At 49.0% G+C, this 54231-nt stretch carries 63 protein-coding genes; 8 read left to right on the forward strand and 55 right to left on the reverse strand.

Annotated elements, in window-relative coordinates; all coding sequences use genetic code 11:
• Positions 1-294: 294 nt before the first annotated feature.
• The 14 genes from ACO0LC_RS26950 to ACO0LC_RS27015 form a co-directional block, all read right to left on the reverse strand.
• Positions 295-1239, reverse strand: a complete 945-nt coding sequence (locus ACO0LC_RS26950) for an alpha/beta hydrolase family protein (protein ID WP_423009004.1) — start codon at positions 1237-1239, stop codon at positions 295-297.
• A gap of 156 nt (positions 1240-1395) precedes the next feature.
• Positions 1396-2124 (reverse strand): ABC transporter ATP-binding protein, encoded by a 729-nt coding sequence (locus tag ACO0LC_RS26955; RefSeq protein ID WP_423009006.1) that lies wholly within the window; start codon positions 2122-2124, stop codon positions 1396-1398.
• A 10-nt stretch (positions 2125-2134) separates the two neighbouring features.
• Positions 2135-4084 carry an ABC transporter permease subunit gene (locus tag ACO0LC_RS26960; RefSeq protein WP_423009008.1) on the reverse strand — a complete coding sequence of 650 codons (1950 nt, stop codon included), beginning with the start codon at positions 4082-4084 and terminating at the stop codon, positions 2135-2137.
• A gap of 9 nt (positions 4085-4093) precedes the next feature.
• Positions 4094-4984: a branched-chain amino acid ABC transporter permease gene (locus ACO0LC_RS26965; RefSeq protein ID WP_110256242.1), complete on the reverse strand. Its 891-nt coding sequence runs from the start codon at positions 4982-4984 to the stop codon at positions 4094-4096.
• A 141-nt stretch (positions 4985-5125) separates the two neighbouring features.
• A complete protein-coding gene (locus ACO0LC_RS26970) occupies positions 5126-6283 on the reverse strand; it encodes an ABC transporter substrate-binding protein (protein WP_423009010.1) in 1158 nt (385 codons plus the stop codon).
• A gap of 417 nt (positions 6284-6700) precedes the next feature.
• Positions 6701-7411 (reverse strand): DUF4197 domain-containing protein, encoded by a 711-nt coding sequence (locus tag ACO0LC_RS26975; protein WP_423009012.1) that lies wholly within the window; start codon positions 7409-7411, stop codon positions 6701-6703.
• Positions 7412-7557: 146 nt separating this feature from the next.
• On the reverse strand, positions 7558-8706 hold the full coding sequence (locus tag ACO0LC_RS26980; protein ID WP_423009014.1) for a deoxyguanosinetriphosphate triphosphohydrolase: 1149 nt from the start codon (positions 8704-8706) through the stop codon (positions 7558-7560).
• A 4-nt stretch (positions 8707-8710) separates the two neighbouring features.
• Complete coding sequence (gene aroKB / locus ACO0LC_RS26985) at positions 8711-10348, reverse strand: bifunctional shikimate kinase/3-dehydroquinate synthase AroKB (protein WP_423009078.1); 1638 nt, start codon at positions 10346-10348, stop codon at positions 8711-8713.
• 158 nt (positions 10349-10506) lie between these two features.
• Complete coding sequence (locus tag ACO0LC_RS26990) at positions 10507-12885, reverse strand: beta strand repeat-containing protein (protein WP_423009016.1); 2379 nt, start codon at positions 12883-12885, stop codon at positions 10507-10509.
• 70 nt (positions 12886-12955) lie between these two features.
• Positions 12956-15106 carry a type IV pilus secretin PilQ gene (gene pilQ, locus ACO0LC_RS26995; protein ID WP_423009018.1) on the reverse strand — a complete coding sequence of 717 codons (2151 nt, stop codon included), beginning with the start codon at positions 15104-15106 and terminating at the stop codon, positions 12956-12958.
• On the reverse strand, positions 15103-15645 hold the full coding sequence (locus tag ACO0LC_RS27000; RefSeq protein ID WP_423009020.1) for a pilus assembly protein PilP: 543 nt from the start codon (positions 15643-15645) through the stop codon (positions 15103-15105). Before ACO0LC_RS27000 ends, pilQ begins: the two co-directional genes overlap by 4 nt.
• The gene (locus ACO0LC_RS27005) at positions 15642-16295 is read right to left on the reverse strand and encodes a type 4a pilus biogenesis protein PilO (RefSeq protein ID WP_423009022.1); all 654 of its coding nucleotides are present in this window, start codon (positions 16293-16295) and stop codon (positions 15642-15644) included. The genes ACO0LC_RS27000 and ACO0LC_RS27005 overlap by 4 nt, the downstream gene beginning before the upstream one ends.
• Before the next feature lie 35 nt (positions 16296-16330).
• Positions 16331-16948 (reverse strand): PilN domain-containing protein, encoded by a 618-nt coding sequence (locus ACO0LC_RS27010; protein WP_423009024.1) that lies wholly within the window; start codon positions 16946-16948, stop codon positions 16331-16333.
• The gene (locus ACO0LC_RS27015) at positions 16948-18027 is read right to left on the reverse strand and encodes a pilus assembly protein PilM (RefSeq protein ID WP_423009026.1); all 1080 of its coding nucleotides are present in this window, start codon (positions 18025-18027) and stop codon (positions 16948-16950) included. The genes ACO0LC_RS27010 and ACO0LC_RS27015 overlap by 1 nt, the downstream gene beginning before the upstream one ends.
• Positions 18028-18431: 404 nt before the next feature.
• Between ACO0LC_RS27015 and ACO0LC_RS27020 the strand changes: the two genes are divergently transcribed.
• On the forward strand, positions 18432-20663 hold the full coding sequence (locus ACO0LC_RS27020; RefSeq protein WP_423009080.1) for a penicillin-binding protein 1A: 2232 nt from the start codon (positions 18432-18434) through the stop codon (positions 20661-20663).
• 8 nt (positions 20664-20671) lie between these two features.
• On the opposite strand, the gene cyaY is transcribed toward ACO0LC_RS27020, so the two are convergent.
• On the reverse strand, positions 20672-20983 hold the full coding sequence (gene cyaY / locus ACO0LC_RS27025) for an iron donor protein CyaY (protein WP_423009028.1): 312 nt from the start codon (positions 20981-20983) through the stop codon (positions 20672-20674).
• Positions 20984-21044: 61 nt separating this feature from the next.
• Here cyaY and lptM point away from each other — a divergent pair, with 61 nt between their 5' ends.
• Positions 21045-21170, forward strand: coding sequence for an LPS translocon maturation chaperone LptM (lptM, locus tag ACO0LC_RS27030; RefSeq protein ID WP_423009030.1), 126 nt, complete (start codon positions 21045-21047; stop codon positions 21168-21170).
• Between the two features lie 24 nt (positions 21171-21194).
• Here the strand turns inward: lptM and ACO0LC_RS27035 are convergent, their stop codons facing one another.
• The 6 genes from ACO0LC_RS27035 to ACO0LC_RS27060 all read right to left on the reverse strand — a co-directional run bounded on the left by ACO0LC_RS27035 (position 21195) and on the right by ACO0LC_RS27060 (position 28195).
• On the reverse strand, positions 21195-21836 hold the full coding sequence (locus ACO0LC_RS27035; protein ID WP_423009032.1) for a 1-acyl-sn-glycerol-3-phosphate acyltransferase: 642 nt from the start codon (positions 21834-21836) through the stop codon (positions 21195-21197).
• Between the two features lie 120 nt (positions 21837-21956).
• On the reverse strand, positions 21957-22580 hold the full coding sequence (locus tag ACO0LC_RS27040) for a sulfite oxidase heme-binding subunit YedZ (protein WP_423009034.1): 624 nt from the start codon (positions 22578-22580) through the stop codon (positions 21957-21959).
• A gap of 12 nt (positions 22581-22592) precedes the next feature.
• Positions 22593-23573: a protein-methionine-sulfoxide reductase catalytic subunit MsrP gene (gene msrP / locus ACO0LC_RS27045; protein WP_423009036.1), complete on the reverse strand. Its 981-nt coding sequence runs from the start codon at positions 23571-23573 to the stop codon at positions 22593-22595.
• A 290-nt stretch (positions 23574-23863) separates the two neighbouring features.
• Positions 23864-25012, reverse strand: coding sequence for a c-type cytochrome biogenesis protein CcsB (gene ccsB / locus ACO0LC_RS27050; RefSeq protein ID WP_423009038.1), 1149 nt, complete (start codon positions 25010-25012; stop codon positions 23864-23866).
• A gap of 87 nt (positions 25013-25099) precedes the next feature.
• On the reverse strand, positions 25100-27250 hold the full coding sequence (locus ACO0LC_RS27055; RefSeq protein WP_423009040.1) for a cytochrome c biogenesis protein ResB: 2151 nt from the start codon (positions 27248-27250) through the stop codon (positions 25100-25102).
• 246 nt (positions 27251-27496) lie between these two features.
• Positions 27497-28195, reverse strand: a complete 699-nt coding sequence (locus tag ACO0LC_RS27060) for a c-type cytochrome (protein WP_423009042.1) — start codon at positions 28193-28195, stop codon at positions 27497-27499.
• Between the two features lie 216 nt (positions 28196-28411).
• Here ACO0LC_RS27060 and yihA point away from each other — a divergent pair, with 216 nt between their 5' ends.
• The 6 genes from yihA (at position 28412) to sbcB (ending at position 34894) form a co-directional block, all read left to right on the forward strand.
• Positions 28412-29173 carry a ribosome biogenesis GTP-binding protein YihA/YsxC gene (gene yihA / locus ACO0LC_RS27065; protein ID WP_423009044.1) on the forward strand — a complete coding sequence of 254 codons (762 nt, stop codon included), beginning with the start codon at positions 28412-28414 and terminating at the stop codon, positions 29171-29173.
• 187 nt (positions 29174-29360) lie between these two features.
• Positions 29361-30386: a porphobilinogen synthase gene (gene hemB, locus ACO0LC_RS27070; protein WP_423009046.1), complete on the forward strand. Its 1026-nt coding sequence runs from the start codon at positions 29361-29363 to the stop codon at positions 30384-30386.
• Positions 30387-30391: 5 nt separating this feature from the next.
• Positions 30392-31072: a lysoplasmalogenase gene (locus ACO0LC_RS27075; RefSeq protein WP_423009048.1), complete on the forward strand. Its 681-nt coding sequence runs from the start codon at positions 30392-30394 to the stop codon at positions 31070-31072.
• 10 nt (positions 31073-31082) lie between these two features.
• Positions 31083-32333 (forward strand): sterol desaturase family protein, encoded by a 1251-nt coding sequence (locus ACO0LC_RS27080; protein ID WP_423009050.1) that lies wholly within the window; start codon positions 31083-31085, stop codon positions 32331-32333.
• On the forward strand, positions 32314-33408 hold the full coding sequence (locus ACO0LC_RS27085) for a magnesium transporter CorA family protein (protein ID WP_423009052.1): 1095 nt from the start codon (positions 32314-32316) through the stop codon (positions 33406-33408). The genes ACO0LC_RS27080 and ACO0LC_RS27085 overlap by 20 nt, the downstream gene beginning before the upstream one ends.
• A 49-nt stretch (positions 33409-33457) precedes the next feature.
• Entirely contained in the window at positions 33458-34894 is a 1437-nt protein-coding gene (gene sbcB, locus ACO0LC_RS27090; protein ID WP_423009054.1) for an exodeoxyribonuclease I, read from the forward strand.
• 61 nt (positions 34895-34955) lie between these two features.
• On the opposite strand, the gene ACO0LC_RS27095 is transcribed toward sbcB, so the two are convergent.
• The 34 genes from ACO0LC_RS27095 to ACO0LC_RS27260 all read right to left on the reverse strand — a co-directional run.
• Positions 34956-35327 (reverse strand): formylglycine-generating enzyme family protein, encoded by a 372-nt coding sequence (locus tag ACO0LC_RS27095; protein WP_423009056.1) that lies wholly within the window; start codon positions 35325-35327, stop codon positions 34956-34958.
• Between the two features lie 467 nt (positions 35328-35794).
• Positions 35795-36433: a peroxiredoxin gene (locus ACO0LC_RS27100; protein WP_423009058.1), complete on the reverse strand. Its 639-nt coding sequence runs from the start codon at positions 36431-36433 to the stop codon at positions 35795-35797.
• 111 nt (positions 36434-36544) lie between these two features.
• Entirely contained in the window at positions 36545-38398 is a 1854-nt protein-coding gene (dsbD, locus tag ACO0LC_RS27105) for a protein-disulfide reductase DsbD (protein WP_423009060.1), read from the reverse strand.
• On the reverse strand, positions 38395-38724 hold the full coding sequence (cutA, locus tag ACO0LC_RS27110; protein WP_423009062.1) for a divalent-cation tolerance protein CutA: 330 nt from the start codon (positions 38722-38724) through the stop codon (positions 38395-38397). The genes dsbD and cutA overlap by 4 nt, the downstream gene beginning before the upstream one ends.
• A gap of 188 nt (positions 38725-38912) precedes the next feature.
• Positions 38913-39308: a 50S ribosomal protein L17 gene (gene rplQ / locus ACO0LC_RS27115; RefSeq protein WP_423009064.1), complete on the reverse strand. Its 396-nt coding sequence runs from the start codon at positions 39306-39308 to the stop codon at positions 38913-38915.
• Between the two features lie 125 nt (positions 39309-39433).
• Positions 39434-40411, reverse strand: a complete 978-nt coding sequence (locus ACO0LC_RS27120) for a DNA-directed RNA polymerase subunit alpha (protein ID WP_110255934.1) — start codon at positions 40409-40411, stop codon at positions 39434-39436.
• 104 nt (positions 40412-40515) lie between these two features.
• On the reverse strand, positions 40516-41139 hold the full coding sequence (gene rpsD, locus ACO0LC_RS27125; protein ID WP_422989145.1) for a 30S ribosomal protein S4: 624 nt from the start codon (positions 41137-41139) through the stop codon (positions 40516-40518).
• Positions 41140-41375: 236 nt separating this feature from the next.
• Entirely contained in the window at positions 41376-41780 is a 405-nt protein-coding gene (rpsK, locus tag ACO0LC_RS27130; protein ID WP_110255932.1) for a 30S ribosomal protein S11, read from the reverse strand.
• Between the two features lie 31 nt (positions 41781-41811).
• A complete protein-coding gene (gene rpsM, locus ACO0LC_RS27135; protein WP_186950499.1) occupies positions 41812-42177 on the reverse strand; it encodes a 30S ribosomal protein S13 in 366 nt (121 codons plus the stop codon).
• A gap of 27 nt (positions 42178-42204) precedes the next feature.
• Positions 42205-42318 carry a 50S ribosomal protein L36 gene (gene rpmJ / locus ACO0LC_RS27140; protein ID WP_014004415.1) on the reverse strand — a complete coding sequence of 38 codons (114 nt, stop codon included), beginning with the start codon at positions 42316-42318 and terminating at the stop codon, positions 42205-42207.
• A 33-nt stretch (positions 42319-42351) separates the two neighbouring features.
• The gene (gene infA, locus ACO0LC_RS27145; protein WP_005663428.1) at positions 42352-42570 is read right to left on the reverse strand and encodes a translation initiation factor IF-1; all 219 of its coding nucleotides are present in this window, start codon (positions 42568-42570) and stop codon (positions 42352-42354) included.
• 23 nt (positions 42571-42593) lie between these two features.
• Complete coding sequence (gene secY / locus ACO0LC_RS27150) at positions 42594-43928, reverse strand: preprotein translocase subunit SecY (RefSeq protein ID WP_423009066.1); 1335 nt, start codon at positions 43926-43928, stop codon at positions 42594-42596.
• A gap of 25 nt (positions 43929-43953) precedes the next feature.
• Positions 43954-44385 carry a 50S ribosomal protein L15 gene (gene rplO / locus ACO0LC_RS27155; protein WP_110255929.1) on the reverse strand — a complete coding sequence of 144 codons (432 nt, stop codon included), beginning with the start codon at positions 44383-44385 and terminating at the stop codon, positions 43954-43956.
• A 28-nt stretch (positions 44386-44413) separates the two neighbouring features.
• Positions 44414-44593, reverse strand: coding sequence for a 50S ribosomal protein L30 (rpmD, locus tag ACO0LC_RS27160; RefSeq protein WP_110255928.1), 180 nt, complete (start codon positions 44591-44593; stop codon positions 44414-44416).
• A gap of 10 nt (positions 44594-44603) precedes the next feature.
• A complete protein-coding gene (rpsE, locus tag ACO0LC_RS27165; protein WP_423009068.1) occupies positions 44604-45122 on the reverse strand; it encodes a 30S ribosomal protein S5 in 519 nt (172 codons plus the stop codon).
• Between the two features lie 12 nt (positions 45123-45134).
• Positions 45135-45497, reverse strand: a complete 363-nt coding sequence (gene rplR / locus ACO0LC_RS27170; protein ID WP_110255926.1) for a 50S ribosomal protein L18 — start codon at positions 45495-45497, stop codon at positions 45135-45137.
• 12 nt (positions 45498-45509) lie between these two features.
• A complete protein-coding gene (gene rplF, locus ACO0LC_RS27175) occupies positions 45510-46043 on the reverse strand; it encodes a 50S ribosomal protein L6 (protein WP_110255925.1) in 534 nt (177 codons plus the stop codon).
• A gap of 10 nt (positions 46044-46053) precedes the next feature.
• Positions 46054-46449 carry a 30S ribosomal protein S8 gene (gene rpsH, locus ACO0LC_RS27180; RefSeq protein ID WP_162039557.1) on the reverse strand — a complete coding sequence of 132 codons (396 nt, stop codon included), beginning with the start codon at positions 46447-46449 and terminating at the stop codon, positions 46054-46056.
• A gap of 14 nt (positions 46450-46463) precedes the next feature.
• Positions 46464-46769 carry a 30S ribosomal protein S14 gene (gene rpsN / locus ACO0LC_RS27185; protein ID WP_423009071.1) on the reverse strand — a complete coding sequence of 102 codons (306 nt, stop codon included), beginning with the start codon at positions 46767-46769 and terminating at the stop codon, positions 46464-46466.
• 7 nt (positions 46770-46776) lie between these two features.
• Positions 46777-47316, reverse strand: a complete 540-nt coding sequence (gene rplE, locus ACO0LC_RS27190) for a 50S ribosomal protein L5 (RefSeq protein ID WP_423009073.1) — start codon at positions 47314-47316, stop codon at positions 46777-46779.
• 4 nt (positions 47317-47320) lie between these two features.
• On the reverse strand, positions 47321-47635 hold the full coding sequence (gene rplX, locus ACO0LC_RS27195) for a 50S ribosomal protein L24 (protein ID WP_110255921.1): 315 nt from the start codon (positions 47633-47635) through the stop codon (positions 47321-47323).
• A 9-nt stretch (positions 47636-47644) separates the two neighbouring features.
• A complete protein-coding gene (rplN, locus tag ACO0LC_RS27200; RefSeq protein WP_006464924.1) occupies positions 47645-48013 on the reverse strand; it encodes a 50S ribosomal protein L14 in 369 nt (122 codons plus the stop codon).
• A 239-nt stretch (positions 48014-48252) separates the two neighbouring features.
• A complete protein-coding gene (gene rpsQ / locus ACO0LC_RS27205) occupies positions 48253-48525 on the reverse strand; it encodes a 30S ribosomal protein S17 (RefSeq protein ID WP_110255920.1) in 273 nt (90 codons plus the stop codon).
• Positions 48525-48716: a 50S ribosomal protein L29 gene (gene rpmC / locus ACO0LC_RS27210; RefSeq protein ID WP_110255919.1), complete on the reverse strand. Its 192-nt coding sequence runs from the start codon at positions 48714-48716 to the stop codon at positions 48525-48527. The genes rpsQ and rpmC overlap by 1 nt, the downstream gene beginning before the upstream one ends.
• A 12-nt stretch (positions 48717-48728) precedes the next feature.
• Entirely contained in the window at positions 48729-49148 is a 420-nt protein-coding gene (gene rplP, locus ACO0LC_RS27215; RefSeq protein WP_110255918.1) for a 50S ribosomal protein L16, read from the reverse strand.
• A 2-nt stretch (positions 49149-49150) separates the two neighbouring features.
• Positions 49151-49984 carry a 30S ribosomal protein S3 gene (gene rpsC, locus ACO0LC_RS27220; RefSeq protein WP_110255917.1) on the reverse strand — a complete coding sequence of 278 codons (834 nt, stop codon included), beginning with the start codon at positions 49982-49984 and terminating at the stop codon, positions 49151-49153.
• Between the two features lie 9 nt (positions 49985-49993).
• Entirely contained in the window at positions 49994-50326 is a 333-nt protein-coding gene (gene rplV / locus ACO0LC_RS27225; protein WP_174244915.1) for a 50S ribosomal protein L22, read from the reverse strand.
• Positions 50327-50332: 6 nt separating this feature from the next.
• Positions 50333-50608, reverse strand: a complete 276-nt coding sequence (rpsS, locus tag ACO0LC_RS27230; protein WP_110255916.1) for a 30S ribosomal protein S19 — start codon at positions 50606-50608, stop codon at positions 50333-50335.
• A 10-nt stretch (positions 50609-50618) separates the two neighbouring features.
• The gene (gene rplB / locus ACO0LC_RS27235; protein ID WP_110255915.1) at positions 50619-51446 is read right to left on the reverse strand and encodes a 50S ribosomal protein L2; all 828 of its coding nucleotides are present in this window, start codon (positions 51444-51446) and stop codon (positions 50619-50621) included.
• Between the two features lie 2 nt (positions 51447-51448).
• On the reverse strand, positions 51449-51763 hold the full coding sequence (gene rplW / locus ACO0LC_RS27240) for a 50S ribosomal protein L23 (protein WP_110255914.1): 315 nt from the start codon (positions 51761-51763) through the stop codon (positions 51449-51451).
• A complete protein-coding gene (rplD, locus tag ACO0LC_RS27245; protein ID WP_186953126.1) occupies positions 51760-52383 on the reverse strand; it encodes a 50S ribosomal protein L4 in 624 nt (207 codons plus the stop codon). Before rplD ends, rplW begins: the two co-directional genes overlap by 4 nt.
• A 3-nt stretch (positions 52384-52386) precedes the next feature.
• Positions 52387-53043, reverse strand: a complete 657-nt coding sequence (gene rplC / locus ACO0LC_RS27250) for a 50S ribosomal protein L3 (RefSeq protein WP_110255912.1) — start codon at positions 53041-53043, stop codon at positions 52387-52389.
• Between the two features lie 223 nt (positions 53044-53266).
• Entirely contained in the window at positions 53267-53584 is a 318-nt protein-coding gene (gene rpsJ / locus ACO0LC_RS27255) for a 30S ribosomal protein S10 (RefSeq protein ID WP_110255911.1), read from the reverse strand.
• 132 nt (positions 53585-53716) lie between these two features.
• Positions 53717-54231, reverse strand: a 515-nt coding sequence (locus ACO0LC_RS27260) for an EF-Tu/IF-2/RF-3 family GTPase (RefSeq protein ID WP_423009076.1), incomplete at its 5' end; no start/stop codon positions are given.

The raw sequence follows: 54231 nt of genomic DNA on the forward strand, positions 1-54231 counted from the left end.
GTATCTTTATGATCACCTAAAGGTGTTACCTATGTCCTGATACAGGTGTTACCCATGTCTCTGTTCTATACAGCGACGCAAGAAAGGTATGTAGCTGTCGGGCTACCCCCGACCGGCAATCTTAAATGGCGTGTAAACGTATTTGAAAACAGATACGTAAAACACTACGAATTTGAAATTAATATACCTAACCGTAAACAACGAACGTCGCTAGATTCTTGCCAAAAGCACGCAGGAATGACGTCATTATGTGTGCCGTAAATTTAAAAGCTGGCGGCTTCTGTTAAGCGCGTATCACTTCAACTCAAACGCCTTCTTATCCCCCTTAAACCACCCCGCCAAGCCCGCAATAAACTCCTGCGCCCCATTTCTCTCTGCAGTCTTCAAACCATGACTGGCCCCCGAAAATTCCACGAACTGAAAATCCTTTTCAGGATGCTTCAAAAAATAGTCCCGCAAGGCATGCCCTGATTCTATAGGCACACTCTCATCTTTCTCCCCCATCGCCGCCACCATGGGTATATCCAGGCTTGCATATACGCTCAAAGGATCGGTAAACAAACGACCAGACCAGTAGGCATAGGGATGGCCAAAAAATTCTTTCCTGAGGCTCTTGCCATCTTTTTTGATGTCAGCATAGACATGCAAAAAATAGTCGTGTGAAAATGGCTTGGCATAAGGCTCAACACCACGGTCGGCAAAGATCAAAAATTCTTCACTTTGTTTCAAGCCGCCACTGCCTGCTGTTACCAGCCAGCCTATCTTCTTGCTATCTCTGGCAAGGTAAGGAGCGACGGCACCGCCTTCAGAAAAACCCAGCACAGCAATCGAACGCACTGGCATTTTTTTCAGTTCAGGCTCTTGTTCAATGAACTTCAAATGGTCAGACAAGCGCTGATCAAATTTGTCTTCTGCCTGAAATTCTTTGCTGCACTTGCTGCCATCGGCATTTTTTATGACACCAGGTTTTTCCAGATAATAGACATTGGCAGCGGCAGGATAGCGTTCAAAAAACAGGGGCAAGCGTGTAGCAAAATCATCGCAACCTGAGCCACTGACCAGCAATATGGTTTGACCAGGATTGGTCACAGCAACATCAGATAAATGATAGTAGCGTCTTTGCTTGCCATCGATTTTTATTATATGTTCTTGCAACACTGGCGCTGCCACGCAAGCAGCACTAAACAGTGTAGCCAACACCAGGACTGTATGGCGGATTTGTGAAGAAATGGTATTCATAGGATTGCTAAACAGTGGTAAATGTAAAACACGGACAAGCATAAATCAGCATGGAAAAATATCACGATTCAAGCAAGAATTGATGCGCGAAAACAAAAAATGGAGAGCAAGCCCCCCATTTTTTTACTGCGTTTGCCACCATGTTTCTGGCAATAATCAGTGCTGTGCTCCACCACCCAGATAAGCCGCCTTCACTGCTGGATCATTCTGCAAACTGGCTGCAGGACCATGCACAGATATCCTGCCGTTTTCCAGCACGTAGCCATAGTCAGCCACGGCTAAAGCAGCCGCGGCAAACTGCTCCACCAACAGCATGGTCGTGCCCTGCTCTTTGAGGCGCACGATGATGCGAAAGACTTCATCGACCAATATCGGTGCCAGGCCCATGGATGGTTCATCCAGCAAGACCACGTCAGGGTTGAGCATGACTGCCCTCGCCATGGCCAGCATTTGCTGCTCGCCACCAGACAGGGTGCCCGCCAACTGATTCTTGCGTTCTTTCAAGCGTGGGAACAATTCCATGGCTTTTTGCAGATCACTTTCTATGTCACCACGCGGGCGGCTGCGGGTGAAGCGCGGGAAGGCACCGAGCAAAAGATTATCGGTCACCGACATGGTGGCAAACACGCGCCGCCCTTCTGGCGAATGTGCCAGCCCTGCCCTGGCGATCTTGTGTGAATCGAGGCCGGTGACATCTTTACCGGCCAGTGTCACCGTACCTTCTTTGGGTTTCAACATGCCGGATATGGCGCGCATGGTGGTGGTTTTGCCAGCACCGTTGGAACCTATCAGTGTCACGACTTTACCCTTGGGCACTTCCATGGAAATACCATGCAAGACTTCGACCTTGCCATAGGCTGCATGCAGATTTGAAATGCTTAACATTACTCTCTCCTCAGGCTGCAGTAATTTCGACGGTTTCAGCGACACTGCCACCGAGATAGGCTTCGATCACTTTAGGGTCGGCCTGTACTGCTGCCGGTTTGCCTTCTGCAATTTTCTGGCCAAAATCCAGCACAGTCACGGTATCGCAAATCGACATGACTACATCCATATGATGTTCAATGAGGATGATGGTAATGCCGTGTTCACGTATCTTGCGGATGATGGCGATCAGGTCCTTGATGTCGGGCGCAGTCAGGCCAGCAGCAGGTTCATCGAGCAACAGTAGTTGCGGATTGAGGCCCAGTGCGCGACCAATTTCGAGCAGGCGTTGTTTGCCGTAGGGCAGATTGCGTGCCTCTTCATTCGCCAGGTCCGCCAGGCCGACGAATTGCAGGATGCTGGCAGCACGTGCTCTTGCCAGTCGCTCTTCGCGCAGATAGCGTGGCGTATGCAGCATGGCATCGCCCACGTTACTGCGGAAGGTATTGTGCAAGCCCACCAGGATGTTTTCTGTCGCCGTCATTTCGCCAAACAATTGCACGTTCTGAAAAGTACGCGCCACACCACCCAAGGCAATTGCAGATGGCGTGCTGCCTGAAATGACTTTGCCGCCAAACTCCACCACGCCATCGGTAGGCTGGTAGATGCCGGTCAGCACATTCATCATGGTGCTTTTGCCGGAACCGTTAGGGCCTATCAAGCCATGCACTGTGCCTTTGTTGATTTGCAAATCAACCTGGTTCAGGGCTTTCAGGCCACCGAATTGCATCAGCAATTTCCGGCCTGACAGCAAAACGCCAACCCGGGTATCGCTGGCGTTGACGATGGCATTACCTGCATTGCTCTCGGCACTTTCAGCTTTGACGATGAGATGCTGTTGTCCCTTGCCCAGCAAGCTATTGACGAAACCAACGATACCATCCTGCAGGTAATACACGACGAACAAGGTCATCAAACCAAAAATGGTCAGACGCCAGTCGGTAATGTTTTCCAGCTTGTAAGAGAACAAGGCCATGGCCACAGTCGCACCGACAGGGACAATGAGTTCCCTGACTGTTTTACGTTGTTTGGCGATGGCTGCTCCACCAGCGATCACGGCAATTACTGCAGCGACTGTAGCGATCTTGCGGAACAGTTCTATATCAGCCAGCAGCGATGGCAACATCACGACTATCAATGCCCCCAGCAGTGACCCGGTACGGGTTTTGCGCCCGCCCATGATGACGGCCAGCAGGAACATAATAGTCAGTTCAAAGTTGTAGGTATTCGGCGAAATATATTCTTCCGAATACGCATACAGGCTGCCAGCCAGACCAGCCAGTGCTGCACTGATGACGAAGGCAATGACTTTGTACTTGTAGACTGAAACACCCATGCAGTCAGACGCAATCGGGCTGTCACGCAAAGCCTGGAAGGCACGGCCATAGTGAGAGCGCAAGATGCGGTGAACCACAATCAATGACAGCACCAGCATGATGGCAACCAGATAAAAGAAACCAACCTCACCCAGCTTTTGTCCAAAGATCACAGGCTTGGTGAGTTTGATACCCATCGGCCCTTCAGTCAGGAAACTCATTTCATTGATGAGGATCTGGATGATGGTGCCAAAGGCCAGTGTCACCATGGCCAGGTAAGGCCCGGTCACGCGCAGTGCGGGCAAGGCCAGCAAGGCACCGAATACGGCAGTGACGGCGATACTGCAGGGGATGGCAACAAACACCGACATGCCCAGCTTGAACACCAGCACGCCCGTTGTGTACGAGCCTATGCCAAACAAACCGGCGTGACCAAGTGACACCTGGCCAGTGTAACCAACCACGATGTCCAGGCCAAACAGCAGGATGGCGTAGATCAGTATGGTCTCAGCCAGATGCAGGTAATAAGGGTTATGCATCACCACAGGTGTCAGCGCCAAAACGCCTAGGCCGAGGATGGAAAGAGCGAGAGTCTGCTTATTCATTATTTCGCCTCACACTTTCTTGATGGCAGCTTTGCCAAACAAACCAGCAGGTTTGACGGCCAGCACCAGCAACAACAGGACCAGGCCTGGTACTTCCTTGTAGCCGGTGGAGATGTAGAAGCCGGTCAGGGTTTCAGCAATGCCCAAAATCAGGCCGCCGACGATGGCGCCTACGCCAGAAGTCAGGCCACCGATAATCGCCACGGCAAAGGCTTTTAAACCCAGTGCCGAGCCCATCGTCGCCCCTGTCAACGTCAGTGGTGCCACCAGTACGCCTGCGAAGGCTGCAGTGGCCGAGGACAGCGCATACGAGAAGGTGATGACCATGCTGGTATTGATACCCATCAGGCCAGCTGCATCCCTGTCATTCGATGTTGCGACTACGGCTTTGCCATAGATAGATTTGCGGTTGAAAAATTCCACCGCCAGCATCATCGCCAATGCACCGATGACGACCACGACCTGCATGGCTTGCACGTTGGCACCAAACACCTGAAAAGGTGCGGCAGACAAGGGGGACGGGAAAGTCAGGTCATCCTTGCCCCAGATATTTTCTGCGACATTCTTGAAAATGATGGCGAGTGCAATGGTGGACATGATCCAGCCAAATTCTGATTTGATCTTAATGGCCGGGCGCACGCCTATCCATTCCACGACCATGCCTTGCAGGCCGCCAAAGATCAGGACTATCGGTATCATCAGCCAATAGTTCATATACGGGCCACCATGCACGTTGCCGACCACGCTGAGGCCAACCAATGCTCCCAGCATCAGGGCTTCACCCTGACCAAAGTTCAGGGTGCCTGAAGTCGCAAATGTCAGTTGATAGCCAAATGCGATGACAGCATAAATCATCCCCAGGGCGATGCCGCTGAAGACGAGCTGAAGTAAAATTTCCATGTTGTTCACCCAAGGAGTGCAGTCTGTCATGACTATCCACATACACTGGATAGCCTTGCAGCTGTCTATCTGAATAACAGCCCAGCCACGGCAAGCAGGTGCGAGTGGCTGGGCTAAGAGCGAATACTAAGTACCGAAGTCTTATTTGCCCTGAACGATATGGCCGCCTTTGGCTTCACCCATGACAGGCATGCCAGGCTTGATGGCTTCATGATCATCATGCGTGAAAGGCTTGTTGTAAGTGGTGATGACACCTTCCACTTTTTCATTCAGGTTTTCCAGCGCTTCACGTACTTTGACGCCATCTGTGCTTCCGGCCTGTTTGATGGCCGCGGCCAGCAAATAGATGGAATCATATCCCTGCGCTGCAGAAACAGCAGAAGGCATGCGTTCGAGCTTATAGGCTTTTTGATAGGCTTCGATGAAGGCTTTGCGTTTTGGGGTATTCGGATCTTGAATGAAAGTTTGCGGCATCATGGCACCATCACCATTTTTACCCGCATTGTCGAGGAAGTTGCCCATGGACAAAGTCCAGCTGCCTATCATGGGTACTTTCCAGCCCAGTTTTTCCATACCATTGGCGATCTGTGCCAGCTCAGGGCCTATGCCATAGGTCAGGATGGCTTGTGCACCACCCTGTTTGGCTTTCAGGAGCTGGGCTGTCATGTCGACATCCTTGATATTGAATTTCTCGACCGCGACAGGCTTGATGCCTTTTGCACCCAGGGCTTTTTCCAGGTCTTCACGACCGAGCTGGCCGTAGTTGGTGGAATCTGCCAGGATGGCGACTTTGGTAAACTTGTTCTTGACCACCGCTTCTTCGACGATCATGGCAGACTGTATGGTGTCGTTGGCTGCCGTACGGAAGATGTAATTATCCTTGTGTTCAGGCGCCACAAATTGTTTGGTCACCACACTGCCTGTCGCCACATTGTTCAGGACAGGGATCTTGGCTTCCTGGTAAAAACGTTGCGATGCCAGCGCCACACCAGTATTGATATAACCGACAGTGGCTGCGACTTTTTCCTTGTTGATGAGTTCTTGCGCTACCTGCACGCCGCGTTCATTCTTTGCTTCATCATCACGTTCGACCAATTGCAACTGCCTGCCCAGTACGCCACCTTTGGCATTGATTTCACTGACAGCGAGTTTAACGCCATCACGCATGGAAACGCCCATAGGGGCGGAACCGCCTGTGAAAGGACCTGCGACACCAATCTTGATAGGTTCTGCTGCATTGCTGGCCGCTGCCAGGCCCAGAACGATGGATGCAACTAGGGTTTTGACTTTGTATGACATCTTTGTCTCCTGTTTTTTTATAAGAGTACTTCAAAAAATTAAATTCATGAATTACCCCGCTAAATTAACAGGAAATGGAAAAAATCTCAGCCTCCGTTCTACTTAAGTAATACTACGCAAAAGTGAAGGGCAAGCAGCAATCTGGCAGGTATATGCGGGGAACGGGCCCTTGTCTGGCAAGGCATTTGATAGAGACCAGGGTTTTTTACAGACAAAACCACACGTAAAATTATGACAGAGAGAAACTCTTTCGACGATGCGATGAAAGAATTTCATCGATACTGGTTTGGATTTATGAATTTTTGACAGAACTGCTGCAAAAAAACAGCAGGTCCTTTATAAGCCCAGGACTCCCCGGTAAATTTCTATTCGGCCTGCTACCACAGACAAGGCAACGCCTTGCCTGCACCTGGCATTTTATTTTAGCAAACTAAAGACTTTGCTGATGGCCTTGCTACCAGCGCCCAAAGGGTCCTGGCGTATGGATTTTTCTTCTTCGGCTATCATCAAAAACAAGGCATCCATGGCTTTTTGGGTGACATAGCCTTCGACTGTGGCTTCTTGCTGGGACACTGCACCAAATTTTTGTGCCTGGCTCATGATGCCATTGTATTTGGCTGACAGACCAGCCTTGTCGGTCACGCCTTTGACCATGGGCAGAAATTTCGCACTGAGAGGAGCGGACGTTTTTTCCTTGAAGAAATCTGTAACTGAAGTCTCGCCACCCGTCAGAATATTCTTGGCATCGGTCAGGGTCATGGACTTGACAGCATTCACCAGCAGTGGCTTGGCCATGGGTACGGCAGCTTCTGCGGCGCGGTTCATGGAAACCACCAATTCATCAAGTTGCTGACCCTTGCCTGTCATTTGCAAAATTGGGCGAGCTTTTTCCAGTATCGATGGCAGCTGGATTTTGACCTTATCATTATTCAGGAAGCCGCCATCAACACCAAGCTTGCTGACTGCAGCGGCAGAACCTTTATCGAGAGCTGCTTTCAAACCTGTGCTGGCATCCTGATTGCTGAGATCAGAGAAAGAAACTGCATGGGCAGTGGTGGCTGCTGTGGCGACCACGAACAGGCTGCTGGCAAGCAACAGGCGGGCAAATGAAGTTGAAATGGATGACATGGCTTTCTCCTGATAAAGAGTTGATATTCTATACAAAGCCTGCTGTATTTCCCGCCTTTGAAAGTACAAATTATGTAAATCCGATAATGCCTGGCATCGTTTATCGGCACACAGGAGATGCTGGGAAACCAATTCAGTCGCCGCAACTAGACTTCATCCACCATGTACAGACGTCTGTGCTCGCGCATGGCAAAGCGGTCCGTCATGCCAGCGATATAGTCAGCAATTTTTCTGACTTGCACTTGCTGCTGCTCTGCGCTGTCCAGTTTCCGAACCTGATAATCCGTAGGAAGTAAATTTGGTTCAGTATGCAGGGCATCAAATAATTCAGTGATGGTGCGCCTGGCTTTGAAGGTCATGCGGTTGACTTGATAATGGCGATACAGGTTTTCAAACAAAAACTGCTTCAATTCCTGTGCTTCACGGTAGATGCCGTCCGAAAAAGCGATCATTCTTTCCATATTGCGCACCTCATCGACTGAAGCAGGCTGGCAATCTTTGATCTTCTGCGCTGAAGTCTCAATCAGATCGACGATGAGGGTATTGATCATGCGGCGTATGGTTTCGGCGATACCCCGGCGGCCACTAATGCCTGGGTAAGCAGCGTCAACAATGGCGCGATGACGTCCGTAAATATCCAGGTCCAGCAATTGGGATTCCAGCAGCAGGCCGGAACGCAGACCATCATCGATATCGTGATTATTGTAGGCAATGGAATCTGCCAGATTGGTGACTTGCGCTTCCAGCGTAGGGTGCTGTTTATCAATGAAGCGCTGTCCTACGTCGCCCAGTAGACGGGCATTCGTGATGGAGCAATGCTTGAGTATGCCTTCGCGTGTTTCGTAGGTCAGGTTAAGACCATCAAAAGCACCATAACGTTCTTCCAGCTCATCGACCACACGCAGGCTTTGCAGATTATGTTCAAAGCCGCCAAAGGGCTTCATACAGGCATTCAACGCATCCTGGCCAGCATGGCCAAAAGGAGTGTGGCCAAGATCATGTGCCAGGGATATCGCTTCCACCAGATCTTCATTGAGACGCAAATTACGCGCAATCGAGCGACCTATCTGGGCCACTTCCAGGCTATGCGTAAGACGGTTGCGAAACAGGTCACCTTCATGATTGACGAAGACCTGGGTCTTGTATTCGAGTCGGCGAAAAGCCGTGCTATGGATGATACGGTCACGGTCACGCTGATATTCGCTACGTGAGGATGACGGCTCTTCCGTGTGACGCCGCCCTCGCGAGCTGGCAGATTGTGCAGCATAGGGAGCGAGGTGGGCGTCAGTAAACATATTTTTAATTGCTGATACAGCTACGCAGGGTCTGTAACAAAATCTCTTTGGGTACTGTCATGATATGTGCCTGTCCCAGTGGTTTCAACAAGATGAATTTGATTTTACCACCTTCGTTTTTCTTGTCGACTTCCATGAGTTCCAGCCAGCGTTCTTCACCTAGATCAGGTGCTACACTGGGCAAGCCAGCTGCTTCTACGACTTGTTTGATGCGAGTCTTGGTGACATAGTCGATCATTCCAAGGCGACAAGACAAATCAGCCGCCATGACCATGCCACAGCCTACCGCCTCACCATGCAGCCATTTGCCATAGCCCAGACCGGATTCTATGGCGTGGCCAAAGGTATGCCCGAAATTCAGGATGGCGCGCAAACCACCTTCACGTTCATCCTGGCGCACGATGTCAGCCTTGATTTCACAAGAGCGCAAAATCGCATGCGTCAATGCCTTGGGATCTTTGGCGCGCAAAGCCGCCATATTGGCCTCTATCCAGTCAAAGAACACCGTATCAATGATGGCGCCATGCTTGATAACTTCTGCCAAGCCGGCTGAGAGTTCATTGTCGGGCAAGCTTTGCAGACTGCCTATATCGGCAATCACAGCCTCGGGCTGGTAAAACGCCCCTATCATGTTCTTGCCCAGAGGATGATTGATACCGGTCTTGCCCCCCACCGATGAATCAACTTGTGACAACAGGGTCGTCGGAATTTGTACAAAAGGAATGCCGCGCATATACGCAGAGGCGGCAAAGCCTGTCATATCACCGATGACGCCACCACCAAGAGCAAGCAAAGTCGTCTTTCTATCGCATTTATGTTCCAGCAGGGCGTCAAAGATCAGCATCAGGCTGGCCCAGTTTTTTTGTTCTTCGCCATCGGGCAAGACCACGGACAGTACTTCCTTGCCAGCAGTACGCAAGGCGGTTTCCAAGGTTGCCAGATACAAGGGAGCCACTACAGTGTTAGTGATGATGACAGTCTTCTTGCCTTTGATTTTGGACTGCAGAAACTGGCCATCGGATAACAGCGAAGTACCTATGGTGATGGGGTAGCTGCGCTCACCGAGGTCCACATTCAAGACCGTGTTTGTGCTGGCGGAACTTTGCTCTGACATATTTATTTTGCTATGACTAAGTAGGGCCTCAGGAATATCGAGTAATTTTTCCTGAGCTAATTTATCCAGTACGGATTGCACCAAAAATTGCACATTGGGCCTGCCAGTCTCTATGCTGACGTGGGCAACTTCCTGGTAGAGGGGGGCGCGCTGGGATTCCAGCTCTTCGAGTTTTTTGCGCGGATCTGTCGTGCGCAAAAGAGGGCGATTCTTGTCGTGGCGGGTACGCTGCAAAATGCTTTGTATACCTGCACGCAAATAAATGACAATGCCGCGTTCATGCAAATACTTCCTGCTCTCTGCATTCAACACGGCACCACCACCTGTGGCCAGGACTATATTTTCTTGCCCAGTCAGGTCACGGATCACATCCGCCTCCCGCTGGCGAAAACTAGCCTCGCCTTCAATCTCAAAAATCACGGGAATCGAAACCCCAGTACGGGCCTCAATTTCGTGATCAGAATCAATGAAACGCTTATTGAGTTTTTTTGCCAGGGCCCGGCCAACCGTGGTTTTGCCGGAGCCCATCAGGCCTACGAGAAAAATATTCTTCAAAACTGTTTACCTGGCTTATGACTTTTGCTGAACTCCCCAGAGTTTGAGGCTCTGGGGAATATAACTGGTTCGAAGCAAATAAACAGCTATTGTGTAGAAATTTTCCGCTTCAGGCAAACCTGTCCAAACTATTAACAGCCAGCAGCACCATTCGTGTCACGTACCGTCATCACACTGGTTGTGGATGTATTAACTACATCTTTGACTGTAATCGTTACCGGTGTATTAGCAGCGACACAGCGTGTACCTTGAGTACCCAGGCTGACAGTCACGGTACGTCCAGTGAAAGTCAAAGGATTAGCTGGGTCAATGTTAGCCCCCACTACCGACGATAACAAAGTGTTGTTCGTGAATACCTGGAACGGCGGGTTACCACCGGAGATGGACAAGGATATAGACGAATTATTTGTCTCATCAATAGTCCATGTTGTTGGTGTCAGGAACATGCCCGGTCCGCCAGCAGCGACAGCAATGGCAACCGTAATAACCTTACCTTTAGCATCTGTAACAACAATAGTTGCCGTACCTATAGTAGACATGAAAGCCGAAACTACACCAGGTGCATTCAGAACAGAACCACCTGTAATACTTGCAACACTATTGTTGCTGGACACCGCATTATAAGGCGCACTGCCACCGTCTATGCGAATGTAAATCGTGTCGCCAGGAACAGCTGAAACGGTCGTAGGAGCTACGGACAAATCTGAATTTGTTCCAGAAATCACATTGACAGTAATGCTGATTGGTGTACCAACGCTATCCACGAGTCGAATTGTTGCCGTACCTGGACCAACCGCAGTCACAGTCATTGCATTACCAACTACGACTACCGTCACTACTTTTACATCACTGCTGGTTGCCGCATAAGGAGCAGTACCACCACCGATGCTATAAACAGGAGCAGAGCCAGGAGCCAAATTAATGGTGGAAGGTGCAGTTGTATACAAACCAACGGCTGCGCCAGAACCTACGTTAACGGCAATAGTGACTGGTATACCAGCAGAATCTTTCACAACAACGCTGGCATTACCGGTAGCAACACCAGTGATCGTGAAAGTATTATCTGCATTCAGGTTGACTGATGCAATTGTCGTATTGCTGCTAGCAATAGAATAAGGTCCTGAACCACCACCGATTTGGTAGCTAGGGCTGGAACCTACGGCAATAGTAACTGCTGCTGGTGCTGTCGTGAAGACAGCATTCGCGGCACCCGATCCCAGAGTGACGGTAAGTGGAATAGTTGTACCTGCACTGTCGCGCAAAATGACATTTGCCTGACCAGAAATAATACCTTTCAAAGTCAAGGTATTGCCAGAGATGGACGCAGTCGCGACCGCAGTATTACTACTTGTCGCCGTGTATGGTGCAACACCACCACCAACCACATAGGTTCCTGTGCCACTGGCAGTCAAAGTAATCGCGGATGGTGCCGTAGTGTAGAACTTTACAGCAGAACCCACCGTTAAATTGATAGTGACTGTTTTACCCAGAGTATCTTTGACAGTGACTGTGGTAACACCAGCAGCGACACCATTAACTGTGAATTTATTATCATTAATACCTACGGTTGCAACCTGAGTGTTACCACTTGCCACGGTATAGATTTGACTACCGCCACCAATGGTGAAGGTTGGACTAGAGGAACCCACACCAACGGACAAATCCGCTGGCGCTGAAGTAAATAAATCTGCTCCTGACCCTACTGTAACGGTAATAGTCACCAAACCAGTAGATGCGTCGCGAATGATAACGGTTGATTTGCCTACACTTAAACCAGTAATAGTCAATTTTGAGCCTGAGATGGAGGCAGAAGCAACTGCAACGCTACTGCTACCAACGGTATATGGTCCTTTACCACCGCCTATATTATAGGTAGCAGCCGCGTTAACACCGACGTTGATATCTGAATTGGCGGTAGTAAACAACGCATCAACAGAACCTACTGTTACTGAAATTAGCACTACACCGCCTATCGTATCACGTACAGTGATTTGAGCAGTCCCCCCCAGCACACCGACGATCACAAAACGATTACCTGAATAGACTACATCTGCAATCGCAGAATTGCTGGTTGATACGTTATAAATCAAACTGCCACCACCTATTGTATATTCAGCTGATTGTCCACCAACTCCAACTACGACAGTTCCAGGCGCAGAAGTAAATAAGTCAATTCCAGAACCAACTGTAACAGCTATGCTAACGAGTCCACCAGATGCATCTCTCACCGTTACTGTTGCAGTACCGCCGCCGCCGCCCGTAATCGTCAAGGTTTTGTCGACTACGGTGACTATTGCGGCACCAGTGCTACTAGTTGCAGAATAATTGGGCACACCACCACCTATGCTGAAGGTCTGAGTTACACCAGGGGCAATCGTTATTTTTTCAGCGGCAGATGTGAATAACTTGGTGCCACCACTGGTATTGCCAGGAGAGCCACCGCCACCGCCACATGCCGTAAGGCCCATCAGTAAAATCAGTGCGAATAAACCGCGTATAAACTTCATCATGAAACACCTATATTTTTTAACAAATTCAGAAAATCGGCTTGCATAAGATGGCGCGCATAACAAGCACCTCTTATTGCTTTGAACTAAATTTCTCAGCGATAATTTTGGGAGTAATAAAAATCAATAATTCAGTCTTGTCATTGGTACGTCCTGTAGATTTAAACAAATTACCAAACAGTGGCAGGTCACCAAAGAACGGTACTTTTGTTACATTGTCACGTTCTGTTTGTTGGAAAATCCCGCCAAGAACAACTGTGCCGCCATTTTCAACCAAGACTATGGTTTTTACTTCTTTAGTATCAATTGCAAAACCAGCGCGCGTTTCCTGTCCCACGCTATCTTTATGCACATCCACATCCAGAATAACATTACCATCCGGCGTAATCTGAGGAGTTACTTCCAACCTTAAAGACGCTTTACGGAAAATAATAGATGTTGCACCACTGGATGTAGCTACTTGATATGGTAATTCTGTACCTTGCTCTATCGATGCCTTCAACTGATCTGCAGTCACGACCCTGGGGCTAGAAACGATTTTACCTTTGCCATCCGCTTCCAGAGCAGACAACTCCAGATTCAGGAATCGGTTCGCCGCAGAAGAAAACAAACTCACTGCCAGGCTACCTGCATTTAAACCATTAATACCTGCTGCTGGCAAATTCACAAATTGTGTATTTGGCACAAAACTGCCATCAGTAAGCTTTGCAACGCCAAGCTGTTCACCAACACCAAGATAATTACCTGTCAATGCTACGCGTTGATTACCGGCTACCTGATAACCAACATTTCCACCATTGAGACCACGAGTATCAATAAAACCAAGTTTGGCGCCAAGATTTTTACTGAATTTATCATCGGCTTCCACTATTCGCGCCTCTATCAAAACCTGTCTGGACGGGATATCAGTTTTAGCAATTAATTTGCGAACCTCTTCCAATTTGGAAGCAATATCAGTTATGAATAATTGATTGGTACGCGGCTCGATCACAGCACTACCACGCTTGGACAGAATGCGGTTAGTCGCACTACCTTCAATGCCAAAAACCAGTTTAAAGGACTCAGCCTTTTGATAATTGAGTTGAAATGATTCAGTTTTTAAAGATTCGAGTTCCGCAATCTGGGATTTTTGTTCAAGCTCCAGCTTTTCCTTCGTTAACAGCTCTTCTTTTGGAGCAACCCATATCACAGAACCATTTTTTCGCATATCAAGGCCCTTGGATTGCATGATAATATCCAAAGCCTGGTCCCAAGGCACATCTTTCAATCTGAGAGTGATCGTACCATTGACAGTATCACTCGCAATAATATTTAAACTGCTGACCTCCGCAATAATTTGTAAAATCGCGCGGACCTCAATATTCTGGAAATTAAAGGAAAGACGTTCACCACGATAACCCTGGGTGCCCTGGGTTAGTTTGTTTGGATCTTCCTTGATGGGCTTGACCTCAATAACAAATTGTGTGTCACTTTGATAGGCACTATGCTCCCACAAACCGGTGGGTTCAATCACCATGCGAACATTTTCACCGGAAGGTGAAGTGGTAATGAGTTGAACAGGTGAACCATAGTCAGCAACATCAAGCCGGCTACGTAATTTTTCTGGCAAGCCAACCTTGAGGAAATCAACAATGATCTTTTGCCCCTGCTGGCGAATATCAACCGCAACTTGCTCTAACGGCAGATCAATAACTACCCGCCCTTCACCAGCGCTGCCGCGACGGAAATCAATATCTCTCAAGAAACGCTTCCCGACTACAACTGGCTGTACATTAGTTGGCAAGCCTTGAGAATTGACGGCAGTTGCAACGCCACCCGAAGCATCAATAGTCACAATCAGTGAGTTACCATCAATGACCGTGGCGTAGTTGAGGGATTTACTCAAATTGAATATCAGACGTGAGCGACCTGTGGCCTCTATCAAATTGATAGCGCGCAAATCACCCATATTCATTTCAAAAGACGTTTTCCCAGTATTGTTGCTGACATCAGCAAAATCGATGGCGATCCTAGCAGGGTTTGCAATAGCAAATCCTACAGGCAGCTTCTGCAAAGGCTGCTTCATGGTGATTTTGACTATAATATTGGCACCTTGCTGATTTGCCGTCAAAGACTCAATGGAATTTGTTTGTGCAAATGCAGCACCACAAAAATTGAGTAAAGCAAATAAAATAAATTTAACCACTTTGGCGCCCCTTTTACTTGTATTTATCAACGCATTCATTTCTTTGCCTCCTGCAACTCTAACTTGGCTTCACGCTCAGTCCAATCACCAGCAGCATCTTGAACAGTTTCCTTGATGCCGATTTCATTCTCGGAAATTTTGATGATCATCCCCAGGTTTTGTCCTATGTAAGCGCCCAACTTGACCTGATAAACCGTTTTATCAACCTGAACCAGACCGTAAACCATTTTGTTTTTTTCTATCGTACCAACCATTTTCAGACTATCCATAGGATAGGATTCTAAGGCTTCCCTGGGCCGTTCCAGGTCAGGTGCCTTGATACCATTACCAGAAGCAGCTTTCAAGCGAGCCAGAACCACCAGCAACTTGGCTGGATCAAATGGTTCTATGTCCCCCTTACCCCCATAAGAAAATGGCGTGTACACTTTTGGCGGACTCAATTTTGGAATGACCGCCTTTGCCTGTTTTTGCTCTGCAGCCATCCAGGCCTTTAACTCGGTCTCTTCTGAATCTCCGCAGGCAGATAAAGATAGCACCAACATTACGTAAATGATTGGCCTAACGAGGACTTTCATCATTTCTTAGGCTCCTTTTTCTTTTTATCAGCCTGATCCTGAACTTCATCCCTGTTCAGGTAACGAAAAGTTTTCGCAGTCACATCTAATGACAGCCCCCCCTCTTTCAATGCAATGATGTTGAGATTATTTAAGGTAACAATCCTCGGCAATTTTGCTATATCAGCCACAAATTGCCCCAAATCATGATAACTACCCTGAATCTTGATGGCGATAGGCAACTCGGCATAATAATCTTTGACGGCAGGTGATCCTGGTTTAAAGGAGTCAAATTGCAATCCACGGCCAGTACCCGCCTGATTGATATCAGCCAGCAAAGCAGCCATTTCAGCCTGGCTTGGCAATTGCTTCTCCATAGTGGCAACATATTGCTGGACCAACTTACGCTGATCTTTAAGTCCATCGAGGTTAATAGCTTGTTGTAACTTAGCCTTGTATTCATCTCTAAGCTTGATTTCTTCTGCCTTACCCACGTCAATGGATTGCATCTGCCCATCCCATTGAAAAAACCACCCCAATCCCACAACAACCACAAAAATACCTATTGCAGACGCCATACGCGGTGCAATTGGCCAAAGACCAGGATGAAGCCCGTTCAGGTCCCGAAATTGGCCACTGATAGACTCACCAATTTCATTCAGATTAATCGCCATTTACAATCTTCCGTTGTATTGCATATTATTACGCGCTAAGGCGCACCAGATTTCTTAACTGCCTCACCAGCTTGTGAGGCTATATCTTCTTTTTCACGAGGGCGTCGAATACTCACATTCACCTGAAAATCAGAAACTTTTTTAGCATCCTTGTTAGCGCCCAGAACGGCAGAACTAATGCCATCGAGGTCAGGCTTGTACATCCAGTCGGATTTAGTGCCAAGATTTCTGATAAATTCGGCAACCCTATCCTGAGATTGTGCATAACCGGTCAAAACTATTTTCTGTCCTTCTTGCTTCAACGTACGCAAATACACACCTTCGGGTGTTAATTTAACCAGCTCACCAAGCAGGTATACGGGTTGATTTCTGTCTCCCTGCAAATCTTCTACCGCCTGTTGACGCGCTTTCAAGCCATCAATTTCCTGCCTAAGCGTGGCAATTTCCTTGATACGCTCATCGAGTTTGACTATTTCGTTTTTAATGAAAGTATTCTTATCAGTTTGCGTACTCAGCTCCCGCGAGAAATAGGCACTAACGACGACGACGATGAGCGCGCCAGCAATAGCAGACAAGAGCAAGAGCCCATAAAAGTCGCTTTTTAACTGCTTGCGCTTTTCTTCCCTGTGCGGCAGAAGATTAATCTTGATCATTAGCCAAATCTCCGTAACGCCAGACCACAGGCAACCATGAATGCCGGAGCATCATTGCGCAAAGCTTTTTCATTAACGCCCGAGCCTAATTCCATACCTTTGAAGGGACTGATTACCGCAGTGGAAATCTTGGTACGTTCAGCAATGATGTCAACCAGTCCGGGGATGACTGCACAACCGCCGGACAGATAAATCTGATCAACCCGTGTATACGGGGTGGACGTAAAAAAGAATTGTATTGCACGGGTCACTTCCAGGGCTGCACTTTCCAGGAAGGGTTCCAGCAATTCCATTTCATAGGTGTCAGGCAAGTCGCCGTTTTTCTTTTTCTGTTCAGCTTCTTCTGCTGACATACCATAATTCCTGACGATGTCCTGCGTCAGTTGAGCACCGCCAAATTGTTGTTCGCGCTCATAAATCACTTCACCATTCAATATGATAAAGATATAAGTACGCTTGGAACCTATCTGGAAAACTGCGTAGATCTGGTCCTTGCCGCCATTGGCTTGCTGATCAATCAGACGTGAAACGGCAGCACGCGCAGCATAGGATTCAATATCCATGACTTTGGCTTGCAAACCCGCTGCCTGTATGGTGGCTACGCGATCTTCAATTTTTTCTTTTCTAGACGCAGCAAGCATCACTTCTATATCTTCTTCCGCATTGGCCGCCGGCCCCAGCACACAGAAATCCAGGCTAACTTCATCCATGGAGAAAGGTATGTACTGGCTAGCCTCAGACTCGACTTGCACTTCCAGTGCCTGTTCGGTCAGAGTTCCGGCGAGTATGATTTTTTTAGTAATGACGGCAGATGCCGGCATTGCCATTGCCACGTTCTTTGCCGAGGTTCCGCTTTTCTTGACGAGTTTGCGGATTGCCTCGGTCACTTGTTCAATATTCTCGATATTGCCATCCAGTACCGCGCCTTTCGGCAGTGGTTCTGAGGCATAGCGCTCAAGTCGATATGACTTGTTGCTTCCTTCCGAAAGTTCAACAAGCTTGATATCGAGAGAACTGATATCCAGACCAAATAGTGGCGGATTTTTTCTGCCGAGCAACGAAGCCAGATCTAAAGCCAAGAATATCCCCTCACGATTACATCATCATTTCAATTTACACAAAATTACATGTGCGAATCATTCTGTTGCTAAAAATAAATTGTCTTTAAAAACCGCTATTTACGAGACAATTATCCAAGCTTACATGAAATCCTAGCAATAAGACTGGCATTGGTAAAGCAATTTCCACGCAGCACTACCCCTATGCGTTGCCAAATATCCACGTACATGAAGAATATTCTGAAAATTTGCTTACAAATCCGTCTATCTGCTGGCCGTCTCATGCCCACCGAAGGCGGCTATAATGTCCGCTGCCTTATTTACAATTAGCCGCTATGTCAGAACAAAATAAAGAGCCCGACAATCATCCAGAGCCACAAAAACGCTCCACAGGAAAGCTTTTGGCCCGCATTGTACTCGGAACTATGGGTGTTTTATTCGGATTAGTTGTAGCAGGAGTATTAATTGTGGGTTTTGCGCTCACCATGGCCTATCCCAACCTGCCAGAACTGGACTTGATTACGAGCTATCGGCCCAAGATGCCATTACGGGTTTTTTCAGCAGATAACATGCTGATCGGCGAATTCGGTGAAGAAAGACGGAATGTCGTGCGCTTCAAGGACATCCCCGAAATCATGAAAAAAGCCGTTCTGGCAATCGAAGATGACCGCTTCTATGAGCATGGTGGCGTAGATTACCTGGGCATCACCCGGGCCACTCTGCACAATCTGACAGGCGGCGCTAAACAGGGCGCATCGACCATTACCCAGCAAGTCGCCAGGAATTTTTTCCTGTCCAGTGAGCAAACTTTCAAACGCAAAATCTATGAAATCCTGCTGGCCTGGAAAATAGAACAGAATTTGAGCAAGGACCAGATCCTGGAAATCTATATGAACCAGATTTATCTGGGGCAGCGCGCTTACGGTTTCTCCTCGGCGGGACAGATTTATTTTGGCAAGGACTTGAAAGACCTGACCATTGCCGAGGCAGCCATGCTGGCTGGCTTGCCAAAAGCACCTTCTGCCTATAATCCGGTTGCCAATCCAAAACGTGCGACTGTCAGGCAGCAATATATTTTGCAAAGGATGCGCAATCTTGGTTACATCACTGAGGCGCAATATGAACAAGCAAAGAATGAAGAACTGGTCACCAAAACCGATAGCGGTCAATTTGGCATTCATGCCGAATATGTTGCAGAAATGGCGCGTCAACTGGTGTATGACCAGTTCAAGGAAGAAACCTATACCCGTGGCCTGAATGTGTATACCACCATCACCAAGGCTGACCAGGACACCGCCTACCTGGCCTTACGCCGCGGCGTCATGGATTATGAGAAGCGCCATGGTTATCGTGGACCAGAAGCCATCATCGCCATACCGGATGGCAAGGAAGCTGCTGAAGATGCCATAGAAAAAGAATTGGCCGAGCACTCGGATAGCGATGACTTACAGGTGGCCATGGTACTGGAAGCGACACCCAAGCTGGTGCGTGCAGTCTTGTCTTCTGGCGAAGAAATCCGTATTGAAGACACTGGCCTGACGTTTGCTGCCAGCGGCCTGTCTGCAAAAACACCTGCCAACAAGCGCATACAGCGCGGCGCAGTGATACGCGTGGTACTGGAAGGCAAGAGCTGGAGTATCACCCAGATGCCTGAGGTGCAATCAGCCTTTGTTGCAGCCAATACCACGGATGGTGCCATTCGTGCCCTGGTCGGTGGTTTTGATTACAACCTGAATAAATTCAATCACGTTACCCAGGCCTGGCGTCAACCCGGCTCCAGCTTCAAGCCCTTTATTTATTCTGCCTCGCTGGAAAAAGGCTTATCCCCTTCCACCATCATCAATGATGAACCAATCAGTTTTGATGCTGGCCAGACTGGCGGCCAGTCCTGGGAGCCAAAGAATTATGATGGCAAGTATGAAGGCCCGATGACCATGCGCCGCGGCCTGACCAAGTCCAAGAACATGATTTCCATACGCATCCTGCATAAGATAGGTGCCAAATATGGCCAGGAATATACCAATCGCTTTGGCTTCCTCCCTGAGAAAAATCCACCTTACCTGACCCTGGCCCTGGGTGCAGGTGCTGTCACGCCACTGCAAATGGCCGGTGCCTATGCAGTATTTGCAAATGGCGGCTACAAAGTGAACCCTTATCTGATATCCAAGATCACCGACAGCAATGGCCAGGTACTGGTGCAAACCAAACCCGACATGGCCGGTGATGAAGTCAACCGCGTCATCGATGAACGTAATGCCTTCATGATGGATAGCATGATGCGCGATGTCGTCAAAATGGGTACGGCGACCAAGGCCTTGATCCTGAAACGTCCGGATATCGCCGGCAAGACGGGCACCACCAATGATTCCTTTGATGCCTGGTTTGCCGGCTATCAATCCAAGGTCGTCGGCATTGCCTGGATAGGTTTTGATCAACCAAAAAACCTGGGTAACAAGGAAACCGGTGGCGGCCTGGCCCTGCCTATCTGGATCACTTACATGCAAAAGGTCCTCAAGGATTTCCCTATAGAAGAAAGGCCAGTGCCCAAAGGTATACTGGCGATAGATGGCGATTATTATTATGCAGAGAATCCACCGGGTATAGGTGTAGGTAGCCTGGCACCACCACCACCACCGGTGAATGTCATCGAGGAATAGCCTTGCTCTTAACGGCCTTGCTCTTGCGCCACGCGAGACAAGGTCGCAAATAATTCAGAACCATCGCGGGTATTGAGCCAATGCTGGCCATCATATTTATAGTGGAAGCCGCCACTGCGTGCGGCCACCCACATTTCCTGCATGGGTGCCTGGCTATTGACGATGATTTTTGTGTTGGTATCGACAAATTCCACCGTCAATACATTGCCACTGCGGCTGCACTCGACATCGTATTCGTCATTTTCAAAGGCTTGCTCAAATAATTCTTCTACTTGTCGCAAGCAAGTATCGGCCAGTATCAGGAATTCGGATTCAGTCATGCTACACTCCAGCGTCTTCATAAGTAAAACGCCATTCTATACGGTGTTCCAGGAATACAAGATGCGCAAACTGATTAGCCTATTTTTCATCATGTCTTTATTGACGGCTTGCGGCCAAAAAGGCCCGCTGGTCATGCCGCCCAAGCCTGCGCCGGTGACGACAGGCAGCGCACCAGCTCATCCCTGATTTTGCGTTGAATTTAACTTTGGATTATGAGTTATTTTTGCTCATATCCGCATCATCTTCAGGACGCAAGACGATAGGACTGGCCAACCCTGGACGACAACCTTGTACATCTTGAAACATGGCAGCAATATTTGCCATGTCCTGCTCGCGCTCACCGGTCAGTTCAACATGATCGACCAGCACCACTTCGCGTTTGACAAAATCAAAGGCTGCACAAGCCACAGGCACTTTTGCAGTGGTGGCAATATGATAAAAGCCGCTGCGCCAATAAGGCTTGCGACTGCGCGTGCCCTCCGGCGTGATCGCCAGCCAGTACCAGTCGGATTGATTGATTTTCTCTGCCAGGCGGGCGATCGCCCCGGTTGATACGCCGCGCTCTACCGGCTCACCACCCAGATAGCGCACCAGACGCCCCAGGGTCGCCCCGGTCAAACCTTCAAACAAGGAGGACTTGGCGATGAAGTGGAAAGGCATGCCTATGGCCAGCTTGGCCAGGATACCCACCACGAAATCCCAGTTGGAAGTGTGTGGATAGATGACGACGACACCACGCGGCCCAGGCAAAGGGCGGTAGCGCACACGCCAGCCAAACACTCCCAGGATACTGACCGCGACACGCTGGGTGCGTGTCGCGACGGTTTTCTTTTCCAGTAAATAGTCATTCATGTTTTATGCACGTGATCGGGTCTATGCCCGCAATTCTTCAAAAACGGGATTATGCCGTGAAGAAATGTGCGATGTAAAACAAGATCAATGTGCACCCGCAACATGGAATGCAGCCAATACTCAGGCTCTCGCAGCGACGGTATCATGCCCGGACCAGCGCCACCATATACGTATCATGAGCAAAGCAGCAACGATGATACCAAACAGCGCAGGCTGAGAAAAATCATGCTTGCCCGCCTTCATCCAGAAATAATGCAGTACACCCAAAGGCGCGATCAGGTAAATCAATTTATGCAACCACTGCCAGCGCTTGCCGCCCAGACGCTTGATCATGCCATTGGTGCTGGTCGCAGCCAGGGGAATCAATAAGACAAAAGCAATAAAACCAATAGTGATAAAGGGGCGCTTGATCACATCCTTCCACATTTCTGCCACATCAAAGAAATGATCAAACCAGAGAAAGGTCATGAAATGCAGGAAAGCATAAAAGAAGGTATACACGCCCAGCATGCGGCGGCAACGTATCAACCAGGGCATATGCAGGAGCTTGCGCAAAGGCGTCACGGCCAAAGTCATGCAGAGGAAATACAAGGTCCAGTCGCCGGTATTACGGGTGATGAATTCGACTGGATTTGCTCCCAGCTTATCAAGAAAAACAAAGCTGACCAGTCGTACAAAAGGCAAAAGAGCCAGGATGAACAAAGCTGTCTTGAACCAGGAAACCTGCTTATTGGTGAGCAACATGGGGCCTATATCCTAGAAAAACTTCTTCAAGTCCATGCCAGAATACAGCGACGCCACTTCGCTATAGCCATTGAACATCAGGGTCTTGCGCTTGCGGGCAAACAAACCGTCCTCCCCTATGCGGCGCTCAGTTGCCTGCGACCAGCGTGGGTGATCGACATCCGGGTTCACATTTGAATAAAAGCCATATTCGCTGGGTGCAGCAATATTCCATGCTGTGCGTGGCTGCTCTTTGACAAAGCGGATTTTAACGATGGACTTGGCAGACTTGAAACCATATTTCCAAGGCAAGACCATACGCACAGGTGCACCGTTCTGGTTGGGCAAGACTTCGCCATACATACCAAAAGTCAGCAAGGCCAGCGGATGATTAGCCTCATCCATGCGCAAGCCTTCTACATAAGGCCACTCCAGCACGGGGCTACGCAAGCCTGGCATTTGCTTTTTATCTTCAAGCGTGACAAATTCAATATACTTGGCATTGCCCGTAGGCTCGACTTTTTTGATGAGATTGGACAGTGAATAACCTGTCCAGGGTATGACCATGGACCAGCCTTCAACACAACGCAGGCGGTAGATACGTTCTTCCAGTGGAGCCAGTTTCATCAGACTATCGAGATCCAGGGTGATCGGCTTTTTGACTTCGCCCTCTATGCTGACTGTCCAGGGACGCGGCTTGAGTGTGTGAGCAGTCACTGCCGGGTCAGCCTTGTCAGTGCCAAACTCATAAAAATTATTATAGGTAGTGGCATCTTTGTAAGCCGTCTTCTTTTCCACCACGGCATAGGCAGAATTCAGCGTGGCAGCCAGTTTTTGTGCAGCAGGATTTTGGGCAAAAGCGGCGCGATTGGCCATTTCAAACAAGGCTGTGCCAGCTATGGAGCCTACTGCCATCTTGCGGATAAAGTCTCGACGCGCCTCAAACACGGCGCGCGGGGTGATTTCAGAAGAAAAAGGCAGGTCTATGCCATTTGGGCTAGGTTTGATCAGCATGGTGGACTCCGTGGTTGAGACTGGCGTAACAATCATTTGACACGATCATTACGCCCTAGTTTCTCATGAGTCGCTATTTCCTGCTAATCCTTACACATGTAAATAGGACTAACACAAAATTGTCCCAGCAAGGCTATCGCTTTTAGGAAACATCCCTTATAAGGGATGTTCGTTACGTCGACAGACAACATGTTGTCTGCAACCCCGACTACACCATAGCGACGAAGACAGTACTTCAGTACGACTAGGAGCTATAACGCAGCTGGGGCGGTTTTGTGTCAGTCCTAAATTTATAACTTGCCGTAAGAGTGAAGACCCGACAAAAACATATTCACGCCCAGGAAAGCAAAAGTGGTGACCAACAAACCTACTAAAGCCCACCAGGCAGCGACCTGACCGCGCAAGCCCTTCATGAGGCGCATGTGCAACCAGGCTGCATAGTTAAGCCAGACTATCAGTGCCCAGGTTTCTTTTGGATCCCAGGACCAATAACCACCCCAGGCATCTGCTGCCCACAAGGCACCAAGGATGGTAGCAATAGTGAAGAAGGCAAAGCCGACAGCAATGGCCTTGTACATGACATCATCCAGCACTTCCAGCGCAGGCAAGCGGTCAACCAGATATCCCTTGGACTTGAGCAAGTAGGCAACCGACACCATGGCGGCCAGTGCAAACGTGCCATAGCCTATGAAATTGGCTGGCACGTGTATCTTCATCCACCAGCTTTGCAAGGCTGGCAACAGCGGCTGGATTTCTGCGGCATCACGGCTGACGGTATACCACATCAGGAAGCCAACCGCCGCTGTAATGACCAGCATGACAAAAGGCCCCAATTGGCGGGTGCGGTATTGCTGTTCATAGTACAAATAGAACAAGGCCGTGATCATCGAGAACAGGATGAACACTTCATACAGATTCGATACCGGGATATGACCAACATCAGTGCCTATCAGATAAGACTCATACCAGCGCACCAGCATGCCAGTAAAGCCCATGACCACAGCTGCCCAGCACAATACCGAGCCAACAGAGGCGCCAAAATCGGAACGGGCGATCAAGCCTCCCCAATAAAACAGAGTAGACAGGATAAACAGGGTACTCATCCACAAAATCGCGGATTGGCTGGACAACAGGTATTTCAGGAAAAATTTCTTGTTCGCCATCTCCAGCGAGCCACCGTACATTTGTATGGCCAGCAGACTGAGCACGGCCAAAATCAGCATCAAGGTACGCACTGATTTCCAATGCCAGCCCAGCAAGGCAAAAGTGGGCGCAGCCAGCAAGACTATCCCTTTTTCATAGACATCCATATAGCCGCCAAAACGGCTCAGAGCGAACAAGGATGCCATGCACAGTGCTACGGCATACAGCCAGTCTGCGATCGATAGCCGTTTAAAGAAACCCTGATAGGGTGTGTAGTTCTGCGTGATTTCCATCATATCTCCCCAAAGCCAGACCATCGGCCATATGCTTCATAGTGTAGTCGATTAAGCTGCGCTTGCCTGCCTCTCAATCAGCTGCTCTGCTTATTTCTCCTGCCCTGCCTGACCAGTCAATTGGCGCAAATGCATCTTCAATTGTTCGAATTCTTTTTCAAAATCCAGTGTCTTTCTCTGCGAACTCAGAGCCATGAGTGCATGTGCTCCTGTGCCATCATCCCTGATCCATATCCACAGGCGGCGCTCACGTATATAGAACATGGAAAACACGCCCAATACCAGGAGCAGGCATCCCAGATACACCACATTCTTGCCCGGTGAACGGGTCACTTGCAAGACCGTGGCCTTGACCTCTTCAAAACCAGTGAGCTGCAAATACACAGGTGCACCATAGAAGGCAGAATCAGAAATCGCGCCTATCGCCAATTGCAAGAAGCGCGCATGCTTTTCATCAAGTTCATAGAGGGGCAAGCCCTCTTTTTCCCTGGCGATCATCCACAGTTCCCACATACTGCCATTCAATACCTTGATCAAACCTTCGGCGACCTTGGCTTGTTCTGCTGCAGGGACTTTTTCCAGCTTTTGGGAAATTGCCGGCAAACCAGATATTTTTTCATCTCCGGCAAAAGCATCCAGACTGATTCTGGCTGAGGTTTCCCACAGACCTTGTTTTTGCGTACTCCCCCCCTGGTTACGCTGGACAGCATGCTCGGCAAAGCGGCTTACTGCCATGGCACGTAATTCAGGATTTTGCACTGCGGCACGCAAACGCATCCAATCCTTGATGCTATCCTCATCATCTGCCGGTATGCGCAGATAACGGAAAGCATCGTTGGGCGAGTCGCGCGTGCCTGCCAGTATCATGTAGTCGCCGTCAATCAGAACGGGTTGCATGTAGTTATGGAATTCTCTGGCCTGACCGGTTTTATCACGCAACTTGTATTGCAGGCTGGGACCTACATTTTTAAAGTCTTTATTATTCGCATTTTTTGCCGCCGAACCCAGATGCTTGCCCAGGTCTTCCGTCAACTTTTCATTCAAGCTTTGATCGGGATTAACGGCCCTGACATCGCTGCCATTGCGGGCCATGTTTTCCACATTAAAAGGACGAAAACCCGACCACTCTATCGTGAAGTCATTGCCATTTCCTGGCTTTAAGGCGGTGCTGCCGCCCACTTCCCCATTCATGGCCAGGGTACTGATATCCGGCCCCTGCATGGGATAAGCCTTGACCTGCAAACGACTGCCACCATCCTCGAAACTTGACTGATAAATGGCAACACCCTTGTATATCAAAGGCTCATTGACCTTGATGACAGAAGAAAAGGCCTTGCCGGTTTCATGATCAGTCACTTCCACATCACTGGCAAACAGCTTGGGCATGCCGGTGGAGTAAAAATCGATGGTGAATTTTTTCAGCTTGATGGTGAAAGGCAGGTCTTGTATCAATACCCCATTTGCTTGAGGCAGGATGGCGGTACTGCTACTGGCCCCCTCAGGTATCATGGTATTGCCACGGAAAGTAGGGTTCGCCAGTGAAAGGCGATGTTGCGCAGGTATCCTGGAAATCAGGCCAGCCCCCTCATACGGCACTTTACCCATGAACCATTGCTGGAAGCGTATAGGCAATTCTGAATCCAGCAAGCCGCCTATGCAGATGATGACGATGGCACTATGGGCAAAAATATAACCCCATTTGTTGGCCGCACCTTGCTTGGCAGCAATCAGGGTCGCGCCTGGTTTTTCCACGAGCTTGAAACGATAACCTACGCGCACAAGGTGAGCCAGGATTTGCTCTGTGACCTTGGCCCTGGCATTTGCACTACGCCATTCTGAGCGATGATGAAAATTGCGCAAGGATTGCTCGCGCACATTATCACGCCAGCTGCGCATATCCTTGATCATCTTGGGCGCATTGCGTATCACGCATAGCGAGGTAGAGATCACCAGGAAAGTCATGATGAGCAAGAACCACCAGGCAGAATACACGGCATACAAGCCCAGCTTATTGAAAATCTCAAACCAGAAAGGGCCAAACTGATTGACATAACTGGGCATGGGCTCATTTTGCTTGAGCACCGTACCTATGACCGAGGCAATCGCTATCAGTGTCAATAAACTGATGGCAAAGCGCATGGAAGACAGCAACTCCACCCCGTCTGCCAACCAGGCGCGCCGGGTTTCTAGCTGTATGCCACCAGTATCTGCAGGCTGATCGCCTTCTATCTTGTTTTCCATACTCTCTGCTTATTGCTGATGATTACTTATGAGTCTTGCGCAAAATAAATGTGTCAGATGTTAGAGGAAACATCTCTGTCCAGAAGTGTTTTACATCAACATCCATGCGCAACGAATAGTACACGCTCTACCCAAAAATAGCTGAAACAGACCATGACGCTTAATCAAACTGCTTTGCAGCAGCATCCATCAAGAAAAAAGGGGATGGCTATTGCCACCCCCTCCTTCACTACTTATACTTTTTTATTATTTCAAGCCAGCGATATAGTCTGCAACGGCACGCATTTCATCTTCAGACATTTTCTTGGCGATGCTCATCATCTGTGCACTGTTTTGACGGGCGCCAGTGATTTTTGCCCCATCTTTACGAGAACCATTCTGGAAGCCAGTCAATTGAGCAATGGTGTAATCCTGATGCTGACCAGCAATACGCGGGAATTGTGCCGGCAAGCCAGCACCGTTAGGACTATGACAGCCTGCGCAGGCTGGAACATTTTTCTCAGCAATACCACCGCGATAGATTTGTTTGCCCAGCTCAACGATCTCTTTATTTTTCGCTGTGCCTGGTTTGGATTTTTGGGTAGAGAGGTATGCCGCAACATTTTTCATGTCATCCGCAGTCATGGCCTTGGCAAACGCTGTCATGATGGCATTTTTTCGTGTATCGCCAGTGAAATCCGTCAATTGCTTGACAAGGTAGGCATCATGCTGGGCAGACAATTTGGGGTTAGCGCTGATCGTGGAATTACCGGATGCGCCATGGCAGGATACACAGGCAGCAATGCCGCGTGCTGCATCACCATTGGTGTACAGTGCTTCACCTTTGACTGGGTCTGCTTTGGCTGGTTTGGCTTCTTCGTTAGCATAGGCCAGGGAGGCAAAAGAAGACACCGTCAGGATTGCGACGCTGATGGATTTGGACAACGATAAAAAAGCACTGTTCATTCAAACACCCTGAGACTAAATAATGGAAATCTGCCCTATTGGCGACGCATTGAAGCAATTTGATCTGTAAAAAGAGCTTTTCGGCATCAAGATACGGTCAAAACAGGTAAGCGAACATGGTTTTAATCGCTGCCCAATACCTAACCCCTTATTGTACAATAGCTTTCAGGCGTTTTTACTGCCTTATGTTGCATTTTTCCATTATTCCTTTCCTCTATGTCTATCCTCTGGCAAGCCCGCTTCTTCACTACGGTGAATCATCTGCGCGATCTCCCGCGCACCCACGTGCCGGAAATTGCTTTCGCTGGCCGCTCCAACGCTGGCAAATCGACCGCAATCAATACCCTGTGCAATCAGAAAAAACTCTGTTTTGCCTCTAAAACACCGGGGCGTACTCAACATATTAATTATTTTTCAATTGGTGGTGCCCATGTAGGGCAACACCGCAAGGATGAAACCAGGGTCGATGAAATCCGCGCCCTGTTAGTCGATTTGCCAGGCTATGGCTACGCTGAAGTACCAGGTGCAGCCAAACAACACTGGAACCAGTTACTCGGTGCCTATGTACAAAGACGCACGCAACTGGCGGCCCTGGTCCTGATCATGGACGCCCGCCGCCCGTTTACTGACCTGGATATACAAATGCTGGAATGGTTTGCACCAACTGGCCGCCCCATCCATTGCATATTAACCAAGGCTGACAAACTCAATCGCAGCGAATGTACTGATGCTTTGCGCAAGGCCAAGGCGGTGTTGGACAGTTACGTGGATGATGAGGGACCACTCTTCCCCTTCAGCCTGCAATTATTCTCTGCCCTGAAACGCATAGGCATAGAAGAAGCTGATGCTGCAGTGCAACGCCTGGTTGGTCTCGACCGCGATCCTGTCGTCGATACTGCCGTTGCAACCGATGCAGACGCCGACACAGTGGATGAAGCTGCAGAAAACCAGGCCAACAAGCCTGCTGACGCAGAATAAAAAAACCCCGGCAAAATGTGTTTTTTGCCGGGGTAATAACACCGTTACGAATAGGGACGAACGGTGCCCGCTCAGGGAGGAGAAGCGGTAGGCGTGGAGTTGATCCAACCTGTGCATTAAGATGTTGCAACTTAAAAAAAGTTTCATTAACCTGCATAAAATTCTTTTCATTGATTTTCATCTGACTATGTCAACCATAAAACCATCTCATCCCTCTGCCCATTTCCCTGCCATACGTATGCGTCGCATGCGTAAAGATGCATTTTCCCGTGCACTGATGCGTGAAAACATGGTCACTGCTGCTGACCTGATCTACCCCGTGTTTGTCATCGACGGTGTCAATCAAAGTGAAAAAGTTTCATCCATGCCTGGCGTGGAAAGAGTAACGATAGATTTACTCATGGGCGTGGCAGAAGATTGCGTCGCTCTGGGCATACCGGTACTCGCTTTATTCCCTGCCATCAACCCGCATTTAAAAACGCCAGATGGCATAGAAGCCACCAACCCCAAAGGCCTGATACCGCGCGCCGTGCGTGAGCTGAAAAGCCGCTTTCCTGAACTGGGCATACTGACTGATGTTGCGCTAGACCCTTATACCAGTCACGGCCAGGATGGCGTAATCAATGCTGACGGTTATGTGCTCAATGACGAAACCACGGCCATACTGGTGCGGCAGGCTCTGGTGCAGGCGGAAGCCGGTGTCGATATCGTCGCCCCCAGCGATATGATGGATGGCCGCATAGGCGCGATCCGCCATGCACTGGAAGCGAACAATTTCATCCACACCCGCATCATGGCTTACTCAGCCAAATATGCTTCTGCCTTTTATGGTCCTTTCCGCGAAGCCGTGGGTTCTGCCACCAACCTGGGTAAGAGTGATAAAGCCAGTTATCAAATGGACCCGGCGAACAGCGATGAAGCCTTGCGTGAAGTGGCGCTGGACCTGGCAGAAGGTGCTGACATGGTCATGGTCAAACCCGGCATGCCTTATCTGGATATTGTGCGCAGGGTCAAAGATGAATTCAAGGTGCCAACCTTTGCCTATCAGGTCAGTGGCGAATATGCAATGATCAAGGCGGCAGCACAAAACGGCTGGCTCGATTATAACAAGGCCATGATGGAATCCATGCTGGCATTCAAGCGTGCCGGTGCTGATGGCGTTCTGACTTATTTCGCCCGTGATGTGGCGCGCCTGCTGAAACATACCGGCTGATTGCCATGCCTGACATGTTGCGCGCTGTCTTCATCTTCATTTTTGCTGCGCTGGCAATTGCTGGTGCAGAATGGGGGAAAGAGATAGGCAGTGCGCAATATCTGCACTATATTTTCAAACCGCTGACGACGCTCGCCATCTTCTTTTTTGCCTGGCGCAGCAAACCTGCCATTAGCAGTAAGTACCAAAAAGCTATACTGGCAGGCATAGTCTGCTCGTTGATTGGTGACATCTTTCTGATGTTACCGGGCACAGTATTTCGCCATGGATTTTTATGCGGCCTGCTGAGCTTTTTGCTGGCTCACATCTGCTTCTTGCGCGCCCTGCTCACAGATAGCCACTTCGCCGGAAAACCGCTGGCTTTTGCTGGCATTGCTGCGCTTGGCATCATCAACCTGGCAATACTGTGGCCAGGTTTGCCAACAGCTATGCAAATCCCTGTTGTTGCCTACGTCTGCCTGCTGCTGTGTGTGACAGCACAAGCCATCAGCCGCGGCCTGCAATTACACAGCATGTCTGGCCGCCTGGCATTGATTGGTGGCATGTGCTTCATGCTGTCAGATACCCTGCTGGCCTATAACCGTTTTTACACGCCTATTGCACATTCACCTTTACTCATCCTCAGCAGCTATTATCTGGCGCTGTGGCTGATTGCAGCTTCGGTCACGTCATCCCCTACTGAATAAGGCCAAGATCATGCATGAAAAAATCATTACCTTTGCCAGCCCGGTATTTTTCATCCTGATCGCTCTTGAGTTTATCGTGGCGCGCAAACGCCAGCGTCATTTGTACCGCATGAATGATTCGCTCAACAGTCTTTCCTTGGGTGTCATGAGCCAGATCATAGGAGCATTCTCCAAGCTGTTTTCGATAGGCATGTATGCCCTGGTTCTCAGTCATTTTTCGCTGTTCAGCCTGCCATCAAATAGCATATGGGTATGGGTAGCGGCCCTGTTGCTATATGATTTTTTATATTACTGGCTGCACAGGATGGGGCATCAAACCAATCTGCTATGGGCGGCTCATGTAGTACATCATCAAAGCGAGCAATACAACCTGAGCACAGCTTTGCGGCAAACCAGTACCGGGCCTTTGTTTGGCTGGATATTTTATTTGCCCATGGCGCTGATAGGCTTTCCGCTCGATGTATTTATTGCAGTGGCACTCATCGATTTGCTTTATCAATTCTGGGTGCATACTGAGCAGATAGGCAAGCTGGGCTGGTTTGACCGCGTGTTTGTTTCCCCGTCCAATCACCGCGTCCATCATGCTGTCAACGATATGTATCTGGACAAGAATTTTGGCGGCATCCTCATCATCTGGGACAGGTTGTTTGGCACTTTTATCGAAGAACTGGATCATGTGGATATCGTCTACGGCACGCGCAAGCCCTTGCGTAGCTGGAACCCCTTATGGGCCAATCTGGAAGTGTATGAACAAGTCTGGCGTGATGCATGGAACACGAAAAACTGGCTGGATAAATTACAGATATGGTTGCGCCCGCCAGGCTGGCGACCAACCGATGTAGTGGCACTATCTGCAGTAACAGCATTTGATTTGCACAGGCCCATTTATGACCCGGTCATGAGCAAGGCTACGACCTGGTATTGCATCGTGCAGTTCATCTTGTTGTTGCAAGCGGCAACGCACTTCCTGATCGTGTATAAATCCATCACTGCATTGAATGCCACCGTTTATGTCAGCTGGCTGGTGATGGGTTTGTGGTGCATAGGCGGCCTGATGGAAAGAGGCCGTATTTATCTGTTGCCTGAGACTGTGCGTATACTGTGTATCTTAATGATGAACCTCTTCACTGCCAGCTGGTTCTATTCCTTTACCCCGTCCACACCGGCACAGGCATTGCTGACTGCCACATGCCTGATTTCACTGGGTGGACTCTGGCTTATTTTCACTCGACAAAAGACGCATGGACATCTTCCACATTAACGATACGCAGGCACTGCAAAATCCTGACCAGGCTGTAGCCCTGCTCAATACCGGCGGTTTTTTATGGCTGGATGCCAGCCATGATGAAGTTGCAGCAGACCCGGAAGCCTGGCGCAACCGTGTCGAAGCCATCACAGGTACGCAAATTTACGAATTGCATCTCAAGGATGTGACTAATCTCACTCACCCATCCTACTTCGATTCCACTGAAGAATATGAATTGGTGGTATTTCGCAAACTGACACTGACAGAAGCGAATGCGGACAACAAGAACGGTGTGAAACGCAAGATACCAGCAGCACTGAATAAACTGGCGACCACACCAGTCTCTTTTTTGCTCATGCAAAATGTGCTGATCACCGTGCGCCCAACACAGAGCCGCACTGTGGAACTGGCACGCCAGCGCCTGCTGGATTATAAATCAAGGGCAGAAAATAACACCCACGGCAGCCGCCTGCCAGCATCGCCAGAAGAACTGATGTTGCGACTATTGAATGCCATGGTGGATCAATATCTGGAATTGCGCCAGCCCCTGACCCAGCAACTGGACCGCTGGCAACACGCCTTGCTCGACCCACGCCGTCCTTTCAATAACTGGCTGGCCTTGCTCGATTCTCGCGTGGAATTGCGCAAGCTTGACAACCTGTGTGAAGAACAGCGCGATGCCATGCAGGAGTTGCGCGACCACATCGTCGATACCCATGATGGTAATAGCCGTGCCAAGGATTTATTACTGGTGCGTACCAATGATGTGATGGAACATATCAGCCGCGTATTGAATCACGCGCGCAGGCTTGAGGCATCGCTGGAATCAGCAGTGCAAATCCACTTTGCAGCAATGGCGCACAGGACCAGTGAAATCATGCGCACCCTGACTGTCATCACCGCCCTGTTCATGCCACTGACATTAATCACAGGCATCTTTGGCATGAACTTTGAAGTGATGCCCCTGCTCAAGCATGCATCCGGCTTTTGGTACACCATGGGTGCGATGGGTGTCATCGTCGTGCTCTTGCTGATTTATTTCCGCAGCCAGCGTTATTTGCAAGACCAGGCCAGCCGCAGGATAGAGTAAGCTACAAAGTTTTTAAACGTTCAGAACATACAATTACATTTAAATACCGATGCAAGAACATACCTTTCTCTGGCATGACTACGAAACCTTTGGCGCTGTTGCCCGCCGCGACCGGCCTGCACAATTTGCTGCCATCCGCACGGATGCCGAGCTCAATGAAATCGGCAAACCGGTCATGCTGTACTGCCAGCCCGCCAATGATTTCTTGCCTGATCCGCAGTCTTGCCTGATTACCCATATCACGCCACAAACCTGTCTGGAACGCGGCATACCTGAGCATGAATTTGCAGCAAAGATAGAACAGGAACTGGGCAAAACCGGCACCATAGGTGTGGGCTATAACACCATACGTTTCGATGATGAAATTACCCGCTTCATGTTCTGGCGCAACCTCATTGACCCGTATGCGCGCGAATGGCAAAACAATTGTGGGCGCTGGGACATCATGGACATGGTGCGTACCTGTTATGCGCTGCGCCCTGAGGGGATCAACTGGCCTGTCAATGATGAAGGCAAGCCCAGCTTTCGCCTTGAACATCTGACCAAGGCCAATGGCATAGCCCATGAAGCTGCACATGATGCCTTGTCCGACGTGCGTGCCACGATAGCCCTGGCCCGTCTGATACGCGAACGCCAGCCCAAGCTGTTTGACTTTTGCTTTGCCCTGCACAAGAAAGACAAGGTTGCAGCGGAAATAGGCATGCCTGTGCTGGATAAACCCTTCCTGCATGTATCCGGCATGTTCCCGGTAGAGCGTGGTTGCCTGGCCGTCATGTGGCCACTCGCCATGCATCCCAAGAACAAGAATGAAGTCATCGCCTGGGACCTGTCCCATGACCCGTCGGAGCTTGCCGGACTGGATGCAGAGGCCATACAGCTGCGCATGTTCAGCAAGAGCGATGCACTGCCAGAAGGTGTACAGCGCTTGCCGGTAAAAAGCATACACATCAACAAATCGCCCATCGTCATCGGCAATCTGAAAACACTGTCAGCGCCCATGGCTGGGCGCTGGAAGATAGATATGACCCTGGTACAGCAACACGTCGAAAAAGCTGCTGCCCTGCCTGATTCAGCCAAGGCGATATGGGAAGAAGTGTATGCACGTCCAGAGACAGCAGCCAGCGATGTCGACGAAGACTTATACGGCGGCTTTGTCGGCGCCGGTGACCGCCGCCTGCTGAATGATTTGCGCCGTATGAATGGCACGCAACTTGCCAAGGCCAGTACCAGCTTCCAGGACCCGCGCCTGGCTGAATTATTGTTCCGCTACCGCGCCCGCAATTTCCATCACAGCCTGAGCATGGAAGAACAAGAAAATTGGGAAGAACACAGGGCCGCACGCCTACATGACGGCAAAGGTAATGCACTTACTGTCACCCAGTTTTTTGAACGCATAGATGAATTATCAGAAAATGCCAATGAAAACGAAGAAGAAGTCCTCGGTGCTTTATATGATTATGCCGAGCACATCATTCCCATACGTTGAGGTCGGGAAGCCATAAACAATAGCCCGCTTAGCCGGGCTATTGTTTTTTTGAAAAAATAGTTCAGCAATCTTCAGCAATGCGAAATCCTACCGTAGGATTTTTTCCTGCTGAAGCACTACGATTGGACACTGGGGTAGGTCCGTTATGGAAAGAATTACCCAGCTGCACATGCATCGTACAGTCACCTGTCATCCAGGCAGAGCCATCGGCAGGTGCATCTACATAGGTATCGTGGTAACAGTCCATTATCCATTCCCAAACATTGCCATGCATGTCATGCAAGCCCCAGAGATTAGGAGGAAATTGCCCCACTGGTGCATAACTGAGCCATTTGTCATCACCACTAATGCTGGGCTTGCCCCAAGTCAGGCCCGCATTAGTATGCCTGGTAGCCAGGTCATTGCCCCAGTAATCGTCGGTCAGGCTGCGCACGTAGCAGTAATATGCCGCTCCCAAACCCGCCACTGCCCAATGGAAAACAGCAATCCCGCCTGGATATCTGATGGCGTAAGGACTAAGCAGGTAGGCATCGCCCAAGGCCAACCAAGCAAACTAAAAGACAAAACAAGTCAGCCAAAAATTGGCTGACCGTTTGCGCGCCAAGGTAAACAGGGGGAAGGACAAAAACAGACCTAGGATAGCCGTGTAAAAACTCAGGGGGGCGAACATACCGTAATCAGGGAAGATAAGTGTCCACAGCCACTGGGGCCGGGACTTGTTTAGCAGGATAGCATTGCCATCGACGATATGGGTAAATGCAATGCATAGACCTGGCAGATGGCACTTAGTTCGCTATGCAAATGTTAGCCTGCGGTGAAGGAGTCAGCATACATGCACACAAACAAAAAGGCTGGTAGCTTGCGCTACCAGCCTTGCTGGAAACCGAAGTGCAGAGTTACTTACTTATTTGGCTGCGGTGTGACACGCAGATAAGGGCGAGCTGCAGTATACCCTTTAGGGTATTTTTGCTTGATCACATCTTCATCCTTGATAGACAAAGGAATGATGACGTCATCACCATCACGCCAGTTACCTGGTGTCGCGACAGTATAACCATCAGTCAATTGAAGGGCATCAATGACACGCAAGACTTCATCAAAATTGCGGCCTGTGGTCAGCGGATAAGTGATGATGAGGCGGACTTTTTTATTTGGGTCAATGACGAACAAGGAACGCACCGTGACAGTCTCGGACTGGTTAGGGTGGATCATGTCGTACAGTGCAGCAACTTTCTTGTCAGCATCAGCGACGATAGGGAAACCGACGACAGTTTTTTGTGTGTCTTCAATATCCTTGATCCATTGCAAATGGGATTCTGCACCATCTACTGACAGAGCGATTGCTTTTACATTGCGCTTGTCAAATTCTGGCTTGAGCTTTGCAGTCAGGCCCAGTTCTGTCGTGCAGACAGGCGTGAAGTCAGCTGGATGGGAGAACAAGACTACCCAGGAATTGCCTGCCCACTCATGAAATTTCAAAGGCCCAATAGAAGAATCCTGCTCAAAATCAGGGGCGATGTCACCTAAACGTAAAGTCATATTTTTTCTCCAAAAAGACACAAGGCTTCGAATATAGCCTCTCTATCATGCTTACTCAAGGATAGTTTTAATGCAAGCTTATACTTTCTTTACATATACAATAAACAAGCTTCACTTAGTCTCGGCACGTGTCAGTGACAGCAGGAATTTATCTGCATTCTGATAACCGATGACACGCTGACCTGGGATTTCCTTACCCTGGGCATCAAAGAAAATAATGCCTGGAGGGCCAAACAGGCCAAAGCGTTTCAGCAAGGCTTTGTCGTCGGCGTTGTTGGCGGTGACATCCACTTGCAGCAAGAGCATATTGTCCAGCCTGGCTTTGACCTTGGCTTCAGGGAAGGTCAGTTTTTCCATTTCCTTGCAAGAGACACACCAGTCGGCATAAAAATCCAGCATGGCGGTCTTGCCCTTGGATTGTGCCAGTGCCGCATCAAGTTCGGCGATGCTGCGTACGCGGGTAAAACTTACCGCATGGGTCTGGCCGCCATACAGGTGAGCGATGGGAGAAAATACGTCACGGCCACCAGTGGCGACACCGACCAGTTGTACCGCACCAAGCAGGAAAAATATGACCGATGCTGCTTTGGCAACCATGCCTATGCGTTGAAAAAATAATTGATAGCTGGCATAGACAATCAGCAAGATAGCCCAACCCAGCATTTGTGACCAGACCGGGATCACGGGACTGATCATCCACAAGGCCATGGCCAACATCAAGACGCCAAAAAAGCGTTTGATACTTTCCATCCACATGCCAGCACGTGGCAACAGGCTGCCAGCCGAAATACCCACCAGTAGCAAGGGCACACTCATGCCCATCGCCATGGCAAACAAGGCTGAGCCACCGACAACGACGTCGCGGGTCTGGCTGATATAGACCAATGCACCAGCCAACGGTGCGGCAACGCAAGGACCAACAATCAGAGCAGAAATAGCACCCATAGCAAACACGCCAATAAGTTTACCGTTACGCTGCCCCTCTGATGCCACAGTCAACTTCGTTTGCAAGGCAGCAGGTACCTGCAATTGATAAACATTAAACATGGATAACGAAAGTATCACCATCAGCAAGGCAAATGCGCCAAGTACCCAAGGGTTCTGCAAGGTAGCAGACAAACCTTCCCCCACCAGGCCGGCAGCGATACCAAGCGCGGTGTACACCAGCGCCATACCCAATGCATAGCACAGTGAGAGTAAGAAGCCGCGGCTGCGCTTAATGCCCGCACCCTCGCCAACGATAATAAAGGACAGGATAGGGACCATGGGTAGTACGCATGGAGTAAACGACAAGCCCAGACCAAGCAGCAGAAACAATGGCAGGATCAGGACTAATCTGCCACTCTTCAAAGCAGCACTGATGCTGCTGGTTTCTTCATCGCGGCCAGTTTCCGTTACTTTACTGCTGGCTTCAGTGCCAGTACCGCTCACTGAGTTGCCGCTAACATTTGTTAGCGCTGGTGTGCCTGTTCCGCTCGCACCAGCTATCTGTAATTTAACCGGCGTCTCAAGCGGTGGGTAACACAGGCCACCGTCGGCACATCCCTGACGCCCTATCTTCAGCGTAAAGTCTGCGGCAGCCTGTACAGGTATGCGCACGACCAGTGAATGGCGATAAGTCTCGACCTCTTTCTGGAAGGTTTCATCAAACTTGACCTTACCCTTGGGCATATCGATTTCACCCAGTTTGGCATCGTCGGAGCTGAATTTGAAACGTTCGCGATACAGGTAGTAACCATCTGCTATCGTAAAAGTCACTTCTGCCATGCCTGGCTCTACCATTTTGGCAGATACCTTGAATGCCTCTTCAGGGTCGAGGAAGTCTTCTGCGCTAGCAAAAGGGGTCAATAAAGTCCCGAAGAATAGGGCAAACAGCACGGCACACAAGCGCCATAGCTGCGACATCCGGAAGTTCTGTGGCTTGGCTGGCATGGGTGCAAAAAACAGCGGCGTTGAGGTATTCATGGCGTTTCGGTTTCTTTTCTTACCCAGTCCTGATAAGCCGGTAATCCGGCCACCAGGGGGATGGCTATTATTTCGGGTAAATCATAGGAATGCTGGCTTAGTATCAGTGATTCCAGTCCGGTATAGCATGCTTGTCGGGTCTTGATCATTAATTGCACTTCAGTATCTACCTGTTGCTCACCATCCCAGTTGTAGATGGACAATATATCAGCAGAAATGTTCACGCAGGCAGCTAATTTTTCGGCAATGATCTGGCAGGCCAATTTTTTGGCGGCCTCGTGGTTTGGCAAATTAGTCAATACCAGGATCAGGTTGTCATTATCCATTGTTCTTCCATATTAGCTGGCTGCGCCGAGTGACAAGGGAATACTTGCATGATATTTGGTCGGATGTAAGACAAGAGTATTACAACATATAGAAGAATAAATTCCCATAAGCAAAAAGCCGCTCAGCTTACACTGAACGGCTTTTTTTAGTCTTAAGCAGTATTGAGCATGAAGCTCAAATTTGCTAATTACTCAGCAACTGGAGCATCAGCTACATCTACGCCTTCTGGGCGGTCCAGCAGTTCAACATATGCCATAGGAGCATTGTCGCCAACGCGGAAACCCATTTTCAGGATACGCAGGTAGCCGCCGTTACGATTTGCGTAACGTGGGCCCAGTTCAGCAAACAGCTTGACTACCATTTCGCGATCGCGCAAACGGGAGAAAGCCAGACGCTTGTTAGCCAGTGTGTCTGTTTTACCCAAAGTCAGAATCGGCTCGATAACGCGGCGCAGTTCTTTGGCTTTTGGCAAAGTTGTTTTGATGGCTTCGTGACGCAACAGGGATACTGTCATGTTGCGCAGCATTGCCAGACGGTGGGAAGAAGTACGATTCAGCTTACGTAAGCCGTGACGATGACGCATGGTATTTCCTTTCAGATTTAAATGCCAGCTCTTCTATCGATAAGCAAGCTTATCGCGGGCCGGTAATTATTTTTACTACAGTTAAAAAACGAGCAGGCTGTCTCAGCCCACTCGTTGGGACAAAATTATTTTTCCAAGCCAGCTGGTGGCCAGTTTTCCAGTTTCATGCCCAAAGACAAACCACGGGAAGCCAAAACTTCCTTGATTTCGTTCAAGGACTTACGACCCAGATTTGGTGTCTTCAACAGTTCATTTTCGCTACGCTGGATCAGATCACCAATGTAGTAAATGTTTTCTGCTTTCAGGCAGTTGGCTGAACGTACTGTCAGTTCCAGATCATCGACTGGACGCAACAGAACAGGATCAACTGCAGGTGCGCGGGATGGAGCTTCAGCAGCGGCTTCAGTACCTTCCAGGGCAGCGAAGACATTCAATTGATCAACCAGCACGCGGGCGGATTGACGGATTGCTTCCTCAGGGGAGATAACGCCATTGGTCTCAATATTGATGACCAGTTTATCCAAGTCAGTACGTTGTTCAACGCGAGCAGATTCCACAGCATAGGAAACACGGCGTACTGGAGAGAAAGACGCATCCAAAATCATACGACCGATGGTTTTGTTCGCATCTTCAGACAGACGACGAACGTTACCTGGCACATAGCCACGGCCTTTTTCTACCTTGATCTGCATGTCCAGCTTACCGCCGGCTGTCAGATTGGCGATAACGTGATCTGGGTTGATCAGTTCTACGTCATGCGGCAGATCGATGTCGGAAGCCAATACAGCGCCTTCGCCATCTTTTTTCAATGTCAGCGTGACTTCATCACGGTTATGCAACTTGAAGACTACGCCTTTCAAGTTCAACAGGATGTCAACGACGTCTTCTTGCACGCCATCGAGGGAAGAGTATTCATGAACTACACCAGCGATCACAACTTCAGTCGGTGCATAACCAACCATAGTGGACAACAATACGCGACGCAAAGCGTTGCCCAGTGTGTGGCCATAGCCACGTTCAAACGGTTCCATCACGACTTTAGCGTGACCGGCACCCAACATTTCCACATCGATAATACGTGGTTTTAACAGATTGTTTTGCATGAATGTCCTTTTCAATACCCTCGGCTCGTTACACCGATAAGGCTGACGGCATTAAAGAAAAAAGCCTGCCTGTAGTAAAACAGGCAGGCGGTGAAACTTGAATATTAACGAGAATACAATTCAACGATCAGGGATTCGTTGACATCGTGAGCGATATCGCTACGATCTGGCATGGACTTGAAAGTACCTTCCAGTTTTTTCGCATCAACAGCTACCCATGAAGGCATGCCGGATTGTTCTGCCAGGGACAGAGCTTCAGCGATACGAACTTGTTTTTTCGCTTTTTCACGAACAGCGATCACGTCACCAGATTTAACTTGGTAAGAAGCGATGTTGACAACGATACCGTTGACTGTGAATGCTTTGTGGCTCACCAGCTGACGTGCTTCAGCGCGTGTGGAGCCGAAGCCCATACGGTAAGCGACGTTGTCCAGACGGGATTCCAGCAATTTCAACAGTGTTTCGCCTGTGTTGCCTTTTTGACGGTCAGCTTCAGCGAAGTAGCGGCGGAACTGACGTTCCAAAACGCCGTACATACGTTTAACTTTTTGCTTTTCGCGCAATTGGTTACCGTAGTCAGAGGTACGAGCACCAGAAGTGCGACCATGCTGACCTGGTTTTGCGTCCAGTTTGCATTTAGAGTCCAGGGAGCGACGTGCGCTCTTCAAGAACAGGTCCGTGCCTTCGCGACGGGAAAGTTTTGCTTTTGGTCCGATATAACGTGCCACGATGTTTTCCTTGTAAATGACGCAGTGTTTCTTCACTACGCTAGTCTGATCTGCCTGCAATCAGACGGTGGTCTTAACAACAAAGGTCATGCCTTTGATTATTTTTTTACTACCCTAAAATTTCCACAACACAAAACCCGCCAACGAAATGGCGGGTCTGCATTCTAACGGAGATTCCGCAAGAATGCCAGCAGAGAATAATTCTGCTTGCCTAAGGCGCTTAAATAATAAGCAACTTAGATACGACGACGCTTTGGAGGGCGGCAGCCGTTATGTGGAACTGGAGTAACGTCTTGAATCAGGGAGATCTTGATACCCAGATTGTTCAAAGCGCGTACTGAAGATTCGCGACCTGGGCCTGGGCCTTTGATACGAACTTCCAGATTTTTGATACCACATTCAACCGCAACTTTACCAGCTGCCTCTGCTGCAACCTGCGCTGCAAACGGAGTAGACTTACGTGAGCCTTTGAAGCCAGCACCACCGGCAGTTGCCCAAGACAACGCATTGCCTTGACGATCAGTGATCGTGATGATGGTGTTGTTGAAAGAAGCGTGAACGTGAGCGATACCTTCCGCAACGTTCTTTTTAACTTTCTTACGCGCACGTGCTGCTGCAGCGTTATTTTGAGCTTTTGCCATAATGTTTTCCTTGGATCCGGGCTAGCCTGGATTATTTCTTCAAAGATTGCGCTGCTTTACGTGGACCCTTACGAGTACGCGCATTTGTGCGTGTACGTTGGCCACGGCAAGGCAAGCCTTTACGATGACGGAGACCACGGTAGCAACCCAAGTCCATCAAACGTTTGATGTTCATGGAGAGTTCACGACGCAAGTCGCCTTCGACGATAAATTTACCGATTTCGTCGCGAAGCTTCTCGAGTTCGTTGTCATCCAGATCTTTAACCTTTTTATTGGTCAAAACACCTGTTGCGTCACAGATTTTCTGTGCGCGTGGACGGCCAATACCATAGATAGCTGTTAAGCCGATTACGGTATGCTGATGATTTGGGATATTAACCCCTGCGATACGTGCCATTCGTTATTCCTCGTTCAATAACGTTAATTAACCTTGGCGCTGCTTATGGCGTGGTTCTGTGCATATAACACGAACAACACCCTTGCGCTTGATGATTTTGCAGTTGCGGCAGATCCGCTTAACTGATGCGAGAACTTTCATTTTTGCCCTCTTTCCTTCTAGTTCATTTTAAATTTACTTGGTACGGAACACTATTCGCGCCCGGCTCAAATCATAAGGCGTCAATTCCACTGTCACCTTATCACCTGGAAGAATACGAATATAGTTCATTCGCATCTTCCCGGAAATATGGCCAAGTACAACATGCCCGTTTTCCAACTTAACTCGAAATGTTGCATTCGGAAGATTCTCAAGAATCTCGCCCTGCATCTGTATAACGTCGTCTTTTGCCATTCGATCTGCTGTCCCCTGGGCGATTACCGAGTAGGAATCCCGCCCTTGAAATTTGCTTTACGAAGAAGCGATTCATATTGCTGGGACATAACATAGTTCTGTACCTGCGCCATAAAGTCCATGGTCACCACCACGATAATCAGCAGAGACGTTCCGCCGAAATAAAATGGTACTTTCCACTTCGCAATCAAAAATTCTGGCAACAGACAAACCAGCGTAATGTAAATCGCACCTGCCAGCGTCAAACGCATCAAGATCTTGTCGATATAGCGTGCGGTCTGGTCGCCAGGACGTATCCCAGGAACAAAAGCACCGCTCTTCTTCAAGTTATCAGCGGTTTCTTTGCTATTGAATACCAAAGCGGTATAGAAGAAGCAGAAGAAAATGATCGCTATTGCATACAACAAAGCGTGTATAGGTTCACCAGGCGCCATCGACGCTGCCAGGTCCTTCAGGAAAGTGATAAACCCACTTGTTGAAGACTCTGCACCCTTGGTAAACCAGCTAGTAATCGTCGCTGGAAACAAGATGATGGAAGAAGCAAAAATAGGAGGAATTACACCAGCCATATTCAACTTCAGCGGCAAATGACTGCTTTGACCGCCCATAATTTTGTTACCAACCTGACGCTTCGCATAGTTCACCAGGATCTTGCGTTGACCACGCTCGACAAACACCACCGCAAACGTTACCGCAGGAACTACAACACAAATAACCAGTGCGGCAAAGTTACCCATTTGACCAGTACGGACCAGTTCAAACAAATTACTCAAACCACCAGGCAAGCCTGCTGCAATACCGGCAAAAATGATGATCGAAATACCATTTCCCAGACCGCGCTCAGTGATTTGCTCACCTAACCACATCAGGAACATGGTGCCGGTCACCAGCGACAGCACTGTCGTCAAACGGAATGCCATGCCAGGATCAAGTACCAGATTAGCCTGTCCCTCAAGACCAAATGCAATAAAATAGCTTTCGATCAAGGCAAGAACCACAGTGCCATAACGTGTAAATTGCGTAATCTTTCTACGACCGGATTCGCCCTCTTTTTTGAGTGCTTCCAATTGCGGAGAGACAATCGACATCAATTGCATGATGATCGACGCAGAAATATACGGCATGATACCGAGCGCGAATACAGTAAATCTTTGCATCGCACCACCGGAAAACATATTAAACATACCCAGTAAACCACCCTGGTTTTGTTTAAACATTTCTTCCAGTACTTTGGCGTCTATACCTGGTACAGGAACATGTGCACCAATCCTGTAGACAACCAGTGCCGCCAGCAAGAACCAGAGTCGACCCCATGGGAACCCGCTTGCCGCACTTTTTTGTTGTGGAGATGTTGCCAATTAATGCTCCGGTTGTCTGCTTAAATTAAGCGATAGTGCCGCCAGCAGCTTCGATTGCAGCTTTAGCGCCTTTAGTGACGATCAAGCCGTTCAAAGAAACTTTCTTGGTGATGGCACCAGACAAGATCACACGGACTACACGTGCGAGCTCAGAAACTACGCCGGCTTGTTTCAAAGCCAAAACGTCGATCTCTGTCACTGGCAGGTTTTCCAGATCTGTCAGGCGAACTTCTGCTTTGTACGGAGTTGCCAGTGATTTGAAACCACGTTTTGGCAAACGACGTTGCAAAGGCATCTGACCGCCCTCAAAACCGACTTTATGAAAGCCGCCTGAACGGGATTTTTGACCTTTATGGCCGCGACCCGCTGTCTTACCTAAGCCTGAACCGATACCGCGACCAACACGACGTTTGTAGTGTTTTGCGCCATCAGCTGGCTGGATTGTATTCAATTCCATAATTTGCTCCGATCGCAAACCTGACGGCTTACGATACAACCTTCACAAGATACGAGACTTTATTGATCATGCCACGTACGGATGGTGTGTCTTCCAGTTCGGAAACTGAATTAACACGACGCAGACCCAGGCCACGTACAGTTGCACGGTGATCCTGGCGTGTGCCGATCAAACCTTTAACCAATTGCACTTTTACTGTCTTAGACATGAGGTGCTCCTTAACTGAGAATTTCTTCAACAGTTTTGCCACGCTTTGCAGCGATTTCAGATGGAGTACTCATCTTGGCCAAACCGTTCAAAGTTGCACGAACCATGTTGTATGGATTTGTGGAGCCGTTGGATTTCGCCACGACGTTTACAATACCCATTACTTCAAAAATTGCGCGCATTGGACCACCAGCGATAACGCCAGTACCTTCTTTTGCTGGAGAAATCATGACGGAAGACGCGCCGTGCTTGCCAGTAACGGTGTGTTGCAGAGTACCGTTCTTCAAAGTCACTTTGATCATCTTACGACGTGCTTCTTCCATCGCTTTTTGTACAGCAACTGGAACTTCTTTCGATTTCCCTTTGCCCATACCGATACGGCCATCGCCGTCACCAACGACTGTCAGCGCCGCGAAACCCATGATACGACCACCCTTGACCACTTTGGTCACGCGGTTGATCGCGATCATTTTTTCGCGCATGCCATCATCCGGCTTGTCGGCTGCTGTTTTTGCTTGCATTTTTGCCATGACAAATTTTCCTTAGAACTTCAAGCCAGCTTCACGGGCTGCTTCTGCAAGCGCCTTGACGCGACCGTGGTAACGGAAACCGGAGCGGTCAAACGCAACTTCGGTAACCCCTGCTTTGATTGCCTTCTCTGCAACACGTTTGCCGATCAAGCTCGCTGCAGCAGCGTTGCCGCCTGCACCAGACTTGCCAGCCAACTCTGCACGTACTTCTGCTTCTACTGTAGAAGCAGATGCCAACACTTTGGCGTCTGGGCCAATGATGTTTGCATAGATGTGCAGGTTTGTGCGATGCACGGCCAGGCGGTTCACTTTGAGTTCTGCGATCTTGGCACGGGTTTGACGTGCGCGGCGCAGACGTGATTGTTTCTTGTCCATCGTCAACCCCTATTACTTCTTCTTGGTTTCTTTAATCACAACCACTTCGTCCGCATAGCGAACGCCTTTGCCTTTATAAGGCTCTGGACTGCGGTATGCACGAACTTCAGCAGCAACCTGACCAACTTTTTGCTTATCAATCCCTTTGATCAGGATTTCAGTTGGAGTTGGTGTTGCGCATGTAACGCCTGCTGGCATTGCGTGAACAACTGGGTGCGAGAAACCAAGAGACAAATTCAATTTGTCGCCTTGAGCTTGCGCTTTGTAACCAACACCGACCAGATTCAGTTTCTTTTCGAAACCTTTAGTGACGCCGTTAACCATGTTGTTGACCAGGGCACGCAGGGTACCGCTCATCGCATTGGCTTCACGACCATCATTAGCTGGGGAAAAACTCAAAGTGCCATTGTCGTTCGCAACTGTCACCAAGCCATTCAAGGCTTGAGACAACACGCCCTGTGGGCCTTTAATTGTAATCTGCTCTGTCGAAATGGTGACTTCAGCACCTGCCGGCAAAGCGATTGGCATCTTACCTACTCGAGACATCTTTCACTCCTTAGGCGACGTAGCAAATCACTTCGCCACCGACACCGGTTGCGCGCGCTTTGCGGTCAGTCATAACGCCTTTTGGTGTGGAAACGATCGCCACTCCCAAACCGTTCATGACACTTGGGATCTCGTCTTTACCTTTGTAAATACGGAGACCTGGACGTGATACACGTTCCAAGCGTTCAATCACAGGACGTCCTGCGTAATATTTCAAGCCGATTTTCAATTCGGACTTACCTGCAGTTTCAGAAACTGCGAAATCTTCAATGTAACCTTCGTCTTTAAGTACGTTCGCAATTGCGATCTTTACTTTGGAAGACGGCATCGCGACGACAGTTTTTTGAACAACTTGTGCGTTACGAATGCGGGTCAGCATATCGGCGATAGGATCGCTCATACTCATTGCTTATTCTCCTATTACCAGCTGGCTTTAGTCATACCCGGGATTTCACCACGCATGGCGACTTCACGGAGTTTAATACGGCCCAAACCGAATTTACGGAATGTGCCACGTGGGCGACCTGTCAAAGCGCAACGGTTACGCTGACGAGTCGGATTGGAGTTACGTGGCAAGGCCTGCAACTTCAGACGAGCAAGATAATGCTCTTCTTCAGTCTTTGATTGGTCATCAATGATGGCCTTCAATTCGGCGCGTTTGCCAGCGAATTTCTTCACCAGGTCTGCACGCTTTTGCTCACGATTAATCAGTGCCAGTTTTGCCATGGCGACCTCAGTTTCTGAACGGAAATTTAAATGCGGCGAGGAGCGATTTCGCTTCGTCGTCGGTCTTTGCTGTTGTCGTGATACTGATATTCATACCACGCAACGCGTCGATCTTGTCGTATTCGATTTCAGGGAAAATGATCTGTTCCTTGACACCGATATTGTAGTTACCACGACCATCAAACGCACGACCAGAAACGCCACGGAAGTCACGTACACGCGGCAAAGCCACGGTAATGAAACGGTCCAGGAATTCATACATCTGAGCGCCACGCAAAGTTACCATACAACCAATTGGGTAGCCTTCACGGATTTTAAAACCAGCGATCGCTTTGCGAGCTTTGGTAACTACTGGTTTTTGACCAGCAATCTTGGTGAGGTCACCAACTGCATGCTCGATAATCTTTTTGTCCGCAATTGCTTCAGACAAACCCATGTTCAGGGTGATTTTCAAGATACGTGGAACTTCCATAACTGATTTGTACGCGTACTTTTCAGTCAGTTCACCAACGATTTTATCTTTATATATTGCTTGTAGACGGGCCATGATGTTATGCCTTCACAACTTCGCCAGTCGACTTGTAGATACGGACTTTCTTGCCATCCACTACCTTGAAGCCTACACGGTCTGCTTTGCCAGACGCTGCATTAAACAATGCAACATTCGACACATGAATCGGCATCACTTTATCCACGATGCCACCTACTGCGCCAGTCATTGGGTTAGGCTTAACAGCTTTTTTAGCAACGTTAATACCTGCAACAACAACGTAATCGCTATCGATGCAAACTTGCACCTGACCGCGTTTACCTTTGTCTTTACCCGTCAAGACGATGACTTCGTCGTTTTTACGAATTTTGTTCATCACGACCCCTTACAGCACTTCTGGAGCCAAAGACACGATTTTCATAAAGCGCTCAGTACGCAATTCGCGTGTTACTGGGCCGAAAATACGAGTACCGATAGGCTCAAGTTTTGCATTCAACAATACTGCAGCATTGCCATCAAATTTGACCAACGAGCCATCTTGACGACGAACACCCTTAGCTGTCCTCACGACAACGGCGTTGTAAATTTCACCTTTTTTTACACGACCGCGCGGAGCAGCAGACTTAACAGTGACTTTAATTACGTCACCAATACCCGCATAACGACGCTTGGAACCGCCCAACACCTTGATGCACAAAACTTCGCGCGCACCAGTGTTGTCAGCCACTTCCAGCCGGCTTTCTGTTTGAATCATAATGTTCTCTTTCCCAACTTAATCCACACAACTTGCACAATGCAAATTTGTAGTCAGTCTTGGTCCCGCCAGCTAACCCCTACATAACCCACAATGCACGAGCCAACTGATTAGGTGGACGATTTTTTAACCACTTTCACAACAAGAGGGCGTTATGAAAGACATTTAGGCTGCCACTCGCATACTTTGCAAATGACAGCCCATCATTATTACACTAAAAAACTTTTTGTGCAATAAATTTATACTACTTGTGCGACTTGAACCACACGTGTCACTGTCCAAGCTTTAGTCTTGGAGATAGGACGACCTTCTTGAATTTCAACGGTGTCGCCGGCCTTTGCCTGGTTCGCTTCATCGTGTGCGTGGTACTTAGCACTACGGACGATGATCTTGCCATACAAAGGATGCTTAACGTGACGTTCAACAACCACTGTTACGGTTTTGTCCATCTTGTCGGAAACAACCTTGCCAATCAATGTGCGCTTCAGTGCGACTTTAACTTGATCGTTCATTATTTGGCATCCTTCTGGTTCATGACGGTTTTCACACGTGCGATGTCACGACGAACTTTCTTCAATTGAGAAGTGTTAGTCAGCTGTTGCGTAGCGATTTGCATACGCAGGCTGAATTGTGCCTTCAACAATTCATTCAGTTCTTTAGTCAAAGCCGCCTGATCCTTACCTTGGAGTTCAGATACTTTCATTTACAACTCCTATTATTGGCCGACTTGACGGACGACGAACGTTGTCAACAGCGGCAATTTAGCTGCAGCCAAGCGGAACGCTTCGCGTGCCAGCGTCTCATCGACACCATCCATTTCGTACAACATTTTGCCTGGTTGAATCTCGGCAACGTAGTACTCAGGATTACCTTTACCATTACCCATACGGACTTCCGCTGGTTTCTGGGAAATTGGCTTGTCCGGGAAAATGCGGATCCAGATACGGCCACCGCGTTTAATGTGACGAGTCATTGCACGACGCGCTGCTTCAATCTGACGCGCTGTGATACGACCACGACCAACTGCCTTCAAGCCAAACTCACCGAAGGAAACTGCTGTACCACGAGTATGCGAGATACCCTTGTTACGGCCTTTCTGTTCCTTGCGATATTTTCTGCGTGCTGGTTGCAGCATGATTATTCTCCTGCTTTCTCAGCCGGTGCTGCAGCGTCAGCTTTTGCGCGTACGCGCTTGGCTGCCGGGGCTGCTGCGCCGGTCGTCGGTGTTTGTCCTTCTGGACGCTTGGCGCGTGGACGGCTATTTGGCTTGCCATCATCACGACGTGGACCGCGACGTTTTTTGTCGTCTTCCGGTGTCGATTCGATAACAGGCGCATCGCCATTTGCCAAACGATCGCCTTTGTAGACCCATACTTTTACGCCAATAATGCCGTAAGTTGTGGATGCTTCGCCAAAGCCGTAATCGATGTCAGCACGCAGAGTATGCAGAGGCACACGGCCTTCGCGATACCATTCTTTACGTGCGATCTCGATACCGTTCAAACGACCACCAGACATGATCTTGATACCTTGAGCGCCCAAACGCATTGCATTTTGCATCGCACGTTTCATCGCGCGGCGGAACATGATGCGTTTTTCCAGTTGCTGAGCGATAGAATCAGCGATCAGTTGAGCATCGATCTCTGGCTTGCGAATTTCTTCGATGTTGACGTGCACTGGCACGCCCATCAATTTCGACAAGTCGGCTTTCAATACTTCAATGTCTTCGCCTTTTTTACCGATCACAACGCCTGGACGGGAGCTGTATATCGTGATGCGTGCGTTTTTAGCAGGACGCTCAATAACGATGCGGCCTACAGACGCGTTTTTCAGTTTCTTCTTCAGGTATTCACGTACCTTCAGATCTTCGATGAGCATAGTGGCAAAGTTACCATTGCCAGCATACCAACGAGAAGACCAGTTACGTGTTACTGCCAAACGAAAACCGGTTGGATGTATCTTCTGTCCCATCGTGACTCCTTAGTTACCAACGGTCACATAAATGTGACAGGATTGTTTAGAGATACGATCACCACGACCCTTAGCGCGTGCTGTGAAGCGCTTCAGAATCGCACCTTTTTCGACATAGATAGTCTTTACTTTCAGCTCATCGATGTCCGCGCCATCATTGTGTTCGGCGTTTGCAATTGCAGACTCCAACACTTTCTTGATGATCGCAGCACCTTTTTTAGGGCTGAATGCCAGGATATTCAATGCCTGATCTACTTTTTTACCGCGAATCAGGTCAGCCACCAGGCGACCTTTTTGCTCAGACAGACGCACACCGCGCAAATTTGCTTTAGTTTCCATCATCGGTCCTTATCTCTTAGCCTTTTTATCGGCTGCGTGACCCTTGAACGTACGGGTCAGCGCGAATTCGCCGAGCTTGTGACCAACCATGTTTTCGGAAACATAAACTGGTACGTGTTGCTTACCGTTATGAACCGCAATGGTCAAACCGATGAAGTCCGGCATAATTGTCGAACGACGGGACCAAGTCTTGATTGGCTTCTTGTCTTTAGTCGCTTGCGCGGTTTCGACTTTCTTCACCAGGTGGGCGTCGCAAAACGGCCCTTTTTTCAATGAACGTGTCATGTTTTATCCCTTATTTCTTGCCACGGCGTGAGACGATCATCGAAGTAGTGCGCTTGTTGCGACGAGTCTTCTTACCCTTGGTTTGCTGACCCCATGGTGATACTGGGTGACGGCCGGCTGCAGTTTTACCTTCACCACCACCGTGCGGGTGATCGACCGGGTTCATGACCACACCGCGAACGGTAGGACGAACACCACGCCAACGCATTGCACCAGCTTTACCGATTTTGCGCAGGTTATGCTCACCGTTGCCTACTTCACCGATAGTCGCGCGGCATTCGATATGAATACGACGAACTTCACCGGAGCGCAGACGAACCTGAGCGTAAGTACCTTCACGTGCCATCAGGACAACGCCAGCACCAGCTGTACGTGCAATCTGAGCACCTTTACCTGGCAGCATTTCTACGCAATGCATAGTTGTACCGACCGGGATATTACGGATAGGCAAGCAGTTACCAGATTTGATCGGCGCTTGAGAGCCGTTCATGACCTGATCACCAGCAGCCATACCTTTAGGGGCAATGATGTATGCACGTTCGCCGTCCGCGTAGCACAACAAAGCAATGTGTGCTGTACGGTTAGGATCGTATTCAATACGTTCTACTTTTGCAGGGATACCATCTTTGGTGCGTTTGAAGTCAACCAGACGATAATGCTGCTTGTGACCACCACCGATATGACGGGTAGTGATGTGACCGTTGTTATTACGGCCAGCAGTTTTTGATTTCTTTTCCAACAAAGCAGCGAACGGACGACCTTTGTACAGGCCTTCTGTCACTACCTTCACCATACCACGACGACCTGGTGAGGTTGGCTTCATCTTAACGAGTGCCATGCTTATGCCCCCTCAGTGAAGTTAATTTCCTGACCTGGCTTCAAGCATACAAAAGCGCGTCTTGTATGATTGCGGCGGCCATTAAATTTACCGGTACGTTTTTGTTTACCTTGACGATTCGCTACTTGTACGGATTCAACTTGTACTTTGAACAGCAATTCGACGGCAGCTTTGATTTCTGGCTTGGTTGCATCTGGCATAACCAGGAAAACCACTTGCTCATTCTTTTCAGCAACCATCGTTGCTTTTTCAGAAATCACAGGAGCCAGCAACACCTTCATCAGGCGTTCTTCGCTAATTTTGACTTGTGCGCTCATGCCAGCATCTCCTCAATCTTTGCCAGTGCTGGCTTAGTGATCAACACTTTCTTGTAGAACACCAAAGAAACTGGATCAGCATAACGTGGTTCAACAACCAATACGTTTGCCAGGTTACGCGCTGCCAACATCAGGTTTTCATTGAATTCGTCAGTGATAATCAGGACGGAATCCAGGCAACCCATTGCTTTCAGTTTGTCGGACAACAGTTTAGTCTTAGGTGCGTCAACAGTAACATCGTCAACCACATTCAAACGACCTTCACGAGCCAACTGAGACAGGATCGAGCAGATACCTGCGCGATACATCTTTTTGTTAACTTTGTGAGAGAAATTCTCATCAGGCGAGTTCGGGAATATACGACCACCGCCACGCCACAATGGAGAAGAAGACATACCAGCACGTGCACGACCAGTACCTTTTTGACGCCAAGGCTTCTTGGTTGTGTGATGGACTTCTTCACGATCTTTTTGTTTGCGATTACCGCTACGAGCATTGGCTTGGAATGCAACGACGACTTGATGGATCAAGGCTTCATTGTAATCACGACCAAAGATAGTATCAGGAGCGGCTACGTTCGACGCTGCTTGACCTTGTTCGTTTAGGAGCTTCAGTTCCATGGATTAGGCTCCCTTCTTGGCTTTAACTTTAACAGCAGGAGATACAATCACCTGACCATTTTTTGCACCCGGCACGGCACCCTTCACCAGCAACAACTGACGCTCTGCATCTACGCGAGCGATTTCCAGATTTTGCACAGTGCGAGTTGCATCACCCAGATGACCAGTCATGCGCTTACCAGGGAATACACGACCTGGATCCTGCGCCATACCGATAGAACCAGGTACATTATGCGAACGGGAGTTACCGTGAGTTGCACGACCAGAAGAGAAATGGTGACGTTTGATGGTACCGGCATAGCCTTTACCAATCGTTACGCCTTGCACGTCTACTTTTTGACCAGCTTCGAACATACCAACAGGCACAACATCGCCTGCCTTCAATTCAGCAGCTTTAGCAGCATCAATACGGAATTCTTTTAATACAGTACCAGCTTCAACACCTGCTTTTGCGAGGTGACCGGCAGCCGCTTTTGTTACGCGGGATGCACGGCGCTGACCGAAAGTTACCTGAACAGCGGAGTAACCGTCTGTTTCAGGAGTTTTGACTTGCGTCACGCGGTTGTTGGACACGTCCAAAACAGTAACAGGAATCGAATCCCCATCATCTGTAAAGATGCGCATCATGCCAACCTTGCGACCAACTAGGCCCAAGCTCATTGTTTTCTCCATTCTCACCTACGATTGGGTGAGGCTGATGTTTAAAAAACTTAAACGAATAGGCCAGCCGGAGCTGACCTACATCTAAGCCTTCGATTATAGCCCGCAAATTTTTTATTTACAAGACTAATTTATTTGAATTTTCGAAAAATTGTGGTATGTCGAATTTTCAGTATTTTTCTGAGAATACTAATTTGCATCAGTATGCTCAAATCAATAAGAATTATTGCAGTTTGATTTCTACGTCAACACCAGCTGGCAGGTCGAGCTTCATCAACGCGTCAACTGTTTTGTCAGTTGGGTCAACGATGTCCATCAAACGCTGGTGAGTACGGATTTCAAATTGATCACGGGAAGTTTTGTTCACGTGTGGGGAACGCAATACGTCGAAACGCTGGATACGTGTAGGCAAAGGAACCGGGCCTTTAACAACAGCGCCAGTGCGCTTGGCTGTTTCTACGATTTCCAGAGCGGACTGATCGATCAGTTTGTAATCGAAAGCCTTCAGACGGATGCGGATTTTTTGATTTTGTGTGGACATGTTCATTCCTATAAAGAGCGAGCCAGGTACGGCAGAGCCGCCGGCATATTTAATAAAGAGCGAAAACTAAATTGGCTGCCGCATTAAATTCAATACGACAGCCAACTAGTATACTACAAATTACGGCAGATATTACTCGATGATTTTAGCAACAACGCCAGCACCGACTGTACGACCACCTTCACGGATAGCGAAGCGCAAGCCTTCTTCCATCGCGATCGGGTTAATCAATTTAACAGTGATAGAAACGTTATCACCTGGCATGACCATTTCTTTGTCTTTCGGCAACTCGATCGAACCAGTTACGTCCGTTGTACGGAAGTAGAACTGTGGACGGTAGTTGTTGAAGAATGGTGTATGACGGCCACCTTCATCTTTGGACAGAACATAGATCTCGCCTGTGAAATGCGCATGCGGTTTGATCGAACCTGGCTTTGCCAACACTTGACCACGTTGGATATCTTCACGCTTAGTACCACGCAGCAATACGCCGACGTTGTCGCCTGCTTGACCTTGGTCGAGCAGTTTGCGGAACATTTCAACGCCAGTACATGTTGTTTTGACTGTGTCTTTGATACCAACGATTTCGATCTCTTCGCCAACTTTGACGATACCGCGTTCGATACGGCCAGTAACTACTGTACCGC

Origin of the sequence: Undibacterium sp. JH2W (assembly GCF_049340425.1) — a bacterium.
Taxonomy (GTDB): domain Bacteria; phylum Pseudomonadota; class Gammaproteobacteria; order Burkholderiales; family Burkholderiaceae_D; genus Undibacterium.

Bases quoted from the DNA above. Each gene is read 5' to 3' on its own strand.
- rplN (WP_006464924.1), bottom strand. From the start codon at position 48,013: ATGATTCAAACAGAAAGCCGGCTGGAAGTGGCTGACAACACTGGTGCG.
- dsbD (WP_423009060.1), bottom strand. From the start codon at position 38,398: ATGAATACCTCAACGCCGCTGTTTTTTGCACCCATGCCAGCCAAGCCA.
- ccsB (WP_423009038.1), bottom strand. From the start codon at position 25,012: ATGATGGAAATCACGCAGAACTACACACCCTATCAGGGTTTCTTTAAA.
- rplD (WP_186953126.1), bottom strand. From the start codon at position 52,383: ATGGAACTGAAGCTCCTAAACGAACAAGGTCAAGCAGCGTCGAACGTA.
- ACO0LC_RS26970 (WP_423009010.1), bottom strand. From the start codon at position 6,283: ATGTCATACAAAGTCAAAACCCTAGTTGCATCCATCGTTCTGGGCCTG.
- rpmJ (WP_014004415.1), bottom strand. From the start codon at position 42,318: ATGAAAGTTCTCGCATCAGTTAAGCGGATCTGCCGCAACTGCAAAATC.
- cutA (WP_423009062.1), bottom strand. From the start codon at position 38,724: ATGGATAATGACAACCTGATCCTGGTATTGACTAATTTGCCAAACCAC.
- rplW (WP_110255914.1), bottom strand. From the start codon at position 51,763: ATGAGCGCACAAGTCAAAATTAGCGAAGAACGCCTGATGAAGGTGTTG.
- rplF (WP_110255925.1), bottom strand. From the start codon at position 46,043: ATGTCTCGAGTAGGTAAGATGCCAATCGCTTTGCCGGCAGGTGCTGAA.
- rplE (WP_423009073.1), bottom strand. From the start codon at position 47,316: ATGGCCCGTCTACAAGCAATATATAAAGATAAAATCGTTGGTGAACTG.
- rpsK (WP_110255932.1), bottom strand. From the start codon at position 41,780: ATGGCAAAAGCTCAAAATAACGCTGCAGCAGCACGTGCGCGTAAGAAA.
- ACO0LC_RS26960 (WP_423009008.1), bottom strand. From the start codon at position 4,084: ATGAATAAGCAGACTCTCGCTCTTTCCATCCTCGGCCTAGGCGTTTTG.
- sbcB (WP_423009054.1), top strand. From the start codon at position 33,458: ATGCAAGAACATACCTTTCTCTGGCATGACTACGAAACCTTTGGCGCT.
- ACO0LC_RS27100 (WP_423009058.1), bottom strand. From the start codon at position 36,433: ATGACTTTACGTTTAGGTGACATCGCCCCTGATTTTGAGCAGGATTCT.
- lptM (WP_423009030.1), top strand. From the start codon at position 21,045: ATGCGCAAACTGATTAGCCTATTTTTCATCATGTCTTTATTGACGGCT.
- pilQ (WP_423009018.1), bottom strand. From the start codon at position 15,106: ATGAATGCGTTGATAAATACAAGTAAAAGGGGCGCCAAAGTGGTTAAA.
- ACO0LC_RS27120 (WP_110255934.1), bottom strand. From the start codon at position 40,411: ATGCAAAACAATCTGTTAAAACCACGTATTATCGATGTGGAAATGTTG.
- ACO0LC_RS26950 (WP_423009004.1), bottom strand. From the start codon at position 1,239: ATGAATACCATTTCTTCACAAATCCGCCATACAGTCCTGGTGTTGGCT.
- rpsN (WP_423009071.1), bottom strand. From the start codon at position 46,769: ATGGCAAAACTGGCACTGATTAATCGTGAGCAAAAGCGTGCAGACCTG.
- rpmD (WP_110255928.1), bottom strand. From the start codon at position 44,593: ATGTCTAAGACAGTAAAAGTGCAATTGGTTAAAGGTTTGATCGGCACA.
- ACO0LC_RS27020 (WP_423009080.1), top strand. From the start codon at position 18,432: ATGGGTGTTTTATTCGGATTAGTTGTAGCAGGAGTATTAATTGTGGGT.
- ACO0LC_RS27055 (WP_423009040.1), bottom strand. From the start codon at position 27,250: ATGGAAAACAAGATAGAAGGCGATCAGCCTGCAGATACTGGTGGCATA.
- rplR (WP_110255926.1), bottom strand. From the start codon at position 45,497: ATGGACAAGAAACAATCACGTCTGCGCCGCGCACGTCAAACCCGTGCC.
- ACO0LC_RS26990 (WP_423009016.1), bottom strand. From the start codon at position 12,885: ATGATGAAGTTTATACGCGGTTTATTCGCACTGATTTTACTGATGGGC.
- yihA (WP_423009044.1), top strand. From the start codon at position 28,412: ATGTCTATCCTCTGGCAAGCCCGCTTCTTCACTACGGTGAATCATCTG.
- aroKB (WP_423009078.1), bottom strand. From the start codon at position 10,348: ATGGGCTCCGGCAAAACCACGGTTGGCCGGGCCCTGGCAAAAAAACTC.
- ACO0LC_RS26965 (WP_110256242.1), bottom strand. From the start codon at position 4,984: ATGGAAATTTTACTTCAGCTCGTCTTCAGCGGCATCGCCCTGGGGATG.
- rpsS (WP_110255916.1), bottom strand. From the start codon at position 50,608: ATGACACGTTCATTGAAAAAAGGGCCGTTTTGCGACGCCCACCTGGTG.
- msrP (WP_423009036.1), bottom strand. From the start codon at position 23,573: ATGCTGATCAAACCTAGCCCAAATGGCATAGACCTGCCTTTTTCTTCT.
- rpsQ (WP_110255920.1), bottom strand. From the start codon at position 48,525: ATGAACGATCAAGTTAAAGTCGCACTGAAGCGCACATTGATTGGCAAG.
- ACO0LC_RS26975 (WP_423009012.1), bottom strand. From the start codon at position 7,411: ATGTCATCCATTTCAACTTCATTTGCCCGCCTGTTGCTTGCCAGCAGC.
- ACO0LC_RS27085 (WP_423009052.1), top strand. From the start codon at position 32,314: ATGGACATCTTCCACATTAACGATACGCAGGCACTGCAAAATCCTGAC.
- rplC (WP_110255912.1), bottom strand. From the start codon at position 53,043: ATGAGCTTGGGCCTAGTTGGTCGCAAGGTTGGCATGATGCGCATCTTT.
- rpsM (WP_186950499.1), bottom strand. From the start codon at position 42,177: ATGGCACGTATCGCAGGGGTTAATATCCCAAATCATCAGCATACCGTA.
- rplO (WP_110255929.1), bottom strand. From the start codon at position 44,385: ATGGAATTGAATACAATCCAGCCAGCTGATGGCGCAAAACACTACAAA.
- infA (WP_005663428.1), bottom strand. From the start codon at position 42,570: ATGGCAAAAGACGACGTTATACAGATGCAGGGCGAGATTCTTGAGAAT.
- ACO0LC_RS26955 (WP_423009006.1), bottom strand. From the start codon at position 2,124: ATGTTAAGCATTTCAAATCTGCATGCAGCCTATGGCAAGGTCGAAGTC.
- rpmC (WP_110255919.1), bottom strand. From the start codon at position 48,716: ATGAAAGTATCTGAACTCCAAGGTAAGGATCAGGCGGCTTTGACTAAA.
- ACO0LC_RS27060 (WP_423009042.1), bottom strand. From the start codon at position 28,195: ATGAACAGTGCTTTTTTATCGTTGTCCAAATCCATCAGCGTCGCAATC.
- rpsH (WP_162039557.1), bottom strand. From the start codon at position 46,449: ATGAGTATGAGCGATCCTATCGCCGATATGCTGACCCGCATTCGTAAC.
- ACO0LC_RS26980 (WP_423009014.1), bottom strand. From the start codon at position 8,706: ATGTTTACTGACGCCCACCTCGCTCCCTATGCTGCACAATCTGCCAGC.
- ACO0LC_RS27075 (WP_423009048.1), top strand. From the start codon at position 30,392: ATGCCTGACATGTTGCGCGCTGTCTTCATCTTCATTTTTGCTGCGCTG.
- ACO0LC_RS27000 (WP_423009020.1), bottom strand. From the start codon at position 15,645: ATGATGAAAGTCCTCGTTAGGCCAATCATTTACGTAATGTTGGTGCTA.
- rplQ (WP_423009064.1), bottom strand. From the start codon at position 39,308: ATGCGTCATCGTCACGGCTTACGTAAGCTGAATCGTACTTCTTCCCAC.
- ACO0LC_RS27035 (WP_423009032.1), bottom strand. From the start codon at position 21,836: ATGAATGACTATTTACTGGAAAAGAAAACCGTCGCGACACGCACCCAG.
- rplX (WP_110255921.1), bottom strand. From the start codon at position 47,635: ATGAACAAAATTCGTAAAAACGACGAAGTCATCGTCTTGACGGGTAAA.
- rplV (WP_174244915.1), bottom strand. From the start codon at position 50,326: ATGATGGAAACTAAAGCAAATTTGCGCGGTGTGCGTCTGTCTGAGCAA.
- hemB (WP_423009046.1), top strand. From the start codon at position 29,361: ATGTCAACCATAAAACCATCTCATCCCTCTGCCCATTTCCCTGCCATA.
- rpsE (WP_423009068.1), bottom strand. From the start codon at position 45,122: ATGGCAAAAATGCAAGCAAAAACAGCAGCCGACAAGCCGGATGATGGC.
- ACO0LC_RS27040 (WP_423009034.1), bottom strand. From the start codon at position 22,580: ATGTTGCTCACCAATAAGCAGGTTTCCTGGTTCAAGACAGCTTTGTTC.
- rplB (WP_110255915.1), bottom strand. From the start codon at position 51,446: ATGGCACTCGTTAAGATGAAGCCAACCTCACCAGGTCGTCGTGGTATG.
- cyaY (WP_423009028.1), bottom strand. From the start codon at position 20,983: ATGACTGAATCCGAATTCCTGATACTGGCCGATACTTGCTTGCGACAA.
- ACO0LC_RS27010 (WP_423009024.1), bottom strand. From the start codon at position 16,948: ATGATCAAGATTAATCTTCTGCCGCACAGGGAAGAAAAGCGCAAGCAG.
- rpsJ (WP_110255911.1), bottom strand. From the start codon at position 53,584: ATGTCCACACAAAATCAAAAAATCCGCATCCGTCTGAAGGCTTTCGAT.
- rplP (WP_110255918.1), bottom strand. From the start codon at position 49,148: ATGCTGCAACCAGCACGCAGAAAATATCGCAAGGAACAGAAAGGCCGT.
- ACO0LC_RS27080 (WP_423009050.1), top strand. From the start codon at position 31,083: ATGCATGAAAAAATCATTACCTTTGCCAGCCCGGTATTTTTCATCCTG.
- ACO0LC_RS27005 (WP_423009022.1), bottom strand. From the start codon at position 16,295: ATGGCGATTAATCTGAATGAAATTGGTGAGTCTATCAGTGGCCAATTT.
- rpsC (WP_110255917.1), bottom strand. From the start codon at position 49,984: ATGGGACAGAAGATACATCCAACCGGTTTTCGTTTGGCAGTAACACGT.